The 57,671-nt window shown below is 38.5% G+C and carries 44 protein-coding genes and 1 other RNA gene (2 of these 45 only partly in view); 30 read left to right on the top strand and 15 right to left on the bottom strand.

Translation table 11 applies throughout. From position 1 onward, the window contains the following. The 3 genes in view from lon to cmk are tightly spaced (at most 14 nt apart) and all read left to right on the top strand, a layout consistent with a single transcriptional unit that may run on beyond the window. On the top strand, positions 1-1,226 hold the 3' portion of the coding sequence (gene lon, locus AAY42_RS05700) for an endopeptidase La (RefSeq protein ID WP_055393213.1). Its footprint begins 1,225 nt before the window's first position; 1,226 of the gene's 2,451 nt are visible here — the last part of the coding sequence; its start codon lies beyond the left edge, outside the window; its stop codon occupies positions 1,224-1,226. 14 nt (positions 1,227-1,240) lie between these two features. Next, positions 1,241-1,459, top strand: coding sequence for a hypothetical protein (locus AAY42_RS05695; RefSeq protein ID WP_055393210.1), 219 nt, complete (start codon positions 1,241-1,243; stop codon positions 1,457-1,459). A gap of 3 nt (positions 1,460-1,462) precedes the next feature. Then, positions 1,463-2,152: a (d)CMP kinase gene (cmk, locus tag AAY42_RS05690; RefSeq protein WP_055393209.1), complete on the top strand. Its 690-nt coding sequence runs from the start codon at positions 1,463-1,465 to the stop codon at positions 2,150-2,152. A gap of 18 nt (positions 2,153-2,170) precedes the next feature. On the opposite strand, the gene AAY42_RS05685 is transcribed toward cmk, so the two are convergent. The 4 genes from AAY42_RS05685 to AAY42_RS05670 all read right to left on the bottom strand — a co-directional run bounded on the left by AAY42_RS05685 (position 2,171) and on the right by AAY42_RS05670 (position 5,586). After that, complete coding sequence (locus AAY42_RS05685) at positions 2,171-2,593, bottom strand: SRPBCC domain-containing protein (protein ID WP_055393207.1); 423 nt, start codon at positions 2,591-2,593, stop codon at positions 2,171-2,173. Positions 2,594-2,748: 155 nt separating this feature from the next. After that, entirely contained in the window at positions 2,749-4,179 is a 1,431-nt protein-coding gene (locus AAY42_RS05680) for a serine hydrolase domain-containing protein (RefSeq protein ID WP_055393205.1), read from the bottom strand. Positions 4,180-4,494: 315 nt separating this feature from the next. After that, positions 4,495-5,031, bottom strand: coding sequence for a hypothetical protein (locus AAY42_RS05675; protein WP_055393203.1), 537 nt, complete (start codon positions 5,029-5,031; stop codon positions 4,495-4,497). A 174-nt stretch (positions 5,032-5,205) separates the two neighbouring features. Next, entirely contained in the window at positions 5,206-5,586 is a 381-nt protein-coding gene (locus tag AAY42_RS05670) for a LysM peptidoglycan-binding domain-containing protein (protein WP_055393201.1), read from the bottom strand. 258 nt (positions 5,587-5,844) lie between these two features. Between AAY42_RS05670 and rpsA the strand changes: the two genes are divergently transcribed. The 9 genes from rpsA to AAY42_RS05625 all read left to right on the top strand — a co-directional run bounded on the left by rpsA (position 5,845) and on the right by AAY42_RS05625 (position 14,804). Further along, the gene (gene rpsA, locus AAY42_RS05665; RefSeq protein ID WP_055393199.1) at positions 5,845-7,713 is read left to right on the top strand and encodes a 30S ribosomal protein S1; all 1,869 of its coding nucleotides are present in this window, start codon (positions 5,845-5,847) and stop codon (positions 7,711-7,713) included. 120 nt (positions 7,714-7,833) lie between these two features. Next, positions 7,834-8,373 (top strand): bifunctional pyr operon transcriptional regulator/uracil phosphoribosyltransferase PyrR, encoded by a 540-nt coding sequence (pyrR, locus tag AAY42_RS05660; protein ID WP_055393197.1) that lies wholly within the window; start codon positions 7,834-7,836, stop codon positions 8,371-8,373. A 6-nt stretch (positions 8,374-8,379) separates the two neighbouring features. Further along, positions 8,380-9,306 carry an aspartate carbamoyltransferase catalytic subunit gene (locus AAY42_RS05655; protein WP_055393195.1) on the top strand — a complete coding sequence of 309 codons (927 nt, stop codon included), beginning with the start codon at positions 8,380-8,382 and terminating at the stop codon, positions 9,304-9,306. Position 9,307: 1 nt separating this feature from the next. Next, positions 9,308-9,640, top strand: a complete 333-nt coding sequence (locus AAY42_RS05650) for a hypothetical protein (protein WP_055393193.1) — start codon at positions 9,308-9,310, stop codon at positions 9,638-9,640. Continuing rightward, entirely contained in the window at positions 9,637-10,542 is a 906-nt protein-coding gene (locus tag AAY42_RS05645) for a ribonuclease Z (RefSeq protein WP_055393191.1), read from the top strand. The genes AAY42_RS05650 and AAY42_RS05645 overlap by 4 nt, the downstream gene beginning before the upstream one ends. An 84-nt stretch (positions 10,543-10,626) precedes the next feature. After that, entirely contained in the window at positions 10,627-11,274 is a 648-nt protein-coding gene (gene pdxH, locus AAY42_RS05640; RefSeq protein WP_055393189.1) for a pyridoxamine 5'-phosphate oxidase, read from the top strand. A gap of 67 nt (positions 11,275-11,341) precedes the next feature. Beyond that, positions 11,342-11,830, top strand: coding sequence for a SixA phosphatase family protein (locus AAY42_RS05635; RefSeq protein WP_055397739.1), 489 nt, complete (start codon positions 11,342-11,344; stop codon positions 11,828-11,830). After that, the gene (gene ppk1, locus AAY42_RS05630; RefSeq protein WP_055393187.1) at positions 11,831-13,912 is read left to right on the top strand and encodes a polyphosphate kinase 1; all 2,082 of its coding nucleotides are present in this window, start codon (positions 11,831-11,833) and stop codon (positions 13,910-13,912) included. 10 nt (positions 13,913-13,922) lie between these two features. Then, the gene (locus AAY42_RS05625) at positions 13,923-14,804 is read left to right on the top strand and encodes a Ppx/GppA phosphatase family protein (protein ID WP_055393185.1); all 882 of its coding nucleotides are present in this window, start codon (positions 13,923-13,925) and stop codon (positions 14,802-14,804) included. Positions 14,805-14,809: 5 nt separating this feature from the next. Here AAY42_RS05625 and AAY42_RS05620 read toward each other — a convergent pair whose 3' ends face one another. Next, positions 14,810-15,391, bottom strand: coding sequence for a MiaE family protein (locus AAY42_RS05620; protein WP_055393183.1), 582 nt, complete (start codon positions 15,389-15,391; stop codon positions 14,810-14,812). Positions 15,392-15,526: 135 nt separating this feature from the next. Between AAY42_RS05620 and AAY42_RS05615 the strand changes: the two genes are divergently transcribed. Genes AAY42_RS05615 through AAY42_RS05585 form a run of 7 tightly spaced genes read left to right on the top strand, consistent with a single transcriptional unit; the run spans position 15,527 to position 22,292 of the window. After that, positions 15,527-16,384, top strand: a complete 858-nt coding sequence (locus tag AAY42_RS05615) for an EboA domain-containing protein (protein WP_055393181.1) — start codon at positions 15,527-15,529, stop codon at positions 16,382-16,384. A 2-nt stretch (positions 16,385-16,386) separates the two neighbouring features. Then, positions 16,387-17,295: a TatD family hydrolase gene (locus AAY42_RS05610; protein ID WP_082433334.1), complete on the top strand. Its 909-nt coding sequence runs from the start codon at positions 16,387-16,389 to the stop codon at positions 17,293-17,295. Beyond that, on the top strand, positions 17,295-18,179 hold the full coding sequence (gene eboC, locus AAY42_RS05605; protein ID WP_055393179.1) for a UbiA-like protein EboC: 885 nt from the start codon (positions 17,295-17,297) through the stop codon (positions 18,177-18,179). The genes AAY42_RS05610 and eboC overlap by 1 nt, the downstream gene beginning before the upstream one ends. A 7-nt stretch (positions 18,180-18,186) precedes the next feature. Beyond that, the gene (locus tag AAY42_RS05600; RefSeq protein WP_055393177.1) at positions 18,187-19,356 is read left to right on the top strand and encodes a 3-dehydroquinate synthase; all 1,170 of its coding nucleotides are present in this window, start codon (positions 18,187-18,189) and stop codon (positions 19,354-19,356) included. Then, positions 19,331-20,551 carry a metabolite traffic protein EboE gene (gene eboE, locus AAY42_RS05595; protein ID WP_245625595.1) on the top strand — a complete coding sequence of 407 codons (1,221 nt, stop codon included), beginning with the start codon at positions 19,331-19,333 and terminating at the stop codon, positions 20,549-20,551. Before AAY42_RS05600 ends, eboE begins: the two co-directional genes overlap by 26 nt. A gap of 1 nt (position 20,552) precedes the next feature. Then, entirely contained in the window at positions 20,553-21,926 is a 1,374-nt protein-coding gene (locus AAY42_RS05590) for an alkaline phosphatase family protein (RefSeq protein ID WP_055393173.1), read from the top strand. 6 nt (positions 21,927-21,932) lie between these two features. After that, entirely contained in the window at positions 21,933-22,292 is a 360-nt protein-coding gene (locus AAY42_RS05585) for a transmembrane 220 family protein (protein WP_055393171.1), read from the top strand. Here the strand turns inward: AAY42_RS05585 and AAY42_RS05580 are convergent. After that, on the bottom strand, positions 22,281-24,011 hold the full coding sequence (locus AAY42_RS05580; protein ID WP_055393169.1) for a DNA polymerase III subunit gamma/tau: 1,731 nt from the start codon (positions 24,009-24,011) through the stop codon (positions 22,281-22,283). The genes AAY42_RS05585 and AAY42_RS05580 overlap by 12 nt on opposite strands. A gap of 108 nt (positions 24,012-24,119) precedes the next feature. On the opposite strand from AAY42_RS05580, the gene rnpB reads away from it, so the two are divergent. After that, positions 24,120-24,422: RNase P RNA component class A (gene rnpB, locus AAY42_RS17855), an RNA gene on the top strand. Here the strand turns inward: rnpB and AAY42_RS05575 are convergent. Genes AAY42_RS05575 through AAY42_RS05565 form a run of 3 tightly spaced genes read right to left on the bottom strand, consistent with a single transcriptional unit; the run spans position 24,421 to position 26,505 of the window. After that, positions 24,421-24,957, bottom strand: coding sequence for an RsmD family RNA methyltransferase (locus tag AAY42_RS05575; RefSeq protein ID WP_055393167.1), 537 nt, complete (start codon positions 24,955-24,957; stop codon positions 24,421-24,423). The two genes, rnpB and AAY42_RS05575, sit on opposite strands and share 2 nt — an antisense overlap. Next, complete coding sequence (locus AAY42_RS05570; RefSeq protein ID WP_082433333.1) at positions 24,957-25,790, bottom strand: DUF3822 family protein; 834 nt, start codon at positions 25,788-25,790, stop codon at positions 24,957-24,959. The genes AAY42_RS05575 and AAY42_RS05570 overlap by 1 nt, the downstream gene beginning before the upstream one ends. Beyond that, positions 25,771-26,505: a hypothetical protein gene (locus AAY42_RS05565; RefSeq protein WP_082433332.1), complete on the bottom strand. Its 735-nt coding sequence runs from the start codon at positions 26,503-26,505 to the stop codon at positions 25,771-25,773. The genes AAY42_RS05570 and AAY42_RS05565 overlap by 20 nt, the downstream gene beginning before the upstream one ends. A gap of 107 nt (positions 26,506-26,612) precedes the next feature. Here AAY42_RS05565 and AAY42_RS05560 point away from each other — a divergent pair, with 107 nt between their 5' ends. Genes AAY42_RS05560 through AAY42_RS05535 form a run of 6 tightly spaced genes read left to right on the top strand, consistent with a single transcriptional unit; the run spans position 26,613 to position 31,797 of the window. Further along, positions 26,613-28,046, top strand: a complete 1,434-nt coding sequence (locus tag AAY42_RS05560) for an ATP-dependent DNA helicase (protein WP_055393163.1) — start codon at positions 26,613-26,615, stop codon at positions 28,044-28,046. A 30-nt stretch (positions 28,047-28,076) separates the two neighbouring features. Beyond that, positions 28,077-28,640, top strand: a complete 564-nt coding sequence (locus AAY42_RS05555; protein ID WP_055397736.1) for a DUF4126 domain-containing protein — start codon at positions 28,077-28,079, stop codon at positions 28,638-28,640. Between the two features lie 39 nt (positions 28,641-28,679). After that, positions 28,680-29,393: a 3-deoxy-manno-octulosonate cytidylyltransferase gene (gene kdsB / locus AAY42_RS05550; RefSeq protein ID WP_175288791.1), complete on the top strand. Its 714-nt coding sequence runs from the start codon at positions 28,680-28,682 to the stop codon at positions 29,391-29,393. Next, positions 29,384-30,088, top strand: coding sequence for an HAD family hydrolase (locus AAY42_RS05545; protein WP_055393159.1), 705 nt, complete (start codon positions 29,384-29,386; stop codon positions 30,086-30,088). Before kdsB ends, AAY42_RS05545 begins: the two co-directional genes overlap by 10 nt. After that, complete coding sequence (locus AAY42_RS05540; protein WP_055393157.1) at positions 30,088-31,215, top strand: iron-containing alcohol dehydrogenase family protein; 1,128 nt, start codon at positions 30,088-30,090, stop codon at positions 31,213-31,215. Before AAY42_RS05545 ends, AAY42_RS05540 begins: the two co-directional genes overlap by 1 nt. A 42-nt stretch (positions 31,216-31,257) precedes the next feature. Continuing rightward, a complete protein-coding gene (locus AAY42_RS05535; RefSeq protein WP_055393155.1) occupies positions 31,258-31,797 on the top strand; it encodes a 1-acyl-sn-glycerol-3-phosphate acyltransferase in 540 nt (179 codons plus the stop codon). Here the strand turns inward: AAY42_RS05535 and AAY42_RS05530 are convergent. After that, positions 31,794-32,288, bottom strand: a complete 495-nt coding sequence (locus AAY42_RS05530; protein ID WP_055393153.1) for a hypothetical protein — start codon at positions 32,286-32,288, stop codon at positions 31,794-31,796. The genes AAY42_RS05535 and AAY42_RS05530 overlap by 4 nt on opposite strands. 571 nt (positions 32,289-32,859) lie before the next feature. Here AAY42_RS05530 and AAY42_RS05525 point away from each other — a divergent pair. From AAY42_RS05525 to AAY42_RS05515, 3 genes are all read left to right on the top strand, one after another. Then, positions 32,860-41,229 (top strand): PKD domain-containing protein, encoded by an 8,370-nt coding sequence (locus AAY42_RS05525; protein ID WP_055393151.1) that lies wholly within the window; start codon positions 32,860-32,862, stop codon positions 41,227-41,229. Between the two features lie 22 nt (positions 41,230-41,251). After that, the gene (locus tag AAY42_RS05520) at positions 41,252-49,408 is read left to right on the top strand and encodes a Kelch repeat-containing protein (RefSeq protein ID WP_245625594.1); all 8,157 of its coding nucleotides are present in this window, start codon (positions 41,252-41,254) and stop codon (positions 49,406-49,408) included. A 173-nt stretch (positions 49,409-49,581) separates the two neighbouring features. Beyond that, entirely contained in the window at positions 49,582-52,566 is a 2,985-nt protein-coding gene (locus tag AAY42_RS05515) for a BspA family leucine-rich repeat surface protein (RefSeq protein WP_055393149.1), read from the top strand. Between the two features lie 67 nt (positions 52,567-52,633). Here the strand turns inward: AAY42_RS05515 and AAY42_RS05510 are convergent, their stop codons facing one another. The 5 genes from AAY42_RS05510 to gcvT form a co-directional block, all read right to left on the bottom strand. After that, complete coding sequence (locus AAY42_RS05510; protein WP_055393146.1) at positions 52,634-53,344, bottom strand: YebC/PmpR family DNA-binding transcriptional regulator; 711 nt, start codon at positions 53,342-53,344, stop codon at positions 52,634-52,636. 81 nt (positions 53,345-53,425) lie between these two features. After that, complete coding sequence (locus AAY42_RS05505) at positions 53,426-53,707, bottom strand: 4a-hydroxytetrahydrobiopterin dehydratase (RefSeq protein ID WP_055397733.1); 282 nt, start codon at positions 53,705-53,707, stop codon at positions 53,426-53,428. 28 nt (positions 53,708-53,735) lie between these two features. After that, complete coding sequence (locus AAY42_RS05500; RefSeq protein ID WP_055393144.1) at positions 53,736-54,557, bottom strand: sugar nucleotide-binding protein; 822 nt, start codon at positions 54,555-54,557, stop codon at positions 53,736-53,738. A gap of 3 nt (positions 54,558-54,560) precedes the next feature. After that, entirely contained in the window at positions 54,561-55,475 is a 915-nt protein-coding gene (locus AAY42_RS05495; RefSeq protein WP_055393142.1) for a glutaminase, read from the bottom strand. Continuing rightward, positions 55,475-56,560 carry a glycine cleavage system aminomethyltransferase GcvT gene (gene gcvT / locus AAY42_RS05490; RefSeq protein WP_055397732.1) on the bottom strand — a complete coding sequence of 362 codons (1,086 nt, stop codon included), beginning with the start codon at positions 56,558-56,560 and terminating at the stop codon, positions 55,475-55,477. The genes AAY42_RS05495 and gcvT overlap by 1 nt, the downstream gene beginning before the upstream one ends. Positions 56,561-56,746: 186 nt before the next feature. On the opposite strand from gcvT, the gene AAY42_RS05485 reads away from it, so the two are divergent. Beyond that, positions 56,747-57,671, top strand: partial view of a polysaccharide lyase family 7 protein gene (locus AAY42_RS05485; protein ID WP_175288733.1) — the 5' portion only. The gene runs 149 nt beyond the window's last position; the window shows 925 of its 1,074 coding nt (coding positions 1-925); the start codon lies at positions 56,747-56,749; its stop codon lies beyond the right edge, outside the window.

The raw sequence follows: 57,671 nt of genomic DNA, 5'->3' as shown, positions 1-57,671 counted from the left end.
GGGAATACGTTAGAATTTCTTTGGGCGGTTTGCGGGATGAAGCCGAAATTAGAGGGCATAGAAAAACCTATATTGGCGCAATGCCAGGACGAATTATCCAAAGCTTGAAAAAAGCGGGAAAATCCAATCCTGTTTTTATTTTGGATGAGATTGACAAACTTTCCAATAGTCATCAAGGAGACCCTTCATCGGCAATGTTAGAGGTTTTGGACCCTGAGCAGAATAGTGAGTTTTATGATAATTTCTTGGAGATGGGATATGACCTATCCAAAGTAATGTTCATTGCCACAGCAAATAATTTGGGAACCATTCAACCGGCCTTACGGGATCGGATGGAAATCATCAATGTAACGGGATATACCATTGAGGAAAAAGTTGAAATAGGGAAAAAACATTTGTTGCCAAAGCAATTAAAAGAGCACGGTCTTTCTTCAAAAGATTTAAAAATCGGGAAACCGCAGTTGGAGAAAATTGTGGAAGGGTATACCCGCGAATCTGGTGTACGGAGTTTGGAAAAACAGTTGGCCAAAATGGTGCGTTATGCAGCAAAATCAATTGCAATTGAAGAGGAATACGACATCAAGGTTTCAAATGCGGATGTGGAAAAAATATTAGGTCCCGCGCGTTTAGAACGGGATAAGTATGAAAACAACGATGTTGCGGGTGTGGTCACAGGATTGGCTTGGACCAGTGTAGGTGGTGATATTCTTTTTATTGAATCTATTTTATCCAAAGGAAAAGGTACGTTGAACATTACCGGAAACTTGGGTAAGGTTATGAAGGAATCGGCCACAATTGCGATGGAGTACATTAAATCCAACGCGGATACCTTTGGTATAGCGTCTGATGTTTTTGAAAAATACAATGTACATATCCATGTTCCTGAAGGTGCCACTCCAAAAGATGGCCCTAGTGCGGGAATTACTATGCTTACTTCCTTGGTTTCACTTTTCACACAACGCAAGGTAAAAAAGAGCTTGGCCATGACCGGGGAAATCACCCTTAGGGGCAAAGTATTGCCTGTTGGTGGAATTAAAGAAAAGATTTTGGCGGCAAAACGTGCACGCATCAAAGAAATAATTTTGTGCGAGGAAAACCGTAAAGACATTCTTGAAATTAAAGAAGACTACCTAAAAGGACTTACATTCCATTACGTTTCAGATATGAGCGAAGTAATTGATATTGCTGTTACGGAAACGAAGGTTAAGAAGGCCAAGAAACTTTAGAAAATATTAATAAAATGGAAGAAAATAATTTTATTGCGAAAACACCGTCTGCTTTTATAGCTTATTTATGGGAAGAAAAGAAAATATTGAGCGAAAGTCAGTATAGAAGACTTTTAAATCCTGATACACGAGTTGAAGATGTTTTGTCTTCTGACGAATTGATAAAGTGCAATGAGCAATACCTTTTAAATGAATTAAAAACATTAAGAGGTACTGTCAAGTATAATATGTAGTTAGTGAAGCAAATAACTATTGCCATAGACGGATATTCATCAACAGGTAAAAGCACTTTGGCCAAAAGGTTGGCTTCTGCTTTAAATTATGTTTATGTGGATACCGGAGCTATGTATCGTGCCGTAACACTTTTTGCTTTAAACAACAATTATTTAGGTGCCAAAGAGGATATTCCATCTTTCGTAAAGCAATTGCCAAATATTAAATTGACATTTGTTCCCAATGAGACTTCGGGTCTGTCAGAAATGTATTTGAATGGCCAAAATGTTGAAAAAGAAATCAGAACCATGAAGGTCTCTGAGCAGGTGAGTAAAATAGCAACAATTGCCGAAGTAAGAAGTAAGTTGGTTGAAATGCAACAACAAATGGGGGAGGAGAAAGGCATTGTAATGGATGGAAGGGATATTGGCACCGTTGTCTTTCCCAATGCTGAGCTGAAGATATTCATGACAGCCTCACCAGAAACGCGTGCCGCAAGACGCTATAAAGAACTTTTGGAGCGCGGGGAAGAGGTCACTTTTGAGGAAGTGCTCAACAATGTCCAAAAACGGGATAGGATAGATTCCACCCGTGAAATTTCTCCTTTAAAGAAAGCGAAGGATGCCATTGAGTTTGACAATAGTGATATGGGAGTGGAAGAACAGTTTGAGCGAATCTATAACTTTACGCAGCGAATTATTTCCGCAGCTTAGAAAACCTTCCAGATTTTATTAATTATCTACATACCCTTGGTCCCAAGTTTTTGTAGGGTCATGATTCCTTAAATCACATTGAAAGTCAGCTACCGCCTTAAGGTTCATCAATACCGATATCCATCCGGCATGTATCTCTGAAAAATCACTTGCACGTATGTTTTCATTAATTAAAGTGAAATCTGTTCCTCCGGTTTCAGTTTGCGTTAATTGAAACTTCACCAAACTGTCAAAATAGTCCAAATGGAATTCTTTGTTGGGAATGCTCTTTAAAATTTGACTTTGATAGGTTTGACCATTTGGAAATGTGAAGTGAATTACACCCTCACTTTCAGTTGCTTTTTCGGACCAAAACTTTGTTCTTCCCTCTGGAGTAGTGAGCAAATTAAAAACCTTGTTTGGGTCAGATTGTAAATTCAATTTCCAAATAACGGTTTTCATTTTTGAATAAAGATTTTAAGTTCATGTATCATCTAGCTAAAATACGTATGCATTTCAATTGTTAGAGCACATAAATTTCCTGTTCGAAATGTCCTTTCAAGGAGTTGATTGCATATTTATTTTAGTGTCTGTTATTCAACATTCGAAACCCAGGATTACTTTGTTTTTTGACCGATGTATTCCCAAAATCGAATTCCCGAAACAACTCCATTCTCAAATTGGAAAGTATAATAAGTTCCACTATTTCTATTAAAATACGTATTATCAGTTTCAGGAAGCAGCATTATGGGCTCATCCGTAAACTCTCCATCTATTTCTAAACCATTTTCCTTTATGGAGACACTTGCTTCTCCCAGTTCTGGAAATGTGTAAGTGCCCACCATTGGTGTACGTTCTTCAATCGATTTACCAACTACTTTTCGGGTCATAGGTTCAACCCCTGGCAACTTGTATTCTTTGGCAATACTTAATAAGATTTCCTGCATGATGTTGCCATTGTCCGAATTGACCATAATTACTACAGCAATCGGATGTTCTTTCCATGCAACCAAGTTTGCTCTAAATCCTTCATCCGCTCCTCCATGCCCAAAAGTATGTTCGTTCACAACAGGACCAAGACCATGATTGTTCATTGCTGGTGTCAGCATTTCATTTACTGTCCCTACTTTTAATAGCCCATCTTCCTTTGTTTGATGGATTTTCTGGATTTCTTTAGCCCAGAGTATGAGTTGTGATGGGGTTGTCCAGAGGCCAGCTGCGGCCATTTCAGGGTATATTGGCCATTTACCTTCTACTTCATCACCATTATCTCGGTAACCGGTTGCAGCAATGGAATGGTACCGCTTAGATAGTGGGTTTTCAAAAGTACTGGATGTCATTCCAAGAGGATTTAATACATTGTCTTGCATTAAGTCAGGGAATGATTTTCTTTCAAGATCAGTTATCATTAATTGCATGATAGTGTATCCTCCTCCAGAGTACATCCAACTCTCACCAGGTTCCTTATATACACGTACTGAATCTGTATTACCCTTACCATCCAAAACTTCAGCTACACTAGGTATTGTATCACCTTTATCGTAGCCAGGGAACCCCCAAACTGTTAATCCAGCAGTATGATTCAGTATTCTTCGAGTGGTTACCTTTTCTTTTTTGGTAAATTCATTGTCAGGTAGCTTCCAGCTAGTTAGATAATTGTTCACATTTGAATCCAAACTTAACTTACCCTCCTCCGCAAGTTGGTGTGCACGAATTGCGGCAACTGGTTTGCTAATTGATCCTGCTAAGAACATTGTTTCACTCGTCACTGGACGATTTTCTGAAATGTCAGCAACACCATAACCTTTTGCCCATTCAATTTGCCCTTCCTTTAGGACAGCGATGCTTACTCCGGGAATACCTAGCTCACTTAATCTTTCTTTGATGTTGTAGGTCGCTATACTATCCCCTTGGATTTGGAGATTGGGTTGCAGTCCATTTTCTATTCTAGCTATTTTTTCATCAAGAAGGCTATCATTTTTTTGGGATTTAGGCGAACAACCAATTAGCATTAAAAGAAGAAGAAGAATTGGAATAAGGTTTTTCATATTGAAGTGGTATTTGTATGTAATTAACTAGGATATAAATCCGTTTTAATGATTTATACTCAACAATAAGTGAAGTTCGTGATTTTTATTGAAAAGTCATGCAGAACAAAAAAAGAGGCCTTTTTTACTATGTAAATAAATGTACAAACATTTGATATTCGGAATAATCAAAACTTGATTAAGGAGAGAAATGTCTACAAGACTGTTCTTACTAGTCCCGAGCCAATATATAAAGTTAAGGATTTACGTTAGGAAATCTACTGTAAGCAGTTGATTATAGATATTACTGTCAAATTATATTTTCCTTTGTATATTTTAGCTTTTAGTATCTACCATACTCCAGTATATTTTATAAAAATCTCTTTTTTCAGGTTTACTTTTATGAATTAAGTCTTTGAAATAATTCACTAATTTTTCTTTATAAATTATATCGTTCAATAAATCATTTCCATTATTGTCATATGCCATAAATGATGCATAAATTGTTTTTTCGCTTTCGTCACCTAATGTTGCTATTGTAAAAAGAGTTGAATCTTTTTCGAAAAGCTTAATGTTTTCCCACAAAAGGATAGGATGTCTTTCCCCATTGGCATATATTTCTCTATCCCATTTTCCAAATTTGTCATACATAGTTTTATGTGTGTAGAATGCGGTATTGTAAACACAATAAAACTTAACTTCATTATAAGAGAGTGTATCTTTTCCTAAAGTATATTTAAATTGATCTATACTCGTGCCTTTAATACTTTTTGAAATATGACGAGGACATTTTTTATCAGTAATATTTTTTGAACTTTTACAAGAATTCAGTAGAAGAAAAATAGTAAATATGAATGATAGTTTTTGTTTCATAGTATTTGCTTCAATAAATTAATCAACAAATAAATGAAGTTCGGTCTTTTTATCGTAAAAACTCATGTAAAATTTGTGGACGGGGGCGTTTAGGGAAGCGAATACATGTAGTATATACGCTTTTACAACAAAAAAGACGCTTGAAAGGCGCCTTTTTTGCAAAGAATTTATTTCTTAAATATTCGGGATGACCAAAACTTGATCAGGATGAATCACATCCGGATTCTTTAGGATATTCGTGTTAGCATCAAAAATCTTGTTGTACTTCATGGCATCACCATAGTAATGCTTTGCAATTTTGCTTAAAGACTCACCACTTTTTACCGTATGTCTGTGATAGACAGAATCGTCGGCAACAGAAATGTTTGCCTTAACATCAGAAGGGCTTTGACCACCAATCTCCTTGATTTTGTCCCAAATAGCATTTTTTTCATAAGGCGTGTTGGCCACTCCCTTAATTTTTAGAACCCCTCCATCTTCAGATACATCACCGTCCTTTATGCCTAATTCTTGTCCTAAATCTAAAACTGCTTGATATTTTGCTTTTGCACTCATAATTTTCTCAATTGTTTTAATGGTTAATATTAAGAAACAATATATGTATAAAAGTCACATTTTAGCAGAAATTCATGCTAATTATTATCACAATTAAATAAGTGGACCCTATGGGTTTGTAAAACAAGTAATTAATTGTATTTTTGCACTCCTTTTTAACGAATAACAAGAGAAAAAGGGAAATAAACATAATTTAACAACTTCTGCAATAATCGTTTAGCTCTTGTAAAATTGTAGAATACAAATTTAAATCAGCACATGGCTGAAGAAAAAAAAGAAGTCGAGGTATTGGAAAATACCGAAGCCCAACTAGAAGCTACCGAAACATCTCAAGAGGTTAGCGAACCCAAGGAAGAAACTCCAAAACAAGACCCCCAAGAATATTTAGAAAATTTTGACTGGGAAAAGTACGAAGAAGGAATTGAGCGCGTAGACGATACAAAGCTTAAGGAATTTGAAGAACTTGTAGAGGAAAATTTTGTTGATACCGCTGATGAAGAAGTGGTTCAAGGAAAAGTAGTTCACATGACAGACCGTGAGGCTATCATTGATATCAATGCAAAGTCTGAAGGTGTTATTTCATTGAACGAGTTCCGTTACAATCCAGACCTTAAGGTTGGCGATAAAGTTGAGGTACTTATAGATATCCGTGAAGACAAAACTGGGCAACTGGTACTGTCTCACAGAAAGGCAAGAACAATCATGGCTTGGGACAGAGTTAATGCTGCCCATGACAAAGAAGAGATTGTTCAAGGTTTTGTAAAATGCAGAACCAAAGGAGGTATGATCGTAGATGTATTTGGAATTGAGGCTTTCTTACCAGGATCTCAAATTGATGTTAAACCTATCCGTGATTACGATCAGTATGTTGGTAAGACCATGGAATTCAAGGTGGTTAAGATCAATCATGAGTTCAAGAACGTAGTTGTTTCACACAAAGCGTTGATTGAAGCGGATATTGAAGAACAGAAGAAGGAAATCATTGGTCAGCTTGAAAAAGGACAAGTATTGGAAGGTATCGTTAAGAACGTTACTTCATATGGTGTCTTTATTGACCTTGGTGGTGTTGATGGATTGATTCACATTACAGATCTTTCTTGGAGTAGAATAAACCATCCAAATGAAGTTGTTGAACTAGACCAGAAATTAAATGTGGTAATCCTTGATTTTGATGATAACAAATCAAGAATCCAATTAGGTCTTAAACAATTGGAGAAACATCCATGGGATGCATTGGGTGATGAAATAAAAATTGGCGATAAAGTTAAAGGTAAGGTTGTGGTTATTGCTGACTACGGTGCCTTTATTGAAGTTGCCGAAGGTGTAGAAGGATTGATCCACGTTTCTGAAATGTCATGGTCAACTCACTTACGTTCCGCTCAGGATTTCGTAAGCGTTGGAGATGAGGTTGAAGCAGTTGTATTGACCTTGGATAGAGAAGATCGTAAGATGTCGTTAGGTATCAAACAATCAACTCCAGACCCATGGACGGATATTACTTCTAAATACCCTGTAGGTTCTAGACACAAAGGAATTGTTAGAAACTTTACCAATTTTGGTGTGTTTGTAGAAATGGAAGAAGGAATTGATGGATTGATCTATATTTCTGATCTTTCTTGGACCAAGAAAATTAAGCACCCATCAGAATTTGTAGCCGTTGGTGATACTTTGGAAGTTGAAGTGTTGGAATTGGATGTTGAAGGACGCAAATTAAGCCTTGGTCATAAGCAAACTACCGAGAATCCTTGGGACAAATATTCTGCTGAGTTTGCAGAAGGAACTGTTCACAAAGCAGCGATTGCAGAGATTGTTGATAAGGGAGCTACCGTTAACTTCAATGAGGATATTGTAGGATTTGTTCCTTCAAGACACATGGAGAAAGAAGATGGCAAGAAAGTTGGCAAAGGTGAAGAAGTAGAATTTAAGATCATTGAGTTCAATAAAGATTTTAAACGTGTGGTAGCAAGTCATACGGCAATCTTTAGAGAACAAGAAGAACGCAACGTAAGCACAGCTAAAAGAAAGGCTGCTGCTTCTGCAGAGGAGTCCAAAACCACTCTTGGTGATGCAAACTCGCAATTGCAAGCGTTGAAAGATAAAATGGAAGCAGATTCTAAAAAGAAGTAAGCTATAATTTTATCAGTATAAGTTTTGAGCCTCGATTGTAAAATCGGGGCTTTTTTTATGTTGTTTTCCTTTTTGCAGAATTGTTTACTTTTGCATACAAATGAGTCGGTCGCATAGCAAATGAGTGAAAAAGTACTTCTTACTTCAAAAGAAATCAACATAATACTGCACCGGTTGGCTTGTCAACTTTTAGAAAACCACCTAGACTTCACGAATACCGCACTTATAGGACTCCAGCCTAGAGGTATTTTTCTAGCAGAACGATTGACAAAAATCCTGAAAGAAGAGTATAAAGTAAAGAACATAGACCTTGGCTCCTTGGATATAACCTTCTATAGGGACGATTTTAGGCGAGGTGAAAAAACCTTGGAAGCCAATACGACCAAAATAGATTTTTTGGTAGAGGACAGAAATGTGGTTTTTATTGATGATGTGCTGTACACTGGAAGAAGCATACGAGCTGCTTTAACGGCAATTCAATCCTTTGGAAGACCATCTGATATTGAATTGTTAACCTTAATCGATAGAAGGTTTAGTAGACATTTACCAATCCAACCGAATTATAGGGGGAGGCAGGTAGATGCTATAAATGAAGAAAAAGTAAAGGTGATGTGGGAGGAAAATGACGGAAAAGATATTGTGTATTTAGTAAGCAAATAAATTAAAATGAGTGAATTAAGTGTAAATCACTTACTAGGAATTAAGTATCTGAACAAAAAGGATATCGACCTCATTTTTGAAACAGCAGACCATTTTAAAGAAGTCATTAATCGTTCTATTAAAAAAGTACCTACACTTAGGGATATAACAATAGCGAATATTTTCTTTGAAAACAGTACGCGCACAAAACTCTCTTTTGAATTGGCTGAGAAACGACTGTCAGCAGATGTCATTAATTTCTCTGCTTCGCAGTCATCCGTTAAAAAGGGGGAGACACTCATAGATACCGTAAACAACATTCTTTCTATGAAAGTGGATATGGTGGTGATGCGCCATCCAAACCCAGGAGCAGGAATATTTCTCTCAAAACATGTGGATGCGTCCATAATAAATGCTGGAGACGGAGCCCATGAACATCCAACCCAGGCATTGTTGGACACCTATTCCATAAGAGAAAAGCTTGGAGATGTTGGAGGTAAAAACATTGTGATAGTTGGTGATATTTTACATTCCCGAGTAGCACTCTCCAATATCTTTGCTTTAAAATTACAAGGAGCTAATGTGAAAGTATGTGGACCAAGAACATTACTTCCCAAGCATATTGAGTCGCTAGGAGTGAAGGTTGAAACTGACTTAAGAAAGGCTTTGGAATGGTGTGATGTAGCAAATATGCTACGTGTGCAAAACGAGCGAATGGATATTAGTTATTTCCCTTCAACACGAGAGTATACCCAACAATTTGGGGTAACCAAAAAGCTATTGAACAGCTTGAACAAGCAAATTGTAATCATGCATCCTGGACCAATAAATAGAGGGGTAGAAATTACAAGTGATGTTGCAGATTCCAATCAATCCATTATATTGGAGCAGGTTGAGAACGGGGTGGCCATTCGCATGGCAGTAATCTATTTATTAGCGGCAAAAATAAAATAAGATGGTTTTTAATAAAGAAGGTACAACAACAATGGTTTTTCAAGAAAAAATCTCAATTGCCACATTCTTGGAGAATTTGGAGAAGGCCTATCCTAAATTAAAGCATGACAACATTGTTGTAAACTTATTTTCTTTTAGCAAATTAACTTCGGGGGATATTTTGGAGTTCTTGGAAATCTCCAATACCCATAAAAATGCCAACAAATCCTTTGTTTTGGTTACCAATAAGGTTTCTTTCAATGAAATAACGGACAAAATTAGCGTTGTGCCAACTCTACAGGAAGCCAGAGACCTTATTGAAATGGAAGAAATAGAACGGGACTTGGGAATATGAAATTAACTATTCTTGGATGCTATTCCGCTACCCCTAGAACATTCACAAACCCAACCTCACAAGTTCTTCAAGTGAGGAATCATTTGTTTTTAATTGATTGTGGTGAAGGAACTCAGGTACAACTCAGAAAATGTAAAATAAAGTTTTCCAGAATCAAACATATTTTCATATCCCACCTGCACGGGGACCATTTTTTTGGATTGCCTGGTTTGATTTCAACATTTAGACTGCTAGGAAGGGAAACGGAAATGCATATTTACGGCCCAAAAGGAATAAAGGAAGCCGTTACGTTGCTTTTAAAATTGGGAGATTCCTGGACCAATTATCCTTTAATTTTCCATGAACTGAATTCCAAAGAATCAGAGCTTATTTTTGAAGACGAACAAGTTAGTGTGCGCACAATCCCTTTAGATCACAGAGTCTATACCAATGGTTTTTTGTTTGAGGAAAAGCCGCTTCCTAGAACATTGGATGTTGATGCCACCGAGAAACTTAAAATAGACAGAAGTCAATATCATAAAATCAAGAATGGGGCGGACGGTATTTCTGAAAATGGAAAAGTAATTTCTAATATAGCATTGACTCTAGACCCGCCAGAACCAAAAAGCTATGCTTTTTGTAGTGATACGGCCTATAAGGAAGCTATCTTACCCTTAATTAAGAACGTAAACACATTATATCATGAGTCCACTTTTTTGGAAAAAGATTCCGGTCTTTGCCAAAAAACAAAGCATGCCACGGCCAAACAAGCTGCTCAAATTGCTTTAAAGGCCAGTGCAGGGAACCTCATTCTGGGACACTATTCTACAAGATATAAGTCCATTGACCTGTTTAAAGAGGAAGCGTTGCAAGTATTTCCTCATGTAGAATTGGCGGATGACGGTAAATCCTTTGATATTTAGCTTTTAAGTTAGTAAAACAAAGAGCGTCAACCTTTTTTAATCTCCTTTCTTTTGCTGAAATTTGTGTATTCCTATTTGTGGATTATGCAAAAAGATTTAAGTAGCTATCGAAAATCATACGAAAAGAGTGAACTAATGGAAAACTCCATTAAGGAAAACCCTTTTGAGCAATTTCAAAAGTGGTTTTATGAGGTGGAAGCTACTGATGGATTGGAGGAGCCCAATGCAATGACGGTCTCAACCATTGGTTTGGACGGATACCCAAAAAATAGGGTTGTTTTAATGAAGCGTTACACTCATGAAGGATTCATTTTTTATACCAATTACCAGAGCGAAAAAGGCAAAGCCATCAAAGAGAACCCATCGGTTTGCCTATCATTTTTTTGGCCAAATCTGGAACGTCAAGTTATCATAAAAGGCCAAGCGGAGAAATTGGCAGAAAATCTATCAGATGGCTATTTTGAATCCAGACCTGTTGGAAGTCAGCTAGGTGCCATAGTTTCCAACCAAAGTGAAGTAATAGAATCAAGAGAGCTACTGGAAGCCAAATTGATTGCGTTGGAAAAGAAACATCAGGGGAAAGAGATTGAAAGACCAGAACAATGGGGAGGATATTTAGTGAGACCCATTGCAATGGAGTTTTGGCAAGGGCGCCCAAATCGTCTTCATGATAGGATTAGATATACTTTGCAGGAAGACCTAAATTGGAAGATAGAACGCTTACAACCCTAAATTTTTGTACTGAAATTCACTATCAAATCCATTTTTAAGTACTTGATGGATGATAAAAAAGATAAAAATGAAAACAATTGTCTTGGTAAGACATGGAAAATCCTCATGGGATTACGAGGTATCGGATAAAGATAGACCCCTCAAAGAACGGGGAATCAACGATGCTCATTTAGTAGCTGAGAGATTTAAAAATGAAAACTGTGTTATAGATTTCGCATATTCCAGTCCTGCAAACCGCGCTCTACATACCAGCATGATTTTTATGCGTAACCTAGGTTTTAGTTTGAATGATTTTCAAGTTAATGAGGCTCTTTATGATTTTTCAGGACAAAGTGTACAAAGTTTTGTTGAAAGTTTAGATAACAAATTGAATACTGTAATGATTTTCGGTCATAATTATGCGTACACTTCCCTTGCAAATTCTTGGGGAGATCAGTATATTGAAAATGTTCCCACTTCCGGACTTGTACAGATTAAATTTGATGTCGCAGAATGGTCTGGAATTTCAAAAGGGGCTACGGAGCAAGTTATTTTCCCAAAACACTTAAAGCAGTAAATGGTCAAAGTAAAGAACGAATATATAAATAGAGAAATCAGTTGGTTACACTTTAATGCGAGGGTGCTTCAGGAGAGCGCGGACAAAAAAGTACCGTTGATAGATCGTCTCAGGTTTTTGGGAATTTTCAGTAACAACCTAGATGAATTTTTTAAGGTTAGATATGCCACTGTAAAACGTATAGTGGATGCTGGTAAAAAAGGTAAAAGTGTTTTAGGGGGTGAAAGGGCCCAAGACCTGTTGGAAGAAATCACAAAGATTGTAATTGCACAACAAGCCAGAAGTCTTGAGATCCTAAATAGCATTGAAGAAGAACTTAAAACGGAGAACATTTTTATTATAGATGAAAGTGAGGTTGATGAAAGTCAAGCCGAGTTTATAAGGGAGTACTTCTTCAAAAAAGTCAACCAAGAGTTGATGACCATTATCTTAAACGACCTAACAGAATTTCCATTGTTAAAGGACACAGCTGCTTACTTGGCAGTAAAAATGGTAATGAAGAACGACGAAGCACTTGGAACCTATGGAAACAATAGATATGCCCTAATTGAAATACCCAAAGGCATTGACCGATTTATTGAGCTTCCCAAACAAGGAGAAAAAAATTACATCATCATTTTAGATGACCTTATCCGGTTTTGTTTGGATAGTGTGTTCACCATGTTTGAGTTTGAATCCATTACAGCCCATATGATAAAAATTACCCGTGATGCTGAATTGGACATTGACAATGACCTTACCAAAAGCTTTATAGAGAAAATCTCTTCAAGCGTAGAACATAGAAAAATTAGTGATCCAGTTCGCTTTGTCTATGACAAACACATAGATAAGGATACCTTGCAGTTTCTTAAGGAAAAAATGAACATTATTGATACCGATAGTGTCATTCCGGGAGGCAGGTACCATAATAGAAGGGATTATATGGGCTTTCCAAGTTTGGGAAGACAGGATTTGATGTATCAAAAAATTGAACCACTTCCTGTTAAGGGCCTGAGTATGAAGGGAAGTCTTTTGGATAAGATTGCCCTAAAGGATTATTTGATCTACACACCTTACCATACCTTCACATATGTTACCAAGTTTTTAAGGGAAGCCGCCTTAGATCCAAAAGTGCGTGCCATAAAAATTACAGTGTATCGGCTTGCCAACGATAGCCAAATAGCTTCAGCATTAATAAACGCTGTGAAAAATGGTAAACAAGTAACCGTACAGATAGAATTACAGGCCCGTTTTGATGAACAAGCGAATATTGAGTATGCTAATCAATTACAAGCAGAAGGTATCAACTTGATTTTTGGAGTCCCTGGGCTCAAGGTGCACAGTAAGATTTGTTTGGTGGAACGCGAAGAGGCTGAAGGAATTAAAAGATATGGTTTTATCAGCACAGGAAACTTCAATGAATCTACTGCTAAAATTTATACAGATTATACCTTGTTCACAGCCCACGAGGGCATTTTAAAAGAGATGAATAAAGTTTTCGAATTTTTCGAAACCAACTATAAAATAAACAAATACAAACACCTAATAGTATCTCCACATTATACCAAATCAACATTTATAAAACTTATTGATAACGAGATAGCAAATGCCATTGTTGGAAAGGAAGCCTACATCAAGATTAAAATGAACAGCCTTACATCGTATAAGATGGTAGATAAATTATATGAGGCGAGCAAGGCTGGCGTAAAGGTTCAGTTGATTATTAGAGGGGTTTGCTGTTTAATTCCAGGGGTTGAGGGAATGAGCGAAAATATTGAGGCAATTAGTATAGTGGATAAGTTTTTAGAGCACCCTAGGTTATTCATTTTTGGAAATCAGGGAGACCCAAAAATTTATATATCATCCGCGGATTGGATGACCAGAAATCTTGATTTTAGGGTAGAAGTTGGGTGTCCAATTTATGATGAGGATATAAAGCAAGAGTTGTTGGATACATTTAATATTTCTTGGAGGGACAATTTAAAGGCTCGAATTTTTTCAGAAAAACAGGACAACGCATATCGAAGCATAAAAGCTGATGAATCGGAGTTAAGGTCTCAATTTGAACTGTATGATTACTATCAAAAGAAACTAGAATCCTAATATTTCTAAATTGATAATACGAAAATTTGCTGCAATTGACATTGGATCTAATGCAATTAGATTGCTTATAAACAACGTAATAGAGCAAAAAGATAAACCAACAACTTTTAAAAAAAGTGAATTGATAAGAGTTCCCATACGTTTAGGGGAAGATTCTTTCATTTCTGGGGAAATCACCGAAAGGAATCTAGAACGGCTGACGAAGGCAATGAAATCTTTTGATTTATTGATGCAAGTATATGGTGTGGAGAAATATATGGCCTGCGCAACTTCTGCATTACGTGAAGCTAACAATGGGCAAGAGTTGGTAGAGCAGGTATTCAAGGATTCCGGTATTAAAATCGATATAATTGATGGGAAGAGAGAAGCATCTATTATAGCCTCAACAGATTTGAAGGACCTCATAAAAAAGGACAAATCTTATTTGTATGTGGATGTTGGCGGAGGAAGTACGGAATTCACTGTTTTTAAAGAGGGAAAGCTTTTGGCCTCAAAATCCTTTAAAATAGGTACGGTAAGAATTTTGAACGATTTGGTCAAGGATTCTGTTTGGGCTGAAATAAAAAAATGGATTGAATCGCATTTTAATAAAGAAGACAAGGTTGAGATAATAGGTTCAGGCGGAAACATAAACAAACTCCATAAAATGTCAGGTAGAAAAGTTGGACAACCTCTATCTTTTATTTGGCTTAATGCCCAATATCATTTTTTGAACAGCATGGAATACGATGATCGAATTTCTGAACTGGGATTGAATCAAGATAGGGCAGATGTAATAATACCGGCTGCAAAAATATTTTTATCAGCAGCAAAATGGAGTGGGGCCAAGAAGATACATGTCCCCAAGATTGGTTTGGCCGATGGTATGATAAAAACACTTTACTACCAATAGGGCTGCTAACCGTGTATAGTCTCCTTTTTACCTAATTTTTGCATTATTGTGGCCTCAAAATCCAATAATTGTTGCCATTTTTCATCAACTACATCTCTCTCACCATATTTTCTGGCAAATTTGAGGAACATGGTATAATGGTTTGCTTCGCTTACCATAAGATTACGATAAAACTCAGCTAACCCAAGGTCATTCATTTCTTCTGAGAGTAACCTAAACCGTTCACAACTTCTTGCTTCGATCATTGCCGCATACAGAAGTTTATGAACTAGATGGGTTTCCCTGCTACCGCCTTTTGGAAAGAATTTCATTAATTCAAGAACGTATTCATCCTTACGTTCACGCCCCAACACCCAACCTCTTTTGACAATCTTATCATGAACCATATTAAAATGACCCATTTCCTCTCGAGCCAAAGCGGTCATTTCTTTTACCAGTTCAGATTTTTCTGGAAATCCTATAATCAAAGAAATGGCCATGCTGGCCGCTTTCTGTTCGCAATACGCATGATCCGTAAGAATTTCTTCAATGTTTTTTTCAACAATGTTTACCCATCTTGGATCTGTAGGAAGTTTTAAGCCGAGCATTTGTTTTTTTATGAATTTTTCAGGTCATAAAGATATAAGTATTCCTAGATATGTATACTATTTAGAAAAGATGATAGTTATCTTTGTATATAAATTTAGGACGTCCCCTGTGTCCTCAATAATTCAACAGTATTGATGCTGTATAATTTTTCAAGTGACGATTTATTTCGCATTTTAGAGCAGAACATGGATGCAACCTCTATGGGTTGGTACATGGGTAAGCTTAGTTCAGTCTTGGCTGATAAATCGGTCAGAACTTTTTATTTAGCATATAGTTTATGCGGTTCAAAATTGGCTACTACACCATTAGGTTTTCCAAATGATGTCAATACAAGCCTTTCTGATTATTTACGCTTAAAGAATGCCAATGTTTTAGAACTCGGAAGAATTCATCTTTTAGTTAAGGTGCTTGAAAGCGATAAAGAGTTTTTTAAGGATAAGGTTTCCAATCTAATACAAATAGCGGATACAGGTGAATTAGAGACGTTTCTTAAGTTTTTGGTTTTATTGCCCAACGCTAAGGATTATCAATTCAGTGCTGTTGAAGCGTTACGGACCAACATAACGGTAATTTTTGATGCTATTTCTCTAAATAATCCCTATCCTTCTTTGTTTTTTAATGAACAGCAATGGAACCAAATGTATTTAAAAGCGGCTTTTATGCAGCGTGACTTGGGTTCCATTTTGGATACTGACAAAAGAGCTAATCAACAACTTGTGCGCATTATTTCAGATTATGCCCATGAACGTTGGGCTGCTTCAAGGGAAATAGACCCAGAAATTTGGCGTCCGGTTTCGAAATTTTTGAACGATGATTTGCTTAATGATATGGATAGACTGTTTACGAGTAAAAACATCCAAGAGAATAAAGCTGCCGCGTTGTGTTGCTATCAATCTAATATGAATGAAGCCATTGAACTTTTAAAAAAATATCCAGATTTAAAAAACCAAGTGGAAAATGGATCAATAACTTGGGATAATTTTAAAGATTAACTATGGAAGAAAAATTACAATTTATAGACCCCCATGTGCATATGTCATCTCGCACAACAGATGATTATGAAGCTATGGCCCAAGCGGGGGTAGTTGCAGTCATTGAGCCATCATTTTGGATGGGACAGCCTAGAACGCAAGTAGGATCATTTCAAGACTATTTTAGCAGTCTAGTAGGTTGGGAACCTTTTAGGGCGAGTCAATTTGGAATAAAGCACTACTGTACCATTGGTTTAAACTCAAAAGAAGCCAATAATGAAGCTTTGGCTGAACAAGTAATGGATTTGTTACCCTTGTACCTGCACAAAGAGAATGTAGTTGCAGTGGGAGAGATTGGTTACGATGATCAAACTCCGGCGGAAGACAAGTACTTTAGACAGCAATTGGAATTGGCGAAAGAATTTGAAATGCTAGTGCAAGTACATACACCACATAGGGATAAAAAGGCTGGAACCATAAAAAGCATGGAAGTTTGCCTTGAGCACGGTCTAGATCCAAGTATGGTAGTAATAGACCACAATAACGAGGAGACTGTCCAAGAAGTTTTGGATAGAGGGTTTATAGCTGCATTTACCATTTATCCAAAAACAAAAATGGGAAATGAACGCATGGTTGAGGTCGTAAAACGCTTTGGAAGTACTAACATTATTGTGGATAGTTCTGCTGATTGGGGCGTAAGTGATCCGCTTGCGGTGCCTAAAACAGCTTCTTTAATGATTAGAAGTGGAGTGGCAAAAGAAGATGTTGTAAAAACATGCTATCAGAATGCATTGGATGTTTTTGGTAAGTCGGGAAAGATGAAAGCGGAGCATTGGAATGGCTCGAAAGGAGTAGACCAAAGACAACTTTTTAATGACAATAGCGTATTAAGAGGACAAGAACCAAAGGTTGATAACGATAAAATCGTTTGATGAATGCTACAGTAAAAGGCTATTTACAATTATGTAGACTACCAAATTTACCAACAGCTGCTGCTGATATTATTGCAGGAATAGCATTGGCGGGGATATTTGTCTCTAATTATAGTATAAATATCCATGAACCTGTTCTCCTTATTTTTTCTTCAGTGTTTTTATATGCAGGAGGGGTGGTGCTGAATGATGTTTTTGATGCTAAACTTGATGCAGTGGAGCGACCTGAACGTCCAATTCCTAGTGGCGTGATACCCTTAAAAAAAGCAGCTGTATTCGGAGCTGTCCTTTTGTTTTTTGGTATTATGGCTGCCTTATCAGTAAACTCTCTTAGCGGTCTTATATCATTTGTTTTGGCCGGATCTATACTTGCATACGATGCTTTTTCAAAGAAGCACAACATTATAGGGCCATTAAATATGGGTATTTGCAGAGGGTTAAATTTATTGCTGGGAATTTCAATTCTGGGGACTCTAATGCACTTAGAATATTTGATAATTCCTATTATTTTCATTGCCGCAATAACACTTGTCAGCAGGGGGGAGGTTCATGGAAGTAACAAAAAAAACATCGTTTTCGCTGGTTTGTTATATACAATTGTACTTTTTCTCGTTATGTATTTCCATATCATCAATTTAAAATCAATGGGTAAATACCTACCTTTTTTAATAATTTTCGCAATAATGGTACTTTTTCCTTTGGTTAAGGCCTACCTTAATAATACGCCAAAAAATATAAAAGGAGCGGTAATTTCTGGGGTTCTGGGAATAATAGTTTTAGATGCCACTATTGCAGCGGCATATTCAAATTGGCAGACAGGTGTATTGTTGCTATTACTATTACCACTATCAATTTTTCTTTCGAAGATTTTTGCCGTTACTTAGTCGTATAATGAAGTCACTACCACCAATATCTCAAGCATTTTCAGTAAAATACGAGTACAAACTCCATTTTACAGAGCATCTTTTTGCTTTAGATAATGAATTGTTTCTGAATATAATTAAGGATTATAAAGATGGTGAATCCACAAAAATCATTTTTATTATTGATGATGAGGTCGCTAACGCGCATCCAAAGATTGTAGAAGAAATAGAATCGTATTGTAGTCAAAACGTCTCCGAGATTCAGCTAATGCAAATTTTAGTAGTTAAGGGTGGCGAAGCAAGTAAAAATAATTACTCAAACGTAAAAAAAATTGTCGCTGGTATTAATGATAATGCTATATGTAGACATTCGTTTGTGGCGGCAATAGGAGGTGGAGCTTTAATAGATATGGTAGGATATGCAGCGGCAATAGCGCATAGGGGTGTGAAACTAATTAGAATTCCTACAACCGTACTTTCACAGAACGATGCAGCAGTGGGGGTAAAGAATGGAATCAATGAATTTGACAAGAAAAATTTCTTGGGCACTTTTGCACCACCATTTGCAATTATCAATGATTTTAATTTCTTGAAAACCCTAGATCAAAGGGATTGGATTTCTGGAATTGCTGAAGCAATAAAGGTAGCTTTGATTAAGGATGAGGTGTTCTTTGAATATATAAAAAAGCATACCAAGGCACTTGCAAATAGGGAGAAAGAACCAATGGCCCATGTAATCTATAAATGTGCTGAAATGCACATGCAGCATATTGCACAAGGTGGAGATCCTTTTGAAAGCGGTTCGTCAAGACCATTGGATTTTGGACATTGGGCTGCACATAAATTGGAGCAGATAACAAATTATGACCTTCGTCATGGTGAAGCCGTAGCAATGGGAATTGCTTTGGACGTAACCTATGCACAGATGATTGGTTTAATTAGCATGGATACCCTAAATACCATACTAAATGTATTGGAGGAAATAGGTTTTGATCTTAAAATTCCAATTAACAATCATTCCAAAGTAGAAGAACTATTAAAAGGGATTCAAGAATTTCGAGAACACCTTGGAGGAGAACTTACTATTACCCTTATTTCTAAAATAGGAGTAAAACATGATGTGCATACTATAGATATGGAAAAAATGCGTGCGTCAATTGCGCTTCGTTCTATTGGCAAAGAAGAATTATCTTGCTAGTATGTTGATTTCAGATTATTACCATCTTACCTACTGCACCAATATACATCCCGGTGAAAATTGGAAGATTACTTTTGATAATCTTGAAAAATATGTCCCACTAATAAAAAAAGAAGTGGCTCCCAATGAGAATTTTGGGTTAGGCCTGCGTTTATCCAATAAAGCAAGTGAGGAACTTGGTTTTGAAAAGAGCTTGGAAAGTTTTAAAAATTGGTTAGATGACCAAGGAGTGTATGTTTACACAATGAATGGATTTCCCTATGGGAATTTTCATGGTGAAAGAGTTAAAGATATGGTCCATGCGCCAGATTGGACACAAATAGAGAGGGTAAACTATACCAAAAGATTGTTTAAACAATTGGCCTATTTATTGCCCAAAGGTATTTCCGGCGGAATATCAACATCTCCTATAAGCTATAAGTATTGGCATAAAACCGATGCGTTAAAAAAGAAAGCACTGGTTGAAGGAGCCAAAAACATGGTGCAAATTGCCACCCAACTTTTTCAGATAGAGAAAGAAACGGGAAAATACATGCACTTGGACATTGAACCAGAACCCGATGGTCTTTTGGAAAATAGTGATGAAGTGGTGGACTTCTTCCATAATTATCTTCTACCAATAGGTTGCCCACAGTTAAAAAGTGAACTTGGGTTTAGCCAGATTGAAGCTGAAAATTGTATTAAAAAATATTTGACTGTTTGTTACGACGTCTGCCATTTTTCACTGGCTTACGAAGAACCGGAAGAGACTTTCCACAAATTTGAATCCAATGGAATTAAAGTGGGCAAAATACAAGTAAGCTCAGCCCTAAAGATTCTTTTTAATGATGGCGATACTGATTTAATATGGAAATCTTTGAAACAATTTGACGAACCCACATATCTGCATCAGATTACTGAAAAAACAGAAACAGGAGTAAAAACATATTCAGATTTACCAGAACTTTTGAAGGAAAAGAAGTCCTTTTCCGAATTGAGAGCGCATTTTCATGTGCCAATATTTTTGGAAAAATTTGATGGATTATCCTCTACCCAAGACCAAATCCTAAAAGTGGTCAAATTTTTAAAAAACAACAAGGTATGTGATCATTTGGAAATTGAAACATATACTTGGGAAGTATTGCCTATCAACCTCAAAAAAGAACTAGCAAGTTCTATAGTTAGAGAAATGGAATGGTTAAAAGCAAAACTTTAGAATGAAAAAAACTGTTGTAATCAATGTGGTTGGACTAACCAAGAGGTTGATTGGAGAACACACACCCTTTATCAAATCTTTTCAGGAAAAAGGTTCAATGAGTTTAATTGAACCTGCATTACCTGCAGTTACCTGCAGTGCACAAGCAACCTATTTAACAGGTAAATACCCCTTCCAACATGGAATAGTGGGAAATGGATGGTATTTTAAGAATGAATGCGAGGTTAAATTTTGGAAACAATCCAATAAATTGGTTCAAGAAGAAAAGCTTTGGGAACATCTAAAAAAAGAGGATGAAACATTTACATGTGCCAATATGTTTTGGTGGTACAATATGTATTCAACAGCAGATTTTAGCGTAACACCAAGGCCTAACTATTTGGCAGATGGAAGGAAAATACCTGATATTTATTCGCACCCTGTCAAATTGCGGGATACACTTCAGGAAGAATTGGGCACTTTTCCATTATTTCAATTCTGGGGTCCAAAAACATCAATAAAATCAAGTAAATGGATTGCAGACGCTTCCATAAAAACAGATGAACTGCACGACCCTACGCTTACATTAATTTATCTACCGCACTTAGATTACAACTTGCAACGCCATGGATTGGACTTTGCAAAGATTTCAACAGATTTAAATGAAATTGATACCGTTGTAAAGGATTTGGTTACCTATTACGAGCAAAAAAACTGCACAGTTGTTTTGTTATCTGAATATGGTATTACCAATGTAGATAACCCAATACATTTAAACCGAGTATTGCGCAAAGGGGGATATTTGGCCATTAGAGAGGAAAGAGGTCTGGAATTATTGGATTCTGGGGCAAGTACTGCATTTGCCGTTGCCGACCACCAGATAGCACATATATATTTGAATGATAAATCTGTTCTAAAAGATGTTCAACTACTGCTACAAAATCAGGAAGGTGTAGAAAAAGTCATCTGTGGAACCGAACTAATGGACTACCATCTAAATCATGATAGATGTGGCGATTTGGTTGTAGTTGCGGATAAAAACTCATGGTTTACCTATTATTATTGGCTGGATGATGCCAAGGCGCCTGATTTTGCAAGGATGGTGGATATTCATAAAAAACCGGGTTATGACCCTGTTGAAATGTTTACTGACCCCAAGGATAAATTGGTAATGGTAAAAGTGCTTTGGAAATTACTTAAAAAGAAACTTGGTTTTAGAACTGTAATGGATGTTATTCCATTAAATGCTGAATTGGTCAAAGGATCGCATGGGAGGATTCCTGAAGATGAGGATGATTACCCAATCTTAATCACCAATAACAATCAATATCCTGATAAAAATCAGATTAAGGATACAGAAGTTTTTGTTATTTTGAAAGAATTAATAAAACAATAGCCCATTATGAAACTGTTTTTTAAAATTTTCGGAATTGTGTTTGCAGCCCTTTTTGTATATGCTGCAATAGTCCAATATAATGACCCAGATGCATTAAAATGGTATGTGTATTATGGAGTTGCAGCGTTTATTTCAATTTTGTTCGCTGTAGATAGATTAAAGTTTTTATGGGTTTTTGTACTGTTACTTTTCTATGGTTTTATGGCTTTTCAAACTTGGCCTGAAAAATTTGAAGGAGTAACCATTGGAGAAGGCGATATTGTAAATATAGAGAGAGGAAGAGAAGCATTGGGTCTTGCCATTGTTGCATGTGTAATGCTGGTATATGCATTAAGGTTGTTATTGAAAAGAAAATCAAAAGTCTAAATCAAATTCTTTCCGTAGAAGATCAATAGCTGGATTTTTCTCTTTTAATTTTTGATACTTTTCTTCAGGAGTAAATGCAAATTTTTTGGCAACAATTTCATTGACAGTAATATGCAGCGAAAGGGAATAATTATTTAGCTTCTGTTTTAAATGGTCCAACATTAAACTTTGTTCCCGCTCCACTTCTTTTTTCATGGTATCATTTGGGAGTTCAATCCAAATGGTGTTTTCATTTTTCAATTTTGGAATATCCGTCTGTAGATTACTTGCCAAGATTTTTCTACCCTTGTCTTCTAAGTGTTGCACAAATTCGGTCCAATATTCTTGCATCTCCGCTTCGGTAAATGCTTCTTTAGGTAGTTCTTCATGAGCAACAGGAGGTGATTTTACATTTTCATGGGCTTTCTTCGCCTTAATACTGGAAAGTGAAAGTCCAGAAACTCTATTTTCAGGAGTTTTAAGTTTAATTTTTTTGATAGGTATTGGCTGCTCAACTGGTTCGGACACTTGAGGAGCTTCTTCTACAGCCTGTGTGTCTGGAATCGCAGGGACTTCTTCTTGTTTTATATTGGTAAGGTTATCCGATACTGCAGTTTTATTGCCTGTTATTTTTTTTGTGAAAAAAGAGGCGGGAATTATGAAATCAAGCTTTTTTTTTTCTCCATCAAAAGTGATAGAGGCTAATTTCATTAAGGTAAGTTCTACGAGCAAGCGCTGATTTCTGCTCGTTTTATACTTTAGGTCACAATCGTTGGCTATTTCTAGAGCCTGTAACAAAAACTCTTTTTGTGCTCTTTCCGCCTGTTGCTTGTACTGCTGTTTCACATCGTCTCCTACTTCAAGTAGGGCGATAGTTTCTTGATGTTGGCACACCATTAAATCTCTAAAATGAGATGCTAAACCAGAAATAAAATGATGTCCATCAAAACCAAGGGACAGCGTTTCATTGAAAAGGACCAACAAATTGGGGATATTGTTTTCAAGAATTAAATCTGTAGTTGTAAAATATGTATCATAATCCAGAACATTCAGATTTTCGGTAACCGCTTTTCTGGTCAATTGTTTTCCTGAAAAACTAACAACTCTATCAAAAATGGAGAGTGCATCTCGCATGGCCCCATCAGCTTTTTGTGCAATAATATGTAAAGCACTTTCTTCAGCCTCCACACCTTGTTGCCTTGCAATATGTTTTAAATATTCCGCAGCATCCTTGACCGTAATTCGTTTAAAATCAAAAATTTGACATCGTGAAAGAATGGTTGGGATTATTTTATGCTTCTCCGTAGTAGCAAGAATGAAAATAGCATGTTTGGGTGGTTCTTCCAAGGTCTTTAAAAAAGCATTAAAGGCAGATTGGGAGAGCATGTGTACCTCATCTATAATGTACACCTTATATTTTCCAACTTGGGGAGGAATACGAACTTGGTCTATAAGGCTTCTAATATCATCCACAGAATTATTGGAAGCCGCATCCAACTCAAAAATATTAAATGCAAAATCTTCATCTTCCTGTTCTGTGCCATCTTCGTTTATTTTTTTTGCCAAAATTCTGGCGCAGGTTGTTTTACCCACGCCTCTAGGACCACAAAACAAAAGTGCTTGAGCCAAGTGATCATTGTCAATAGCATTTTGCAACGTATTGGTAATGGCCTGCTGGCCCACAACATCTTTAAATGTCTGGGGGCGATATTTTCTAGCTGATACTACGAAGGGTTCCAAATCAGGAAAAAATTTGCATTACTACAAATATAAAAATAGGAACGGGCAAAGCCGCTTATCCTTTGTGTAGTAAGCCATTTTTTATTAACAATTGCTTTACCTTTGCTGATAGCAGGCCGCCTTATCGCTGCAATTTCAATTAATTGGAATTGAAGAGGAAAGTCCGGACACCAAAGTGCAGCATAGCGGGTAACGCCCGTCCGCCGAAAGGTGAGGACCAGTGCAACAGAAAGCAAGTACAGTTAGGCTGTAGTGAAATCAGGTAAACTCTATGCGGTGAAACGTCATGTAAACCAATGTTTGAGGGCTGCACGCCCAAATTGGAGGGTAGGCGGTTGGAACTTTTGGGTAACTGAAAGTCTAGATAAATGATAGGGCCAGACAGAATCCGGCTTATGGCCTGCTTTTTTTATTTCTCAAAAAAACTAAACACGCTTCCACCATATTTTCTACTTTCTGTGAAGTTTGGATGGTTGGATAGTTCTGTTTGATTGGAATGTTCTATAATTAAAACTCCGTTTTCCAATAACAGTTCCTTTTCAAAAACCAAATCAGCAATTTTAGAAAATTGGTCGTCTTTAAAACTGTACGGAGGGTCGGCAAAAATAACATTCCCTTTTTCCTTGGTTCTTTCCAAAAACTTGAAAACATCAGATTTAATCCCTGAAATTGGAAAGTCAAGCTCTTTGGCGGTTTTTAGGATATATTGGATACAACCGTAAAAGCTATCAACGACAATGATACCTTGGGCTCCTCTTGATGCAAATTCGAAACTTATATTTCCGGTACCGGAAAAGAGATCCAATATTCTAAGCTCATCAAAATAAAATCGGTTGTTCAAGATGTTAAAAAGCCCTTCTTTGGCAATATCCGTTGTGGGCCGCACAGGGAGTTTTTTTGGTGCAGTAAGTCTTTTGCCCTTATACCTTCCAGAGATTATGCGCATTACAGGGAGTTTAACACCGTAAAATCAATTTCTTTTCCTTGTAGTTGTTCCAGTGGAAAAGTAGAATTGGAAGGCATAAAAACGGAGACATTTTTAATGTATTTATAGCATAACTCATAAATTGGATCTCCTTCTTCTACAAGTCCAAAAAGTTTTAATTGTACATTTTCAAGATTTAGCTGTAACTGTTCCATGCTGAACAACAAATAGTAAAGAAAATCTTCACTTGTCTTGAATTCAAAATAATTGTAGAAGAGTAATTTTTTTTCTGAGACGATCACAATCTCCATTTCTTTTTCAGAAACTTGAACATAGCATACGGGCTCTCCGGAATTTCTATTTTGATTCAATAGGGTTGTGGCCAATACCGTACCACTATGTTTGAAAACAAATTCACCAAAGAGATCAAAGATGTAATTGTTCACATTAGTGAATGGAATGTAGACATTTACAATATCATGGTTCGATATCTCATCAAAAACGATATGGTCGTTAGCCATTATTTTTGAATTGAACTTAAGATAGTTGGGTAGTTCTTTTTCACTAAAAAGTGTTTTGGGAACCAAACTGAACAAGTTGTTCTTGTGAATAACAACAACTTCTGAAAAATTTGTGCCTGTTATGCTCTTTTCATTGAGAACGGCTTTCAGCTCTTTCAATACCAGATAGGGTGTTGATGAAGTTTTGAAAGTTATTTTTTCAAAAGCCAGAATTTTATTGGAAATAGTATCGAGTACACAAAAAGAAAGTCCATTCAAGCCAACTTGAATGGACAATTTTTTGAAATCACTTTCTGGATTGGACTTCGTTATATTAGTTGCTTTTTCTGTCATAGATGGGAGGCCAGTTACCATTTGTACTTACATCGGTAAGTGAGCCAACTTTAATCTCTGTGCCATTAACTTCTTCAACACTTTGATGTGCATTTTCTCTTGCCAATAAATCGGCCGGCTGATCATAAAGAACAACATTCTTCTTTATTTTAGCTTCAAACACAGGTGCTTTGTAGCCTTGTTTATCAATAATATCGGCCTTCATCTCAAATTTCTCACCTCCTTGGGCATAGGGAACTTCCATCATGGTTTTATAACGGTCATCACCTTTAAAAATAGAATCTCTTACTTTTTCAAATCCTAGAGTATCGATGATGACGGTATCTTTTTGAAGTTCAATTTGATACACCTTGTCAAATCTCATGAAAGAAGAATCCCGTTGTTGGGTAATAGTGTAACTTCCTGTATCAACAAATTTAATCAAACTGTTAAAGTCTTTTGCGAACCTACCATTTACGGTTTTATAAGCTTCTTGAGAGTCTCTAATATCTTTAAGCTTCGCGATTACTTGTGAAAATCTTTCCTTGCGAACTTTATTAAATTCGATAGGAGCATTAATGGATTGATAAATTTTATAACCCAAGAAAATACTTAAAAGTCCAAAAACTATGATAAGAACTGGTTTTACTTTTTGCGGTAAAAATCTATCAATTAAGAATACAAGGCCCAAGGTCAATAGGCATATAACTAAAACGATAAGGATTAAGTTTAACATACTAATATTGTCTTTCTGAATTAATTTAGCGGTTACTGACAAATCTACAATTTTTTTTTAATCACGAAACTTTTTGCTTTAAAAAACCATGCTATCTTTAGAAGCTCATGAATGACCCTACGCCATCTGGATTTTTAACAATTTTAACTGAAAAATTTCCACATGACCCAACCATTAAACAGGGTTTGGCCATGGAAAAGCTTTCGGATTTTATTTTGAATGGAAAACAGGAAGAAGTTTTCCTCTTAAAAGGATTCGCAGGTACTGGTAAAACAACAATTGTTGGAACCATTGTAAGTAGCCTTTGGAAAGTCAAAATGAGTGCTGTGCTAATGGCTCCTACAGGTAGGGCCGCAAAAGTTATGTCAGTTTATTCAGGGAACAAGGCATTTACCATTCATAAAAAAATATATTTTCCTAAAAAGCAGACGGGAGGGGGTATTCAATTTGTGTTGGCTCCAAATAAACATAGGAACACCCTTTTTATTGTCGATGAAGCTTCAATGATTCCTGATATACCGGCAGATTCCAAACTTTTTGAGAATGGTTCATTATTGGATGACTTAATGTTCTATGTCTATTCAGGGCACAATTGTAAATTACTTTTAATAGGCGATACGGCACAATTACCACCAGTAAAATTAGATTTAAGTCCTGCCTTGGAAGAGCAACGCCTTTCATTGAACTACAATAAAGAAGTAGCGTGTTTGGAGTTGGATGAAGTAATGCGCCAAACAAGCGATTCAGGAATTTTATACAATGCTACCAATTTAAGAGAGCAACTACAATCGCATTTTTTTGATGAATTTAAGTTTGAAGTATCAACTTTCAAGGACATTACGAGGCTAATCGATGGAAGTGAAATACAAGAAGCCATTGATTCATCATACAGTCAAAATGGAAAAGAGGAAACGGCAATTATTGTGCGTTCCAATAAACGGGCAAATCTCTACAATAAAAACATTAGGGAACGAATTCTTTTTTTAGACAATGAGCTGGCCGTAGGTGATTATATGATGGTGGTAAAGAACAATTACTTTTGGCTACGACCCAATTCTGAAGCTGGTTTTATTGCCAATGGCGACATCATTGAAATATTGGAATTGTTCTCTATCAAAGAGCTGTATGGGTTTTCATTTGCAGAGGTAAAGGTTAAAATGGTTGATTACCCTAATCAAAGACCGTTTGAAACAGTTCTTTTGTTGGACACCATAAATGCGGAGACACCCTCACTTTCGTATGAAGAGGGGAATAGATTGTATCAAGAGGTTTTAAAGGACTACGGGCATGAAAAATCTAAGTACAAAAAGTTTTTAGGCGTAAAAAACAACAAGTTTTTTAATGCACTCCAAGTAAAATTCTCTTATGCGATTACCTGTCATAAATCTCAAGGGGGACAATGGGAAAACGTATTCGTGGAGCAACCTTATTTGCCCAATGGAGTGGATAAGGATTATCTAAGATGGTTATATACAGCTGTTACACGTGCAAAGCAAAAACTATTTTTAATAGGTTTTAAGGACGATTTTTTTCTTGACTAAGAATATCCTATTTTAGTCCGAACCATGGAAATGTCACCAGATACGATTATAAGTATATTTTTAGGCATAGGCTTAGCGGCTTCGGTCGGCTTTAGAGTGTTCTTACCACTTTTTGCCCTTAGTTTAGCCGCTTATTTAGGTATTTGGGAGTTAAATGAAAGTTGGGAATGGATCGGTAGTATGGCTGCAGTGATTACTCTTGGTGTTGCCACATTTGTAGAGATCTTTGCCTATTTTATTCCTTGGTTAGATAATGCACTTGATGGCATATCTGTCCCATTGGCCGCCATTGCAGGTACCGCTGTAATGGTATCAACAGTTGCTAACTTAGATCCGGTGATTACCTGGTCTTTGGCAATTATTGCCGGAGGAGGTACGGCTACTGCTATAAAAGGAGCCAATGCCGCGGGAAGATTAACCTCTACAGCCACAACAGGAGGGATTGCAAATCCATTGGTAACAACAGTAGAAACGGGAACTGCAGTAGCAGTTTCAACGGCTTCAATTTTGGCGCCGTCAATAGCTATTGTACTAGTGATACTAATTTTGGTGATTATTTTTATAATATACCGTAAGTTGCGACCGAAAAAGTAATTTTCATCAATATAAAGAATACGAGTGAAGATAATTTCCATGATACCGGCAAGGTACCAAGCCTCAAGATTTCCAGCTAAACTGATGCAAGATTTGGAAGGAAAGCCAGTAATTGTGCGTACCTATGAGGCAGCAGTACAAACCGGGTTGTTTGATGAAGTCTATGTTGTAACGGATAGCAAAATCATTTTTGATACAATTTCAGAAGTAGGTGGTCAAGTGCTTATGAGTAAGGAGGAGCATGAAAGCGGGAGTGATAGAATTGCAGAGGCCGTAGTGGAAATGGATGTTGATATTGTAATCAATGTGCAAGGAGATGAGCCATTTATTGATTCGGAAAGTTTAAAAAAAGTAATTGAGGTATTCAAAACGGATTCCAAAAAAGAAATAGACTTGGCATCCTTAATGACACCGATCTCGGATTGGGAAGAAATTTCCAATCCCAACACAGTTAAGGTAATAGTCGATACCAATGATTTTGCGTTGTATTTTTCACGATCACCAATTCCTTATCCAAGGGATGAAACTATTGAAGCAACATATTATAAACATAAAGGAATTTATGCCTTTAGAAAAAGGGCTTTGATTGATTTTCAAAGATTACCAATGCTACCATTGGAAGCAAAGGAAAAAATTGAGGCGATTCGATTTTTAGAGTATGGGAAAAAAATAAAAATGGTGGAAACACATGTAACTGGCATTGAAATTGATACTCCAGAAGATTTAGAACGAGCTAAAAAAGCATGGAAGTAAATTTTGAAAATATTAAAGTTATTGGTTTTGATGCTGATGATACCTTATGGGTCAACGAAACCTATTTTAGGGAAACAGAAGAACGCTTTGCCGAATTAATGGAGGGTTATGAAACCAAAAATAAAGTAGACCAGGAGTTGTTTAAAATGGAGATGAAAAACTTGGAACTTTATGGTTATGGTATAAAGGGGTTCGTTCTTTCCATGATAGAATCAGCTCTAGATCTATCAAATGGTAAAGTATCCCAAGAAACCATCTCTGAAATTTTGAATCTTGGAAAAAGAATGATTTCCCACCCGGTAGAGTTATTGGATGGGGTTGAAGAGGTGCTAAGCCAGTTGGTAAATAAATACAGGTTAATTGTGCTTACCAAAGGAGATTTGTTAGATCAAGAGCGCAAGCTTGAAAGGTCTGGAATCTCAAAGTATTTTCACCATGTCGAAGTTCTCAGTGACAAAAAAGAAAGCAATTATAGCAACTTGTTGGAACATTTAGAGGTTAATGTCGATGAGTTTTTAATGATAGGAAATTCTTTAAAGTCAGATGTATTACCTATATTGAATATTGGAGGAAGCGCAGTACATGTGCCATTCCATACAACATGGGCCCATGAAATGATTGCTGATTCTGAACAAATGAACGATCATTTGAAACTAAATAAACTAGAAGATATCCTGAAGTATTTGCAAAATTGATGAAGACGGAAAACGATTTGAAAAGAAACGAAATAAGGTTGGACAACAAGACAGGGTACCGCAACTTTCCAATGGTACCAAGGGTTGTTTTTGGTCAAGGTAGTTTTGCTCAATTAGGGGATATTTTGATGCCCAAAAGAAGAAATTCCAACGCTCCCTTTATCTTTTTGGTGGATGATTTTTTCGAAAAGAACGAAGTTACCCTGTGCATGCCCTTAATGTATAATGACAAGGTATTTTTTATTTCCGCCAATGAAGAACCCAAAACAGGTCAGGTAGATACATTGGTGTCTAAAATACAAGAAGAGTTTGAAGAATTGCCTTCCGGAATCATCGGAATAGGAGGGGGAACCCTTTTAGATTTAGCAAAGGCGGTCGCCATTCTTCTAAACAACAATGGTTTGGCCCAAGATTATCAAGGTTGGGATTTAGTGAGTAAACCATCATTATATCATGTGGGAATTCCTACCATAAGTGGCACTGGAGCGGAAGTCTCTAGAACCACCGTTTTGTTGGGGCCGGAAAAGAAGTTGGGGATCAATTCAGATTTTACTACATACGATCAAGTAGTTTTAGATCCAGATTTAACCAAAAGTGTTCCCAAAGAACAGTGGTTTTATACGGGGATGGATTGCTTCATCCATTGTATAGAATCATTAAAAGGCACATATTTAAATGCCTTTAGCCAAAGTTATGGGGAGAAAGCTCTGGAACTTTGCAAAGAAGTGTTCTTGGAAGATGTTCCCAGTAGCGAATCAAGGGACAAATTAATGATGGCTTCATGGCATGGTGGAATGAGCATTGCTTATTCCCAAGTAGGAATTGCTCATGCAATGAGCTATGGCCTTTCCTATCTATTGGGGATAAAACATGGAATAGGGAATTGTCTTGTTTTTCAGCATCTTGAAGAATTTTATCCAGAAGGCGTGCAAGTGTTCCATAAAATGATGGAAAAACATAACATACAATTACCAAAAGGTGTTTGTGCTGATCTTACCGAAAATGATTTTGATATTTTAATCAATGTGGCCTTGGGAATGGAAGCACTTTGGGAAAATGCTTTGGGGAAAGATTGGAAAGAAATCATGACCCCAGAACGTCTGAAAGGGATTTATCAGAGAATTTAACACATCCAGAACCCTTCTACTGCTCTTAGCAAATGTAAATACATGCGTAGACTAGCCGAGTTTTTATATTTTAAAGTACTGGGATGGAAGCTCATTGGTACATTTCCCAAGGTGGATAAATGTGTGGTAGCTGTAGTGCCACACACCCATTGGATGGATTTCTTTTTGGGTTTATTGATTAGAAAAGTCATCAATGAAGAAATCAATTACATTGGGAAGAAGAGTCTTTTTAAACCACCATTTGGATGGTTTTTTAGATGGACCGGCGGAGCACCAATAGACCGTTCGAAAAGCTCTAACACAGTTGAAAGCATAGTGAATATTTTTAAAGAGAGAAGGATTTTTAGATTTGCTCTGGCACCAGAGGGTACCCGAAAAAAGGTAACGGAACTAAAAACCGGATTCTATCACATAGCAGTAATGGCGCAAGTTCCTATAGTTGCTGTTGCCTTTGACTTTGGAAAGAAGCAAGTCAAAATTTCTGAAGCCATTTATCCGAGTGGTGAAATGAAAGACGATTTTAAAATAATCCACAAATTCTATAAAGGGGTAAAAGGCAAAATTCCAGAGTATAGTTTTTAAATCTTTTTTAAAATCTTAGGCTTTGGCTTTTCTATCTTTTTTGTGTTCCCGGGGAAAACCAAGTTGGTACTGGAATAGCTGCTTCCAAAAGTAATTGCCGCAGCATATACCTGTTGTATAGCGTCAATAACCTGTGCTTCTGAAAGTTCCTTTAGTGGATGGGTGTAAACTGACCATAAAATCTCATCACTTAAGGCATACTTTACATCCAATGCAGAGTGAAAATTGGCCACCAATGCATTCAATAACTCTTCTTCACCTATTTTTTCACGTTCAACAATAGGGGATATGATTCGCATTCTATTCGCATTTTCGTCAAAAACACAGATTAATATGGATTCATTAAATAAAAACTGGTAGGAGTTACCATTGGTTTTGACGGTATCGGCCTCTTGTTCTATAATTTCATAAAGCTTGGAAGGTGTCATTTCTTGGGAAAATAGCCCATTAAAAGCAAGTGTCAGACAAAAACAAATGATAGTGGTGCGCATGAATATGTGTTTCAAATCTTGTCGAATAAAATTCGATTTACTTACATAAAAACAAAGATTGAATTCTTTGGAGATCTTTTGTGCAGTTTCTTTATGTGGTTATAGACAAAGGAAACTATGGATATCGGAAAATTAATTGTATATAACTACTGGGAATGCGGTTTACGGGGAACCAAGTAAGATTTCCACTTCATTTGTTTTATGGTGCCGCTTATCTGATTTTGATGCAGTTTATCGAAAATGAACAATAAACAATTTACAGGTTGTAAAAGTAATGGTACTTTTCGAACATTCTTCCTTCAAAGTGAGGAGAGTTTTTAAGATTACCCAACTATTAGTTTAGTCTATTTCATCCCACCCCGAATCAGACTATGGCACCGCATTGGTTATGGTATTAACCAAACCAACAGTGTATGCCAAAAAATTACTTGCTACCATCTTCAATAAGTAACATTTCTATTTTTTTTGTTTTGGGAAACTTTTTTTAATCCATAAAAAAGTTCCATTGCCGCACACTAAAAATATACTGTTATTACCTCACTAGTTACTCAATAAACCAATTTTAGCCAAAATGAAAATCATCCCACAATTTCCTGGCGGTATCTTTTTTATAAGAAAACCAAAGCCTTTAGCACTATTAAGTATTGTAGATTCAAGCAATGGAAATAATCATTCAAGTTTCCTGCGTTTTGCGATACTCAGCAAAATGTTGACCACATGCCTTATTTTGTTCACTTTTACAAATTCCTTAGTTGGACAAGTTAATCTTACTAGCTCGCCATCAGCGGTTTCTGTAAATGAAGGTGATACATTCACTATTATAATAGCATTGGAAGCAGCAGGTAGTGAAGTGACAAACGGAGTTTCTGTCTATCTCAATTTTGATAGCTCCATAATAGAAGTGAATACAGTTACAGCCTTGGGTACTTCACAACTCCCAGTAGAGATTCCCGGCCCTCCCACTTACGATAACAATACAGGGACTCTATCCTATTCTTCAGGTACTTTCAGTAATTTCCCAGAAGCTAGTTTTGACTATTTGGAAATTGAATTTGTGGGACTTGCAGTAGGCAATACCAATATTGATTTTAACGATATTTTGCCGCTTCAAACAGAAGTGACCGATGAAAATTCGCAAAGTATATTAAATAAGCCTGTAAGTAGTGTACCAGTTGAGGTAACCAATATTACAAATGTTGAGCCAGAAATATCTCTTGCAGAGACAACTTCTGTAAATGAAGGTGAAAGTTTGCAATTGCCATTGACTGTTTCTGACGATGATGGCGATGACCTTACAGTTACAATTACTTCTGTTTCCAATGAACCACAGGAACTTCAGAGTAACAATGAAGCAGGTGAGGTTCCACCCGGTATTCAAAGAGAACCATACCCCATAGATGCCAGCGGTTTTTTTACTGAAACAGGAATAGCAAGCAGTGCGGGTTCCTATAGTTCTACTTTGAACTTTGATCCAACCTATGGTGATGGCGGTTCTAATGGTGATGGAAATGGAGTATATACAATTACGGTCGAGGTTAGTGACGCGAATGGAAATTCGGTATCTAAAACCTTGGATGTTACTGTTAATGATGTAGATCAGAATATATCTTCCCTAATGGCTACCAGGATAGAGGCAGAGTCATATGATGATCAAGGCAATACAGGAGGTGGTGATGGTATTGGAATTGAAGAGGCTGGAACTGGTTTTATTTTAGGTTTCACAACCGCGGGGGATTTCACAGAATATAATATCAATGTAACGGAAGCTGGGACGTATCAAATGGACTTTTTTGTTGCCAGACAACCTACAGGGGCTAAGTCAATGTTGATAACTACTTCGGCTGGTAGTGAAACCCTTGTAGTGGACGATACGGGAACATGGTCAGATTATGATACTGTGAGTGTACTTGTGCCTTTTGATGCAGGGTCGCAAACCCTGCGTTTCGATTGGAACGATGGAGGTGGTTTTTATATGAACATCGATTATTTCGATATGACTTTGGTGCCGGATGCTCCACCTACCGTCAGCATCACTTCTCCAAATGATGGGGATGACTTTTTGGAAGGGTCTACGGTAAACGTTACTGTAGAGGCGACTGATGATGTTGCCGTGACCCAAGTGGAACTGTTCAATGATGGAGTTAATAGCTTAGGAACGGATAGCGACTTCCCATATGAATTTCCTTTGGATTTAGTTGCCGGAACATATAACCTTACAGCTGTGGCGTCAGATGGAAATTCAACTACCACTTCAAGTCAGATAACCATTACTATAAGTACAACAATAGATACTCCCCCAACAATTGACGCCATTGCCAATGTTGCGGTGGAAGAAGGCTCTACGATTAATTTTAATGTTCAGATTAATGATGATATCGATCCTTCATCTTCTATTGAAATCTTTGATAAAAGTGTTTTAGGGACCAGCTCCGTTAACCCAATTGTTTTTACACCAGGAGCAACGGTCAGTGGACTTACGTATTCAGATAATGGTGGAGGCAGCTATACCTTAGATTGGGATACCTCTACCTATACAGGCGATGGAAAATCATTTGAAGCTAGGGTTACGGCCAATGATGGTATAAACCCTCCAGTGGTTGAGATTTTTTCAATCGATTTAGCTCAGAATATAACAGATGACCCGATATTAGCCCGAACTTTCTCTAATCCTTTACCTTGGTATGGGGCAGGTCCTCAAGCTCCATTCACGGTTGCCATTGAAGACACGGGTGCAAAAAATATTGGATACATTGAAGCAGGTGAATTTGTAGAATATGTAATCAATGTACCTACCCCTGGAGTTTATGAGGCCACCTTCTACGCTGGAAAAGGTAATGGTGGAACTCTGACCACAACACTTTCAGTAGACGGTATTACAGTTGGTTCATTTGGAGCTACAGAAAATGGTTGGCAAGAATATGAAATAGCTCCTAGCCCATATACCTTCAATGCGATATTTAATAATGCGGGTATTCAAACGTTACGTCTTGATTTTTCAGGCAGTGGTGGCGTAAATATTAAGGATTTTGAATTTGTTGTTTCTACATCAAATACACCTCCGTTAGTAAATATAACTTCCCCATTGGAGGGAGCCGCTGTTGAAGAAGGTACAGTGATTTTGACCGGTACGGCATCTGATTTTGAAGATTCAGGTCTTACAGCTGGTGATATCAGCTGGAGTTCGGACATCCAAGGTCCATTGGGCAATGGCGCAAGTATAAGCCCTAGCCTGTACGCAGGTACACATGTAATTACAGCTTCGGTTACCGATAGCGGTGCTGAAACCAGCACGGTGAGTATTACAGTGGTGGTCCAACCTTCAGCAGGGATTTGTGACTTGCTGTTTAGGGTGAATGTAGGAGGTGCTGGTGTTTCAGGATGGGACGATAATGATGCTGGTGCCACGGCTACATTTCTAACGGCTGGTGGAACCAATTTGTTTAATAATTCTGGGAATAATGGACATAAACCCATAATGCCTACACCTTTGTTGCCATTTGGCACCCCATTGGAGCTTTTTGAAACTGAAAGATGGGATAGTACAGGTTCTGGAGATCCTGATGAAATGTTATGGCAGTTCCCCGTGGCCGAAGGTACCGAAGTTGAGGTAACCCTATATTTTGCAGAAATTTACGGGCCTTTAAATTCTGCCGGTTTACGAGTCTTTGATGTAACTTTAGAAGGTATCGTACCCGCTGCTTTTGATGATATTGACCCATTTGCCATTGGTGGTGGCGGTGGAAAAGCCTTTGCACTTAGTGCTACAACCACTGTTGTTGGAGGTACATTGGACATCAAATTTTTGCATGGAATAATTGATAATCCGAACATTAAGGCAATTCAGGTCTGTAAGGTGGCAGATCCACCAAACAATCCACCACAATTTGTTGCTTTCCTGAGCCCAGGAGACGGAACAGTTGCAAGGGATTGTGAGGGAGATGGTGAAATGTTCGATTTTAATGCAAACTTTGATGACCTGGAAGATGATGACTCCACCTTGAACATAGAATGGTTCAGTGGAACAACATCGCTAGGTTTTGGCGCACCATTGCAAAATATTTCCTTAGAAGTAGGAACACATTCCATTACCGCAGTGGCAACCGATTCCGATGGAGCCAGTACACCGTCTTCGGTTAGTATGGATATCGAAGTTATTGGCGCACCTATTTTTACCGTTACTGAGAATACTATTGGAGGTTCCCCATTGTTAGATGCAGAGATTGAAGGTCCAGATGTTACTGTATGCTGGAGTGTTGAAAACTTGGACGCTGGAGGTTCTTCAGGGGAACATTTCCATTTGCGCCTAGACGATAGTGATAATGGACAAGGAACAGGTGGTAGCGTTCATGGCCAACCCTATGTAAGAATAGATGACCAAACGGGATGTTTTACATTCACCAATGTTGCACCTGGTGAGCACACCATTAGTGTTCATGGTGCAGAAACGGGGCACAATCAAATATGTGATGCCACCGAAGTCACATTTACTATACTTGCGCCCAACCAGCCCCCATTGATTTCAAGTGCGGCTACTGCCAGTGTCGAAGAGAACCAGACCGGTGCAATAGATGTGAATGCGACCGATGATTCAGATGATGAAGGCTCAGGATTGATTTTCAGTAAGACGGGAGGTGCCGATCAGGCACTCTTCGACCTGGACGTCAACACAGGTGTGCTCACATTTATCGGGGCACCTGACTTTGAGATTCCCGGTGATGATAATGGGGACAACGACTACGAGGTACAAGTAACGGTCACCGATTTAGGAAGCCTGACCGATGTACAGGACATTACCATCACGGTAACCGATGTGTTCGAGAACACCGGTCCAATGATAACTAGTGCAGCTACTGCCAGCGTTGACGAGAACCAGACAGCGGCCATTAATGTTGAGTCCACCGATGATGTTGACGAAGAGGGCTCAGGATTGTTGTACAGCAAGAGCGGCGGTGCGGATCTGGCACTGTTCAATCTGGATTCCTCTACTGGGGTACTGACCTTTATCAATGCACCTGACTTTGAGATACCCGGGGACGATAACGGAGACAATGACTACGAGGTACAGGTGACCGTTATGGATTCCGGAGGATTGACGGATGTACAAAACATTGTCATTAGTGTCAATGATTTGGATGACACCCCGCCGACGGCTTTATGTATAGGGGACTATTCTTTGACGGTAGATTTGAATACTGATGGAAATGCAAGTATCACTGCAGCAGATATAGATGCAGGATCCAGTGATGCTGGCGGTATTGCAAGTATTTCGGTAAGCCCAAGTACATTTACTTGTGCTGATTTTGGGGAGCAAATAGTCACTTTGACTGTAACTGATAACAGCGGAAATATAGCTACTTGTTCGGCAATCATTTTGGTTAACGACACCTTGGCGCCAAGCATTACCTGTCCACCAAATGTTAATCGAATTAGTAGTGGAGCGGTAATGTTGACTGATTTGGATATCGGTACACCCGTTGTAGCTGATAACTGCGGAGTCGCCAGTGTGGTGGGCACCCGATTAGATATTAATAGTACGGATTTAACCACGGCACCCTATCTAGGAATCACAATAATACAATGGGTGGTAACGGATACTAATGGTGTGGTAAACATGTGCAATCAGAACATTACTGTTTCTCCACCACCTACGGTGTCCGTGCCAAGCGTTGTGAACAAAACGCAAGCCATGGCCGAGTCCGACATTATTACTGCCAACCTTGTGGTGGGTGCGGTTACAACAGTAAACAGTGATACCATTGCTGCCGGAGATGTAATCAGTCAAAACCCAGCTGGCGGAGCTTCCGTAGAGGAGAATTCTCCAGTGGATTTGGTTGTATCATTAGGCCCGCTTTGTGAAGTAAACATTGATAACCAGCCACTGAGCTTGTCAGTTTGTGAGGGAAGTACCAACTTTGCTTTTTCGGTACAGGCATCTGGCAATGGTATTCTTTCTTACAATTGGCAAATCTTTGATACATTCAGTGAGGTCTGGGTGGATTTTCCAACTTTCAACGGAAATGCAAGTTTAAATTTCGATGGACCAATTGGACTTTCAGCAAATGGAAATCAATATCGTGTAATTGTTACCTCTGATAACAGCACGGGCGATAATACAGACGATGACTGTTCGGTCATAAGTGATGAGGTACTATTAACGGTAAACCCATTGCCAATAGTTGCATTTACTGCTCTAGCCGACGTTTTCATCGATGCTGGAGTGCAAACCGGTTTAGGAGGTGGCACACCACCACAAGGCTCTGAGGTTGGTGATAATGGTGTTTATAGTGGTCCAGGAGTTACCGATGATGGCAATGGAATGACCTATAGTTTTGAACCTGCTATTGCCGGTGTTGGAACCCATACAATTATATATACGTATACCAACGCAAATGGATGCACAGATTCGGCAAGCGATGATGTCGTTGTAATGCAAGTTATTGATAATCCACCTACCATTGACTGTCCAGAGGACATAACCGTCAATGTGGATCCAGAACAGTGTGGTGCCATTGTAGTCTATACAGCACCCGTTGGAGTTGATGATATGGATGGGGCCATTACTGGACTTACAGCTGGTCATGGCAGCGGTGCATTGTTCCCAGTTGGTGTTTCAACAGAGACCTATATGGTAACAGATTCAAATGGGCAGACCTCATCTTGCAGTTTCACCATTACAGTGATTGATAATATTAATCCAGTGGCCACTTGTCCAGATAATATTTTTGTCAGTAACGACCCTGGGGAATGTGGAGCAATTGTTGAATTTAATCTATCAGTTTCTGACAATTGCCCTGGGGCCACAATTTCATCAGATTTCTTGAGTGGGTCCCTATTTCCAATAGGTACAACTTCTGTAACGGCCACTGCAATTGATGCTACTGGAAACACCGATACCTGCACTTTTAATATCGAGGTAGAAGACACAGAGGCCCCTGAGGTAGTATGCACCGATTTTACGATACAGTTAGATGCTAATGGAAACGGCAGCATTGAAGTCTCGGATATTGATAATGGTTCATCGGACAACTGTGGAATATCCAGTATTGATTTGGACACCACAGTGTTCACTACATCAGATATTGGGGAAAACGGGGTTGTTCTTACAGTTGTTGACAACAATGGCAATTCAAACACATGCGAGGCTACTGTAACTGTTGAACCTTATGTACCATCGGTACTTTCTATTACGGAGTTTATGTTGGTCAATGCGGATAGTGAGCAGGACATTATGATTATTGCCGATGGTGAGATCATTGATATTAATTCATTGCCCACCGAAAACTTAAATATTAGAGCGGAAACCACCAACGATGTCGAGAGTGTGTTCTTTGAGCTAAGCGGAACTCAAAACTCTACTAGAAATGAAAACGTGGCGCCATATGCACTTTTTGGGGATGCTTCAGGAAATTATAAGTCAAATGACTTTTCACTTGGATCTTATGACCTAGTGGCCACGCCGTATTCGGAGAATGGTAAAAAAGGAATCCAAGGAACAAGTCTTGCCATAAACTTTGTTTTTACTTTGGGCAATGTATCGCCTATTGCGGTTGCCAATGGAGTTGTTGATGAAACCATTGCGTACAAAATCAATTTTTTCAGCACAGGATCCTATGACCCAGACGGGAACATAGTCTCTTATGAATGGGATTTTGGAGACGGAAATACATCTAATGCAGAAAATCCCATGCATACTTATGCCGCTGAAGGGGAGTATTCCGTAACCCTTACTGTAAATGACAATGAAGGGGGAGAGGATATAACATCTATAGATGTTTTAGCTCAAGAAATACCTGTAAATATGATGCCAGTTGCGATAGCAGACGGTACTGCAGACGGTATAATTTCCTACAAAGTGAATTTCTCCAGTAGCGAATCATATGACCCGGATGGAAACATAGTCTCATATGAATGGGATTTTGGGGACGGAAATATGTCAAATGAAGAAAACCCAATGCACACCTATGCATCTGGTGGCGATTATTATGTGACCTTGACCGTAACAGATGATGATGGCGAAGAAGGTTTCACATCCATAGAAGTTTCAGCAGAAGAAATACCTAATGTACCGCCCGTAGCAGTTGCCGATGCTGGAACACCCAATGAATTTGTGGTAGATTTCTTAGGTAGTGAATCAGATGACCCAGATGGGAACATAGTCTCCTATGAATGGGATTTTGGGGATGGAAATACATCAACCGATATTAATCCAACCCATACCTATACCGATGAAGGGGTTTATTTGGTAACCCTTACCGTAATTGATGATGATGGTGCGGATGGAACAGCAGCTATTCAAGTTAACATTGTTGAGGATAGTGATATTCAGAAAGTGGTTGCTCTTACATTGATTAATGCTGATACTGATACCGGAATAATTGAATTGACAAACAACATGCTCCTTGATGAAGCAAGCCTTGAGGGCATTGGCCTTAACATTGGCGCCACCACAAATCCCGAAATTGTTGGAAGTGTCTTCTTCCAGTTGACAGGCCCATTGGAAAATAAGAGGAAAGAATCGGGAGCACCCTATGCTTTATTTGGAGATTTCAAGGGAAATTATTTCGCACGGACATTCCCGGCAGGAGACTACACGATTACTGCAACACCCTATTCTTTGGCTGGGGCCAAGGGAGAAGAAGGGCAATCGCTAACAATCAATTTCACGATTGCTCCAACTGTTGCCCCATTGGTAGCAAATGCTTTAAAAATATATCCAAATCCAGCATCTGAAAGTGCAACAATGGATTTTGAGGTACCAACCCAGGTCCAGGAATTCCTGATTTTCGACATTACTGGGAAATTGGTGAAAAGAGTTGAGATAGATGTCAGTGATGATAATTATCAATTGAGTGTATATGATCTTCCTGTGGGAACTTATCATGTTCGGACAACGGATGTAAATGGTGTGGTCTTTAGGGAACAAATGGTAGTAAAGAAGTAAAAATATAGTAAAGTAATACAGAATGAAAACCAATCAAATTACTATAACCATGGGCAGCGTTTTTTTTAAGCACCAAGGCCTACAAAACCCATCTATAAAGTCTTTTTCACGCAAACTTATAAAGGTTTTTCTACTTTCTTTTCTGGTCTTTGCGTTGGGGATTTCTGAAGTAAAGTCTCAGGCCTTTAGCCAAAGCACCCTTGATATGGGTGGTCTTGGGGCGGTAAATTCAGGTACTTCATTGGAATTTGGTCCGGACGGAAGACTTTATGTGTTAAGTCTAAAGGGGCAGATAGATATATTTACAATTCAACGAAATGACGTTGATGATTATGAGGTTATTGCCGCCGAGGAAATCTTGGATGTCCTTAACCATCCAAATCATAATGATGACGGATCCGCTCCAATAGATATAGATGATGGCGGTACGGTTACCCAAAGGGAAGCTACGGGTATCACCGTGGTGGGAACCGCAACCAATCCTGTAATCTATGTAACCTCCAGCGATCCAAGGGTAGGTGGACCGGGAGGGGATAAGGATTTAGATACCAATTCGGGTGTAATAACAAGGATAACTTGGACAGGGAGTTCATGGGATGCAGTGGATATTGTGCGGGGACTTCCTAGATCGGAAGAGAATCATGCAACCAATGGATTAGAGTTTGTTACCATTGGAGCAACTGATTACCTTATCGTTAGTCAAGGAGGCCATACAAACGCAGGTTCTCCATCAGATAATTTTGCATGGACAACAGAATATGCACTTTCTGCAGCACTATTATCAGTCAATCTGACCATGTTGGAAAACACATCTAATTATCCAATACTGATAGACAATGTAAGTGGTCGTCAGTATATATATGACATTCCTACATTGGATGACCCAACACGGGATAATGTCAACGATATCACAGACCCAGATGTCACAGGATATAACGGTATCGACATAAATGACCCATGGGGTGGAAACGATGGACTCAACCAAGCCATGTTGGTTGTTGATGGTCCAGTTCAGATTTTTTCCCCTGGTTACAGAAATACTTATGACCTTACTATCTATAACAATACAGTTTATGTAACTGACAACGGGGCCAATGGAGGCTGGGGTGGCCTTCCGGTAAATGAGGGCATGGATGGAACGGTTACAAATGATTATGTGTCATCCGAACCTGGAAGCAGCTCCTCTATTGGGGGGGAACAAGTGGATAATACCGACCACCTTACTGTGGTAACAACCGATTTGCAAAACTATGATTTCGGAAGTTTTTATGGAGGACATCCAACTCCTGTAAGAGCAAACCCAATGGGTGCTGGTTTGTTTACAAATCCCACCGAAAATGGCACCGCTGGAGCGATTTTCAGAACACTTATTTTTGATCCCAGTAATCCTGGTGCTGGCTATACGGACGATCCTACCATAGCCCTACCCGCCAACTGGCCCCCAGTACCAGAAAGTTTAAAAAATATTGATGAAGGGGATTGGCGAGGACCTGTTACCACTAACCCCGATGGACCTGATGATGCTTTAGTAACAGCCTGGGAAAATAATACCAATGGAATTGACGCTTATACCGCTTCAAATTTTGAGGGTGCTATGTTGGGTGACTTGATAGCTGGGTCAAACAAGAATGAATTAAGAAGGGTACAGGTGGACTCAAATGGGAATTTGGTTGATTATACGGAATCCTTTTTATCAGGATTGGGTGGAAATTCCTTGGGGATTACTTGTAATGGAGATCTAGATCCTTTTCCCGGAACGATATGGGTGGCTACTTTCAACAGCAACATCAAAATATTTGAACCACAAGATTTTGGCCCTTGCATACTGCCAGGTGAAGCTGGATATAGTTCTACCGGGGATAACGATTTTGATGGCTATACGAATGAAGATGAGATTCAGAACAAGGATAGTGACCAACTTGATGAAGAGGTAATATGTAATGGCGGAAACCAACCAGATGATTTTGACAAGGCTGCCGGAGGAACATTGATATCCGACTTGAATGATACTGATGATGATAACGATGGAATCGATGATGCCAATGATCCTTTTCAACTTGGAGACCCACTTGATTCTGGAACAGATTCCTTTGATTTACCCGTTATAAATGAACTTTTGTCCGATAATCCAGAGCTCAAGGGTTATTTAGGGCTTGGCCTTACAGGTCTTATGAACAATGGAACTCCAAATCCAAACTGGTTGAATTGGCTAGATGTCCAGGATGCAGGCCCAAACCCCAATGATATTTTAGGTGGAGCTACTGGTGCAATGACAATGGAGATGACATCTGGAACTGCTTTGGGCGGGTCAAATAATCAAGATAAAGGCTTTCAATATGGTGTAAATGTTGATCAAAACACAGGTGTCTTTATTGTTGAAGGTCGTCTTTTTAATTTTATAGACCCCTTGCAATTATATGGCAGCTCGGCACCCGAAGATGGTGAGCTGGGCTTTTTCATTGGCGATGGTACACAAAGTAACTATATAAAATTTGTAATTAGTCAGAACGGGTTACAGGCTTTGCAAGAAATAAATGATAATCCTCAAACCCCTATAGATCTTGCAATCCTTTCAGGAAATCGTCCAACAAACGATGTCATATTCCGATTTGTTATAGACCCGTCTTCTGGCGTGGTTACTCTTGACTATGATTTTGATTCATCCGGTACTTTTGAAACCTTGGGAACAGTAAATGCTCAAGGAAGTATTATGGATGCAATACAGAATTCTAATAGTCCTTTGGCAGTTGGTTTGATAGGCTCGTCCAATACAGATGGGGTGGAAGTACAGGGAACATGGGACTATTTGAATGTCCAAGGAAGTCAACCAACCATTGAACAGGACATTGCGGATGTAAGCGCATTTATAGGTGACTTGCCAATAAGTATTGATCTTGATGATTACTTCAGTGATGATCAAGGGGATGCGTTGCTCGATTATACTATTGAGGAGAATACCAGTGGAGCCATCCAAGCTGAGATAACCGGAAGTACACTTGACATAACCTTTCCAGGTGTAGAGGACAGTGGTAGTATAACAGTTAGGGCCACAGATGATGATGATCTTTATATAGAGCAAGTGCTCTTGGTAAGTGTAAGTGATGAGCCTGTTCCAATCATAAGAATACGTGCAAATGGTGCAACAATTTCAGCTACAGATGCACCAAATCCTGATTGGATTGGGATTACAGATGTTGGCGCTCAATCTGGGACCTTTAATAGTATTGCTTTTTCAGTAAATACAGGAAATCACTCTACCCAAAATATAGCGAACAAAAGTCTAGTAGTACCTACTTATGTTCCACAGGAAATTTATACAAATGAGCGTTGGGATCCGGATACTGGAGCAGAAATGGAGTGGACATTTGATTTGACCAATGGGAGTTATTTGGTTAGATTGTACATGGGAAATGGCTATAGTGGTACCTCGGCAGTTGGAGAAAGGGTATTTGATATTTCCATTGAGAATGAGTTGAGGACAGATAACTTGGATTTAGTGCAGACCTTTGGTCATCAGGTTGGTGGTATGGTAGAATACTTTGTCGAATTATCAGATGGAACCTTGAACATACTTTTTGAGCGTGTAGTGGAAAACCCATTGGTCAACGGTATTGAGATTCTAAGCGTTGGAGGGGCTTATACCCCACCAATTTCTGTAAATACTATTGCCGACCAATCCAACATAGAGGGTGACCTGGTAAATTTCGATATTGTTGCAAGTGGAGGAGATTCAAGTCAAAACCTTTCATACAGTGAAACTGGGCTGCCCCCAGGTATTTCTTTGGAACCAACCACGGGTAATATCAATGGAACCATAGAAAGTGGGAGCACCCTGAACAGCCCTTACAATGTAACTATAACAGTGAGCAGGGGAACCAGTGTTCCGGTTGAAGTAGATTTCGTATGGACTATTTCAGAAACTGTTGGAGACCAATGGACCAATCAAACTGATGACGAGAATTTCACTGCTAGACATGAGTGTTCTTTCGTTCAGGCTGGAGATAAGTTTTATTTAATTGGTGGTAGGGAAAATGCCACGAGTTTGGATGTTTATGATTATCAATCGAAAACTTGGAGCACAATTTCAAATTCGGCACCAGCAGAGTTCAATCACTACCAAGCATTGGAATACAATGGACTTATTTGGGTAATCGGTGCATTCAAAACCAATTCTTTCCCCAACGAAGCACCTGCAGATTATGTTTGGGCCTACAACCCGGCAACGAATGATTGGGTTCAGGGCCCTGAAATACCTGAAGGCAGGAAGAGGGGTTCGGCAGGTCTGGTAATGTATAATGACAAGTTTTACATTGTTGCAGGAAATACCATAGGCCATAATGGAGGATATATTTCTTGGTTTGATGAGTTTGACCCAGCTACCGGGGTCTGGACAGAGCTAGCAGATGCACCAAGATCTAGAGACCATTTTCATGCGGCTGTCATTGATGATAAATTATACGTGGCTGGGGGACGATTATCAGGTGGAGACGGTGGTACCTTTATGCCGTTAATTGCCGATGTGGATGTCTATGACTTCACAACGGGTACATGGTCAACCTTACCATCAGATCAAAACATACCGACTCCCAGGGCTGCGGCATCAACAGCTGTATTTCAAGATGAACTCTATATTATTGGAGGTGAAATCGAGAATGATCTAGAAGGAAATACCATTAATGATGCAGTAAAAACCACAGAGGCCTATAACCCTGTAACGGGTACCTGGTCCACAAAGGCTAATTTGGTTACTGAAAGACATGGTACCCAAGCAATTGTTTCTGGTGGAGGTATACATGTTGTTGCCGGATCAAATACAAAAGGAGGCGGTGGAACCATGAAAAATATGGAATTCTATGGTGTAGATAACCCAACTGGGGTTTCATTGACAGCTGGTGAATTGACCGGTCCATCAATGGCCGTTGTTCCAACAAGTGGTGCAAAACAGATTACATTTAACCATTCATCTGGAAATACAGGGGCAGTAATCACTGATGCCATAGTTTCTGGACCGGATGCCAGCGAATTTAATGTGGCCACAAATACAGATTTCAGGTTTGTTGCCCCAGGTGAAACAACAAGTATTGTTGTAAGCCATATAGGCAGTGAAGATGGAAAAGTGGCAACTTTGAACGTAACGTACGATGATGGCACTACCTTGGCGGTCTCGCTTGTTTCTGGGGACGCTGTGGAAACAGTTTTGTATAGGGTCAATGGGGGAGGACAGACTGCGGTTGCTGCAGATGGTTCCTCACTGGATTGGAGCCCAGATACAGGTGATTTTGGAGATACTGGAAATTCTCCTTATTTATCAGCAAATTCCACGGGTACTGGAACGTATGCCCAGACAACGGAATCAGCTTATAAGGGACCAATAGATATGTCGGACCCATCCTTGCCGGAGGGGGTTCCAGAATCTGTTTTTACGACCGAAAGGTACGATGGGGCATCTATCCCGGAAATGCTTTGGCAATTCCCTGTAGAACCAAATGCACAGATAGAGGTTCGCTTGTATTTTGCTGAATTATATAGTGGAATTACCGAAGCCGATCAACGTGTTTTTGATGTTTCTGTTGAAGGAACCGTCCCTGCCGTTTTTGACGATATCGATCCGTTTGCTAGAAATGGTGCTTTGGGAGCTTTTATGCTTTCACATATGGTAACGGTGACTGATGGGACCTTAGATTTGGAATTTATCCATATCATTGAAAATCCAGCAGTAAAAGCCATTGAGATAATCGATTTGGGTACTGTAATTCCAGACAATTCACCATCGTTGGTAACCAATCCCGGACCACAAATTGGTGTGGAGGGAGATGAGGTTAATCTTCAGATATTTGCATCGGATGTTGACCCATGTGATGGACTTGTATATAGCGCGGAGGGACTTCCCCCAAGTTTGGCAATAAATTCGCAGACGGGTATAATAACAGGAACCCTTGATATGGGATCTGGTTCAGGTGTTTCAGGAGCTTTTATTGAAGATGACGGCTTGGTCATTATAGAGGCAGAGACCGACTTTGTGGATACATCTGGAGGATATGATCTACTAAATGAGAATGGTGAAGACTTTTTAGTGGCAACATCGAATCATTTTGGAAATGTAAATGGCCAAACATTAGCGTACAATGTACAAATTACAACTACTGGTGTTTACAGGTTGCACATGAAATCAAATATAACGGGGACCAATGGTTCTGAATCCAATGATTCTTGGTTTAAGATAGACAATACGAATGATGTACATTTCTTTTGTGTTGAAGGAGGCAATTTAAGCGGAGGTCAACAGTTTTTTGATATTTTGGATGGTACCAATACGGATAAAACGTTGTACTACCCAGCAGGAAACGCCATGGGAAGACCAGACCATGGGAACGAGAACCCAGGGAACAGCGGTTTCTTTAAAGTATATAGGGGTGGAAACGATGGAAACAAGTGGAGCACATTTACAATTGATAGCAATGCTTTTGCCATCTACGCTTATTTTGAAAACCCAGGTACATATACGGTTTATCTTTCAGAGCGCTCAGCGGGACACAAGTTGGATAGGTTTTCTTTGGTTCACATTGATGAAATATCTGCTGGCAAGCCTACATCGACCATGAATGGCGCTCAATCGGAACAAGTGACCGGTGTGGTTCCAGGAGCGGCGGATAATAGCCCATATGATGTAACAGTAACTGTTGCGGACCAGTGTGATCCGACCGAAAGCTCAACAATGGAATTTGTTTGGGGCGTAACCACCATGCCTCTTGCAAATCCCTCAGCATTTGTTCAGGTTACTCCGGGCGCGGATTTAGATATTTCCACTTTTGGAAACGATTCGTTTATAATAACCAATACAGGTGAGGATTTTATTACTAATGTAAAGGTCAGCACTGCCAATGGTTACATGATGGATGTGGTTTTTGATCCTGTTGGAACGGCAGGAGACAATGGAGCTAAATGCTTAACGGCAGGAACTTCTGGTAATTCTGCTCAAGAAGTAGGATTGACCGTTCCAGCCGATGGGGGATCGGATGTTGAGGACTGTGAAAATGTCTTTTCGAAGCCACATAATGGAATAAATAACTCTGAAGGTTATGATGAGATCTCATTAGATTTCACAGATTTCGAACCTGGAGAGTCATTTGCATTTGGAATAGACATGGACCCCACCTCAATAAAAGGAGATTTGAGTACTGGGGACGCAGGTTCCATATCTGGATTTGAGTTTATTGGTGGAGTGGTGACTGTCCAGTTTGCCACTGGTGCCGTTTTCACCACAAGTCTATTCGATGAAGGAAGTCTAGGAGGTGCAGATGCTATCTTGACCCCTACATCCAATGATTTAACGGTTCCTAACATATCCGTGGGGGGAACTGCAGAAAATCGTTTTGTAGATGATTTTAACCAGACCATTGATATTGTTGGGGCTCCAAATACAAGTGTTACACTTCTACGAGTGGATGGAAGACTATATATAGATCCAGGAAATCCGAATATAGGATATGATGTTGACACATTTGAGGCTAATGAGGCAATGACCAAGGAATTGTATTCAGTCACTTTAGATGGCTCAGGGCAGGCAAGTGTACCTGTTGTGCTGACCGAAACCCCTGGTTCCTCTGGAACTCCCGATGGGGGCATAAACCATTTTATTGCTGTAACAAACGGTGTAAATGGAGAGAACAGTGTTGCATCCAATACCATTGTTTTGGAGTATGATCCAGATGCATTGGGTGGAGATATTACACTTTCATATACATTGCAAGGTAGGACTGATTTTACAATGGACCTCACCGTGGACATATATGAACAGGGTAATTCCGAACCAATTTACCAATTTACTCCAGTAGGCTCGGAAAATGGCGAAGTAACGGTTAATGGAATTGAACCCGGCACATATCAAATAGCGGTAAAAAGTGCCAATTACTTACAGAAGGTCCAGACTGTAACTGTATTAGGTAATGAAAATAACCCTGTTGATATGGGAGAATTAAAAGCTGGAGATGCGAACAATGATAATTTCATAACAATTCTCGATTTCTCAATACTATCTAATAGCTTTGGTTTGGAATCTGCTGACCCAGAATTTGATTTGAGTGCAGATTTCAATGGTGATGGCTTTATTACTATAGTCGATTTTTCGCTTTTGTCATCCAATTTTGGAACCGCTGGCGAACAACCGCAATTAGAGTAGGAGGGATAAAAATATTTTTTTCAAGGAGGCTCCTGCGAGCCTCTTTTTTTTATCTATAGCACAAAATATTGGACCTATGCTTTTTAACGATTGAATATGTTTTTTATCGCAACAACGATTCTAATAAATAAGCTTCGATGTATTTTAGTTTTCCGAATTAACTTACAACACATATGAATAAAATTTTACCTTTTTTATTTCTGGTTTTTTTTAGTAAAACAATAATTGGGCAGTCTGAATCAAAGAGCATTGAAGACTATGCATTTATTACCACATGGAAAACAGATAATCCGGGCATGACAGAAGACAATCAAATAAGTATACCGCTTTACGGAGGCCCATATGATGTGGATTGGGGTGATGGAAATGTGGAAACTGATTTGTTTGGAAAATCACTGCACACATACGAATCACCTGGGGTTTACGAAGTATCCGTAACCGGTAGTGTGGATAGTATTAAATTCAACAGTTATCTTTCAGAGCCTGTAGAAGAAAATGAGGATGCAACAAAATTGTTGGAAATAAATCAGTGGGGTGATATCAAATGGAAAACCATGTTGGCGGCATTTGCTGGATGTGTCAATATGGATGTAGTTGCGGAAGATACTCCAGATCTAAGTGAGGCTGCATCATTATTTTCTATGTTCACCTATTGTAGTTCTTTAAAAGGAAATGACTTCTTCAATTTATGGGATGTGTCTACAATAACTGATATGATACAGGTTTTTAGCCAATGTAATAATTTCAATGCGGATATTTCCAGTTGGGATGTTTCCAATGTTACGTCAATGTCCAATTTATTTTCAAATGCTTTTGTTTTTAATGGGGATATCTCAAATTGGGATGTTTCAAAGGTTGGAAATATGAACTTAATGTTCAGCGGTGCAACAAGTTTTAATCAAGAGATAGGTAACTGGGACGTTTCCAACGTAACCGACATGACCGGAATGTTCCAGTTTTCCAATTTTAATAAGGATATCTCAGGATGGGATGTTTCCACTGTAGTCAATATGAGATATATGTTCAATTTGGCTAGTGAGTTTAATCAAAATATAGGTGTCTGGAATACTAGCAATGTGGAGAATATGCGGAATATGTTTTCCTCCACGGAATCTTTCAATCAAGATATTTCAGGATGGGACGTTTCAAAGGTTACTGATATGAGAGGAATGTTTTATAGGGCAGCTTCCTTTGATTATAGCCTAGCCAAATGGGATATTTCCAATGTCGGGGAGATGGCAACATTTTTAAACGAATCTGGTCTTTCAGATGAAAATTACAATAAAACCCTTTTAGGGTGGAACCAACTTCAATTATTGCAAGAAGGAGTTACTTTGGATGCCCTTCAGAACCAATATTGCGAAGCGGCCGTTGCCCGCCAAAATATTATTGATACTCATGAATGGACCATCAATGATGCTGGTTTGTTTTGTGAAGATACAACTGTGCCTGAGTTGACTATACTGGGCGATAATCCTTTGATAATTATTGAAGGAGATGAATATGTTGACCCGGGTGCCACAGCAGAGGATGAAACGGACGGGGATATCACAGCCAGTATCGTAATTGGTGGGGATATAGTGGATATAAATAATCCAAATACCTATTTGGTAACCTATAATGTTATGGACCTTGCTGGCAATCCTGCGGAAGAAAAAGTGAGGCAAGTGATAGTGGAACCGGTTCAGAATATGGAATTGTCGGTAATCGGTTTTAGTTTGGTCGATGCCGAGAATGACGTGGTTCTTTTTCCAATCACCGATGGTATGGTAATAGATACGAATACACTTCCAACGACCAGTTTAAATATTGTTGCCAATACAACAGACGATACCGAAAGTGTTCTGTTGGACCTTAGCGGAGCAAAAACTGCCAAAAGGATAGAGAATGTGGCCCCCTATGCCCTGTTCGGTGATTCTGGGTCCAATTATAAAGGAGATAGCTTTGATTTGGGGGAGTATGTAATTTCGGCCACTCCATATGCTAATAATGGACTCAAAGGAAATGAGGGGGTATCAATGTCAATTGCCTTTTCATTTCAAGAAAACCTTGTGTGTTCGAGTTTTAATGCAAATGTTAATGATTTTGAAGGTCCAACAAGTTGTGAAGGCACCGAAGGTTATATAGATATTGATGTTTTTGGGGCTACTTTACCGGTATCTTATGAGTTGGTTGGAGTATCAGGACCACAATCTTCCAGTTTATTTGAGGGTCTTGCTGCTGGAGAATATACAATCGTAGTGACCGATATGAACAATTGTAGTGAAACGTTAATGGTTACGTTGTTGGATCCAGCAAAACCAATAGTTGACTTGGATCCGTTTAATACTGTTTTTAATACGGATACGCCATTTCTATTAACCGGTGGAATGCCATTAGGGGGAGTTTATTCCGGCCAAGGTGTTAATGGAGGATTTTTTGAACCAATCACCGTAGGGGTAGGTACCTATGAGATTACATATACGTTTGTGGACCCTATTACCGGTTGTAATAATAGCGCAACTCAGAATATTGAGGTAAGTTCAGAAAATACCAATACGATTACCGGTTTTGTATTGGTAAATGCGGATACGGATACAGACATTATGATTTTAACAGAAGGGGTGTCTATCGATATAAATGATTTACCAACAACAAATCTCAACATACGGGCGGAGGCTACGGAGGATGTTGAAAGTACACTGTTGCAAATTACAGGGAGCTTTACCAATACCAGAAAGGAAAATGTTGCGCCCTATACATTTTTTGGAGATGGAAATGGTAATTATTATGGCAGGATATTAAGTGAAGGCGACTACAACATTAGTGCAACACCCTATACTGGCAATAAACTTTCTGGTGAAATGGGTAATAATGAAACTATAAGCTTTTCAATCATTTCTTCTTCTCAAGCATTGACATTGGGTATTATGAAAATCTATCCTAATCCAGCCAATTTCCAGGCAAAGGCTTCTTTTGATACTAAAGATAATGACATTGAACAAATTATGATTTTCGATATGTTGGGAAGATTGGTGAAGGTTTACGATGGCAAACAAGTAAAGGATGGAGAATCGTATTTATTGGATGTTGATGAGTTTCCTGTCGGGACCTATTTTATTAGAACTGAAGATGCTAATGGAACCCAATATCAAAAGCAAATAGCGATCAAACGATAAAAGAACCTTATAACTAAGAAAGGGGCTTGATATAGCCCCTTTCTTAGTTTTTTTCACCTGTCTGTGTTTACTCCTTCATCGTATGATAAACGTTCTGAACATCATCATCCTCTTCAATCTTTTCCAATAGCTTTTCAACATCAGTAACTTGTTCTTCATTGAGTTCTTTGGTCACTTGTGGAATGCGCTCAAAACCAGAAGATAGAATTTCAATTTCACGGACTTCCAGTTCTTTTTGTATGGATCCAAAGCTTTCGAACGGAGCATATATTAAGATGCCATCCTCATCAACAAAAACTTCTTCGGCTCCAAAATCTATCATTTCCAGTTCCAACTCTTCTGGATCTATCCCTTCTGCTGGGATGCGAAAATTACAAGTATGGTCAAACATAAACTCTACAGAGCCAGATGTTCCTAGACTGCCATTACACTTATTAAAATAACTTCTAATATTAGCTACGGTTCTGGTATTATTATCAGTTGCGGTTTCTACGAGTATCGCAATACCATGTGGAGCATATCCTTCAAATAAAACCTCTTTATAATCTCCTTGACTTTTATCGGACGCACGTTTGATGGCACGTTCAATATTGTCCTTGGGCATATTAACAGATTTGGCATTCTGGATAACAGCACGTAACCTTGAGTTTGAATCTGGATCAGGTCCACCTTCTTTAACCGCCATTACAATGTCTTTTCCAATTCTGGTAAATGCCTTGGACATTGCTGCCCAGCGTTTCATTTTTCGCGCCTTTCTAAATTCAAATGCTCTTCCCATGAAATAATTGTGGTTATGAATGGAGCAAATTTAACAAAAAAAGCCCCCTTGTCAAGCCTAACAGAACAGTTTGACTATTCCTTAATTTACGATTTTTTCTATGCTTTTGGCTAAGCTGAAATCATTCTGTGTAATGCCGTCGACATCATGTGTATTGAGCTTTATGGTAAGATTGTTATATACATTTTCCCAATTGGGATGATGATTTTGTTTTTCACATTCAAAGGCAATACGGGTCATTATTGAAAAGGTTTCCGTAAAATCATGAAACTTGAATGATTTCGATATCATTCCGTTTTTATATTCCCACCCATTTAATTGTTTTAGGGATTCATTGATTTGTGCATCGCTCAATTTTTCCATAATCATCGTTTTTCTAAAGTTACTTAATTCAATCTACAGTGATGTGATGATCAATAATATCTTGATATCGAATTCTTAGATTTTTGGGAAGTTTGTTGTCCTTTGGCAACGCAGCCAAATAACGATCTTCGTTAGTAGTGAACACTCGTTTAAGTACGGGGTGAAAGTTGCCCATACGCTTAATGACTTCCTTTATAAATTCTTCATGTTGAATTAAATCGATGCTGCCCAGATGAAAAATACCATACTTGTTCCTATTGATCAAGTAATGGATTTGCTGAGTTAACCTATAATCGTTGGTTACATTGATAATAAGATTTGGAAAGACCTCTATAGGCTCGTTGCCTTCCAGGCTTGCTTTGATTTCCTTAATTCGGGGAGAAGTATTTCCAAAGACCATGGGAACCCTTAGAATAGCGGTTTTTTCTTTGGGTAACCGCATCATCATGTTTTCTATCTTAATTTTAAGCCTTCCATAGATACTTTCGGAAAGAGTTTTGTCAAATTCATAAGATGGAAATTTACTGTAGGCATCAAATACGTTGGCCGAAGAAATAAAATACAGCTTGGAATTGTGCTTGTCCAAATATTCCATTAAGTGTTGATGGGCTTGCACCTGGGCACCAAAGTTTCCACGAAGAGCGGAAATTATAAAATCAGGATTCACCTGTTCCAATATTTGAAAAATATCATCCTCTTCTAAATCGTACCTATAAAATTGTTGATTTTCGGAAAATGAGGTATTGGAATAATAGGTGCCATAGGTATCAAAGTAGGAACAGAGCTCTTTGTAAACCAAGTTTCCTATAAAACCGCTTGCACCAAGTATAAGTATCTTTTTTTTATTCAAACATTAAAATATTGACAAACCGGTTTCGGTCGTTAGTTTTTCCAAAGCCGACATTCCCAACTTTGAATTTCCTTTTTTATTTAACCCTGGCGACCAGGTAGCAACACAGAACTTATTTGGTAATAAAGCGACGATGCCTCCTCCAACTCCACTTTTGCCAGGAAGGCCAACCTCAAATGCAAACTCTCCTGCCTCATCATAAAACCCACAGCTAAGCATAATGGCATTAATGCGTTTTACCTGTGGTAGTTTTAAATAATTATTGTTTTGAAGACAATTTCCCCTATTCATAAATATATAGAAGACCTTTACCAGTTGTTCACATGACATCCGTATGGAACAAGAATAACAATAAAAGTCGAGTACAGTTTCTACATCATTTTCAAGGTTTTTAAAAGATTTGATTAGATATGCTGCTGCATAATTTCTAAAACCAGTTTCTTTCTCAGATTTTGCAACTTTCTCATCATAATTTATGGAAGGGTCATTTGCAATACTTTGTACATATTCTAAAAACTCTGACTTTGGATTTTTTAGATTTGAAATAAGAATGTCGCAGACAACAATAGCCCCAGCATTGATTAAGGGGTTTCGTGGTATTCCATTCTCCATTTCCAATAAGGACAAATGGTTGAAGGGGTCTCCCGATGGCTCCACACCAACGCGTTTCCATAAATTTTCACCAACAATCGAAAAAGCCATGGAAAGGGACAGAACTTTCGAAATACTTTGTATGGAAAATTCTTCTTTAGCATCCCCGGAACTGTACAGTTGGGCTTTTTCATCCAATATGGATATCCCAAATTTATTTGGGTCTACATTGGAGATTTCGGGAATATAATTTGCTACTTGGCCTTTATCGACCTGCTTTTTAGCCTGTAACGTAATGTTATCTATGATAGGCTGGAAGTCTGTCATTATTGTTTGTAGAATGGAAGTTTTACCAAAGTAGCCCGAGCTTGATTCTTTCTTATCTGAATCCATACCTTAGTATCTACTTTTGAATGCTCAACTGTAACATATCCCAAACCAATACCTTTTGAAAGCGAGGGTGACATGGTTCCTGATGTTACTTTTCCAATTTCATTCCCACCTTCGTCCAATATGGCATACCCACTTCTTGGAATACCTTTTTCATCTATCTGGAATGCCACTAATTTTCGTTTGGGACCAGTTTCTTTTTCTTTGGCCAAAGCTTCGCTATTTACAAAGTCCTTGGTGAATTTTGTTACCCAACCTAATCCAGCTTCAATAGGGGAGGTGATATCATCAATGTCATTTCCGTACAGACAATACCCCATTTCCAGTCTAAGGGTATCCCTTGCAGCTAAACCAATTGGCTTTATACCAAAATTGGCACCAGCTTCAAGAACTTTGTCCCACACTTGTTTCACTTCAGAGTTTTTACAATAAATTTCGAAACCACCAGATCCAGTGTATCCTGTAGCGGAAATGATTACATGCTCAATCCCTGCAAAATCTCCAACAACAAAGTTGTAGAACTTAATACTTGAAAGATCGATGGACGATATCGATTGCATTGCTTCAACCGCTTTTGGTCCTTGTATTGCCAATAAAGAGTAATTATCGGATAGATTCCGCATATTGGCTCCAATGGTCTGATTGTATTTTGAAATATGGTTCCAATCTTTTTCAATGTTTGATGCATTGACTACCAAAAGATAAGTTTCATCTTTAATTTGATATATAATCAGGTCATCAACTATACCACCAGTTTCGTTGGGGAGACAACTATATTGTGCCTTGCCCACAACAAGTTTGGATGCATCATTTGAAGATACTTTTTGTATTAATTCCAATGCAAGGGGCCCTTCAATCAAAAATTCTCCCATATGGGAAACGTCAAATACACCTACATTGTTCCTAACGGTTTCATGTTCAATATTCACACCCTCATAGGAAACAGGCATCGAATAGCCAGCAAATTCTACCATTTTGGCCCCGAGAGATTCGTGTACTTCGGTAAGTTCGGTTTTCTTCATATTCATTTTTAAAAAAATAAAGGTATTCAAAACTTCATCAAAATATGAGTGTTAAAGTGAGATATTGTATTCTATCGAATTTTTTAAAGAAAGAATAATAAAACGGTGGATTTTGTTCTAAATTTACAGCTTGATTTATTGGAGTTGCCATGAATGCGGGCAATATCCCCCGAAAAATTGCTACAAATGAAAACACTTACCCTTGTTCTCAAATTGAGAATGATTTTACTGATTTTTAGTCTTTCTATTATTTCCAGTTGCTCTACTGATTCTGCACAAGTGGATGATGAAATTGCGGAAATGGACCCCCAAGAAGAGGAGGAAGATATACAAGAAGATGAGGATATGCAGGAAGAGGAAGATGATTCTATGGAAGAAGAAGATACCTCTAATGGAGAATTTGGCTTGAACCCAAATATGGAACCATGGGAAAACTTTGATTTATCTGATTGGGTGATTGATACCCCAGCATTTGATGCTGGAGACAATCTTTCCGAACGTTATGGCGAACTGGATTGGGATGCACTTGCTTCAAGCAATTCACGCCCTTTTTTCTTTACACATACGGATGGAGGTATGCGTTTTGTCTCAAGAGTAGGAGGTGCGCGCACAAGTCAGAATACATCCTATCCCCGTTCAGAATTGCGAGAAATGCTGCGAAAAGGGAATACCAGCATTTCCACCCAAGGGGCGAATGGAAACAACTGGGCCCTAGGATATCAGCCAGAAGGGACTAATCATGGTGGAAGAAATGGTGTCTTAACCGCTACTCTGCGTGTAAACCAAGTTACGACCTCGGGAAGTGGATTGCACCCAGGACGTACAATTATAGGTCAAATACATGCGGATAATGACGAGCCGGCAAGATTGTATTATAGAAAATTGCCAAATGCTGATTTTGGATGTATTTATGTGGAACATGAAATCCGAGATGGTAATGATGTTACCTTTAATTTAATTGGTGATGAGGATTGCGAGGGTAATGGACCGACTGCTGGTATTCAATTGGATGAATTGTTCTCTTATGAAATTAATAATGAAAATGAGATTATTACCGTTAAAATACGTCGTGGCGACCAAGATGGAGAGGTAATAGCGGAAACCGTCATAA

The sequence above is a fragment of the Flagellimonas eckloniae genome (assembly GCF_001413955.1).
Taxonomy (GTDB): domain Bacteria; phylum Bacteroidota; class Bacteroidia; order Flavobacteriales; family Flavobacteriaceae; genus Flagellimonas; species Flagellimonas eckloniae.
This window is presented reverse-complemented; position numbering and strand designations above follow the sequence as displayed.

Coding starts and splice junctions, on each gene's coding strand:
- pdxH (WP_055393189.1), top strand. CDS start 10,627: ATGCAAAAAGATTTAAGTAGCTATCGAAAATCATACGAAAAGAGTGAA.
- AAY42_RS05650 (WP_055393193.1), top strand. CDS start 9,308: ATGGTTTTTAATAAAGAAGGTACAACAACAATGGTTTTTCAAGAAAAA.
- AAY42_RS05570 (WP_082433333.1), bottom strand. CDS start 25,790: ATGACAGAAAAAGCAACTAATATAACGAAGTCCAATCCAGAAAGTGAT.
- AAY42_RS05495 (WP_055393142.1), bottom strand. CDS start 55,475: ATGACAGACTTCCAGCCTATCATAGATAACATTACGTTACAGGCTAAA.
- AAY42_RS05545 (WP_055393159.1), top strand. CDS start 29,384: ATGGAAGTAAATTTTGAAAATATTAAAGTTATTGGTTTTGATGCTGAT.
- AAY42_RS05585 (WP_055393171.1), top strand. CDS start 21,933: ATGAAACTGTTTTTTAAAATTTTCGGAATTGTGTTTGCAGCCCTTTTT.
- eboC (WP_055393179.1), top strand. CDS start 17,295: ATGAATGCTACAGTAAAAGGCTATTTACAATTATGTAGACTACCAAAT.
- AAY42_RS05540 (WP_055393157.1), top strand. CDS start 30,088: ATGAAGACGGAAAACGATTTGAAAAGAAACGAAATAAGGTTGGACAAC.
- AAY42_RS05675 (WP_055393203.1), bottom strand. CDS start 5,031: ATGAAACAAAAACTATCATTCATATTTACTATTTTTCTTCTACTGAAT.
- AAY42_RS05695 (WP_055393210.1), top strand. CDS start 1,241: ATGGAAGAAAATAATTTTATTGCGAAAACACCGTCTGCTTTTATAGCT.
- AAY42_RS05535 (WP_055393155.1), top strand. CDS start 31,258: ATGCGTAGACTAGCCGAGTTTTTATATTTTAAAGTACTGGGATGGAAG.
- ppk1 (WP_055393187.1), top strand. CDS start 11,831: ATGGTCAAAGTAAAGAACGAATATATAAATAGAGAAATCAGTTGGTTA.
- AAY42_RS05510 (WP_055393146.1), bottom strand. CDS start 53,344: ATGGGAAGAGCATTTGAATTTAGAAAGGCGCGAAAAATGAAACGCTGG.
- AAY42_RS05505 (WP_055397733.1), bottom strand. CDS start 53,707: ATGGAAAAATTGAGCGATGCACAAATCAATGAATCCCTAAAACAATTA.
- rpsA (WP_055393199.1), top strand. CDS start 5,845: ATGGCTGAAGAAAAAAAAGAAGTCGAGGTATTGGAAAATACCGAAGCC.
- gcvT (WP_055397732.1), bottom strand. CDS start 56,560: ATGAAGAAAACCGAACTTACCGAAGTACACGAATCTCTCGGGGCCAAA.
- AAY42_RS05670 (WP_055393201.1), bottom strand. CDS start 5,586: ATGAGTGCAAAAGCAAAATATCAAGCAGTTTTAGATTTAGGACAAGAA.
- AAY42_RS05615 (WP_055393181.1), top strand. CDS start 15,527: ATGCTGTATAATTTTTCAAGTGACGATTTATTTCGCATTTTAGAGCAG.
- AAY42_RS05565 (WP_082433332.1), bottom strand. CDS start 26,505: ATGTTAAACTTAATCCTTATCGTTTTAGTTATATGCCTATTGACCTTG.
- pyrR (WP_055393197.1), top strand. CDS start 7,834: ATGAGTGAAAAAGTACTTCTTACTTCAAAAGAAATCAACATAATACTG.
- AAY42_RS05680 (WP_055393205.1), bottom strand. CDS start 4,179: ATGAAAAACCTTATTCCAATTCTTCTTCTTCTTTTAATGCTAATTGGT.
- AAY42_RS05525 (WP_055393151.1), top strand. CDS start 32,860: ATGAAAATCATCCCACAATTTCCTGGCGGTATCTTTTTTATAAGAAAA.
- AAY42_RS05555 (WP_055397736.1), top strand. CDS start 28,077: ATGTCACCAGATACGATTATAAGTATATTTTTAGGCATAGGCTTAGCG.
- AAY42_RS05575 (WP_055393167.1), bottom strand. CDS start 24,957: ATGCGCATAATCTCTGGAAGGTATAAGGGCAAAAGACTTACTGCACCA.
- AAY42_RS05520 (WP_245625594.1), top strand. CDS start 41,252: ATGAAAACCAATCAAATTACTATAACCATGGGCAGCGTTTTTTTTAAG.
- AAY42_RS05560 (WP_055393163.1), top strand. CDS start 26,613: ATGAATGACCCTACGCCATCTGGATTTTTAACAATTTTAACTGAAAAA.
- AAY42_RS05645 (WP_055393191.1), top strand. CDS start 9,637: ATGAAATTAACTATTCTTGGATGCTATTCCGCTACCCCTAGAACATTC.
- AAY42_RS05620 (WP_055393183.1), bottom strand. CDS start 15,391: ATGCTCGGCTTAAAACTTCCTACAGATCCAAGATGGGTAAACATTGTT.
- AAY42_RS05610 (WP_082433334.1), top strand. CDS start 16,387: ATGGAAGAAAAATTACAATTTATAGACCCCCATGTGCATATGTCATCT.
- AAY42_RS05515 (WP_055393149.1), top strand. CDS start 49,582: ATGAATAAAATTTTACCTTTTTTATTTCTGGTTTTTTTTAGTAAAACA.
- AAY42_RS05530 (WP_055393153.1), bottom strand. CDS start 32,288: ATGCGCACCACTATCATTTGTTTTTGTCTGACACTTGCTTTTAATGGG.
- AAY42_RS05655 (WP_055393195.1), top strand. CDS start 8,380: ATGAGTGAATTAAGTGTAAATCACTTACTAGGAATTAAGTATCTGAAC.
- AAY42_RS05590 (WP_055393173.1), top strand. CDS start 20,553: ATGAAAAAAACTGTTGTAATCAATGTGGTTGGACTAACCAAGAGGTTG.
- AAY42_RS05685 (WP_055393207.1), bottom strand. CDS start 2,593: ATGAAAACCGTTATTTGGAAATTGAATTTACAATCTGACCCAAACAAG.
- AAY42_RS05635 (WP_055397739.1), top strand. CDS start 11,342: ATGAAAACAATTGTCTTGGTAAGACATGGAAAATCCTCATGGGATTAC.
- kdsB (WP_175288791.1), top strand. CDS start 28,680: ATGATACCGGCAAGGTACCAAGCCTCAAGATTTCCAGCTAAACTGATG.
- AAY42_RS05600 (WP_055393177.1), top strand. CDS start 18,187: ATGAAGTCACTACCACCAATATCTCAAGCATTTTCAGTAAAATACGAG.